Origin of the sequence: Erwinia sp. JUb26 (genome assembly GCF_003751505.1) — a bacterium.
GTDB lineage: Bacteria > Pseudomonadota > Gammaproteobacteria > Enterobacterales > Enterobacteriaceae > Erwinia.
The window spans coordinates 1-56,834 of record NZ_RJVB01000007.1; the positions used below are offsets into that span (position 1 = coordinate 1).

Sequence of the window (56,834 nt, forward strand, 5' to 3'; positions counted from 1 at the left end):
CTGACCCCATGCCGAACTCAGAAGTGAAACGCCGTAGCGCCGATGGTAGTGTGGGGTCTCCCCATGCGAGAGTAGGGAACTGCCAGGCATCAAATTAAGATCCTTAACGGATCGTGACTTTACCCCTGACAAGGTAAAGGCGAAACACCTGAAATCAGACGTTTTCTGATATCAGTACAGAATCGGTGGAGCGGTAGTTCAGTTGGTTAGAATACCTGCCTGTCACGCAGGGGGTCGCGGGTTCGAGCCCCGTCCGTTCCGCCACTTATTACGATAGCCCTGAGCATTAGCTCAGGGCTTTTTCGTTTTGACATCTTCATATCCCTCTTATATTTACAACCCCTCCTCGGGCGTTCTGGCTTCACTGCTATCGTGTCATCATATCCCCTCGGCTTCTACAGATGCCACGCTAGCCTTCCTAAATCCGCACACCATCGCATCTTCATACTGACATCTACATCTACCAGCACCTTCACTCCTTGATACCTTCATATCTTGATATCTTTCGTAACTTCTATCTGCTACAACCGTTCACCTTTGCGCCTTCAGGTCTGCACAACATCGTATCTTCATACGCACACTCATCACACCTCCACACCTCTATTCCCACTGCGGGGAGGACCCGCCCTGCTCTTACCCAAATCTCAGAACCCAGATTAATGTGAAATTAATCACAAAATAGCGAATCGTTTATTTAAGCCAGGCAGAAGAAATAGCACTACATGGATCACATAATATTTTTTGTTTTATATCAATTGGTTATTGAGTTTTCTATAAAATAACCGATTAAAATAAGTGATTTACATCACAAAAATAGCTTTATTATCAGGCTGTCAATACCCGGTAATAGCCAAAATCGTTTCAAAAATGAGACATGCTTCAAAAAATTATATTCATGGTTCTCTAACATTCACTGCACGTTTTCCGGTGAAGGTATATCCGAGGTCAGCCATGAAAATAGGATTAGTAATAAGCGGTGGTGATGTCAGCGGAATGAATAACTTTTTATTTCAGATTGACCGTATGACGGAAGCTGAAATAGTGATTTTCGATGGCGGAATTAATGGCCTGATTGAAAATCGCTGCAAGGATATATCCCGTCGCGATCTGGTTGATTTATCGATTTCGTCCGTGCCGATTATTGCTTCAGGAAGAAAAGAAGATAAGTGCAGACGTTTGGACTATGAGCGAATTGCTAAAAATATACGTCAAAAGAAATTAGACTGTTTAATCATGGGAGGAGGAGACGGTTCTTTCCAGTTTTTAAAAGTCCTCAGCAGTTACGATATCAACTGTTATGGCGTGGGTATGACGATTGATAATGACATCACGGGGAATAGCTATACCATCGGTTTTTCTACCGCCTGCGAGCAGGTGATTAGTGAGGTTGAGAAATTACGTAATACGGGGCGCGGCTTACCGGGTCGAATTTTCATGATTGAGCTGCTCGGCGGCTATTGTGGTGAATTGACCCTGCAGGCTGCGCTAAAAAGCAATGCGGATATTGCTTTGATCCCCGAAGTACCGTGGGACATAGACGTTCTGGCAGGGCGGATAAAACAAAAAATCGACAGCCAGAATAGCGTGATAATACTCTGTTCGGAGGGTTACACCAAAGAGTACACCCCAGGATTCCAGGGCGCTATCGATACGATGATCGGTAAGCTCGAACATAAAATTGGTATTAGGATAAGAAAAACTATATTGGGATATGGATTACGCAGCGGTAAGCCTACCGGTGAAGAGATTATTCAAGGCGCTATTCTTGCAGAGGAAGTCGTGCGATGCATCAAAAGCGGCCTGATCAATAAAGTCATTGTTATGAACAACAATAATAAAGCAATACCGATCGATCTTGAAAATTCCGACAAACGTTTAGTGGATGAAGATAGTAACCTCTACAAACTGGCTAAAATAAATAACCTTATCTGAGGTATTAACATGCTTAAAGTACTCTGCGTATGTGGTTGTGGTCTTGGCTCAAGTTTTGCGATTGAGATGAGCGCAAAATCCGTATTACAAAAACTCTGTATTGATGCTGATATTGAGCACACTACGGTATCCGAAGCCTCCTCATTCAAATATGACATTATTCTGACGCAGAAAATGTTCGCTGATGTATTAACATCGGATGCCAGCGAAGATCAAAAAAAGAAAGTCATTATATTAAATAAGCTCACTGATAAAAAAGAAATAGAAGAAAAAATCCTCGCCTATATGAACTCAAACTGAAACTTGGGGTGACAAGTGGACGCTATTATTCATTTTATTGTGAAAGACTTTCTCGGCCAGGCTTCAATACTGATTGCATTGATCGCCATGCTGGGATTGATCTTACAGAAGAAATCCGTCGGTAAAACCATTGAGGGCACCTTCAAAACGCTACTGGGCCTTTTGATCATGATGGCGGGCATCAATATCATTGTTGCCGCCTTAACCTTCCTCAACGACATCTTTACCAGCGGTTTTGGTATGCAGGGCTACATAACCGACGTTGCGGCTATTGCAGGCGTAGCGAATCGTGAGCTGGGCTCGGAAGTGGCATTGACGCTGTTAGTGATTTTTGCCGTCAACATCCTTATTGCCCGCATCACGCCGTTTAAATATATCTTCCTGACCGGGCAGGCGCTGCTGTGGATGGCGACCATCGGCACCGTGATTGGCTATAAAGCCGGTTTGACGGGGGCTACGTTGATTCTGACCGGGGGGATCTTCGGCGGCATAATGGCGGTACTGATGCCGGCCATCGCCCAGCCAATCGTCCGTAAGATCACGGATTCCGATGATGTTGCACTGGGGCATTTCTGTACCATCGGCTACCTGGTACAGGCGGCGGTTGCCAGAGCCATTGGCAAGAACTCGCGCTCAACTGAAGACCTGACGCTGCCGGACAACTTCAAGTTCCTGCAGGACACCTATCTGTCGATGGCCGTTATCATGGTGCCGATGTATATCATTCCAGCCATTTTCGCCGGGCCTGACTATATCGCACAGTTCTCCAACGGCACCAACTACATCATGTTTTCATTTATGCAGTCGATGCAGTTTGTTGCCGGGGTCTTTGTCTTATATAGCGGCGTACGCCTGCTGCTTAACGAGTTGGTACCGGCCTTCCGTGGTATCGCCATGCGCCTGGTGCCGAATGCTAAACCCGCTCTCGACTGTCCGGTACTGTTTCCGTATGCCCCTAATGCGGTGATTGTTGGCTTCCTGGCCACCACCGTGGGGTCGATTATCGGCATGATTGTGTTCCCTATGTTTGGTCTGGCGATGATCCTGCCGGGTCTGCTCACCAACTTTTTCGCCGGTGGTGCTGCGGGGGTGTTTGGCAACGCAATGGGAGGACGCAAGGGCGCGATTATTGGCGGTGTGGTACACGGTCTGTTTATTACCCTGCTGCCGGCAATCCTGGTGCCTCTGCTGGAAACCTTCGGCTTTAAAGGCGTCACCTTCAGTGATTCAGATGTGATCGCGACCGGGCTGGTTCTCGGCCACGCCTTCCAGAATGAATGGCCATTTGTCATCGGCTTTATCGCCTTCGTCGTATTTATCGTCTGGTTCGCCAACAGAAAATTGAGCAAGTAGGAGGAAGTATGTTCTCAAAGCTAAAGCAAATTTTCAGCCCGGCAAATTCAGCAGAGGAAACGGATAATAATGAACAGGCCGATACAATTACCGCTGAGTTGATCTCGCTTGAGTCTGAACTGGCGAGGAATCCCGCGGATAATAATGCGCAGAAAACATTAATGGTTAAATATAACCAGGCAATAAAGATTTATTCATCCAGCAAGGCATATCGCCATCGTGTAGATGATGTCTTCATCAAAATGGATGAGCTAAGGAATACCATCCGAAAAAATATATGAGGTAACATGAGCATAAAAGCCTTTCTTGCAAAGAACCAGTATATTCAAGTCCAGATGGAAGTCGATTCCTGGAATGAAATCATTCACCAGGCGGCAAAACCATTAATTGACGGTGGATTTGTTACTGAGAGCTATCCACAGGCGGTTATTGATAATACGCTCGAATACGGTGCTTATTATGTCTTTGATGAAGGGATTGCTATTCCCCATGCGCGACCGGAATGTGGCGTCATTAAAGACTGCTTTAGTATGGTGACATTAAATAAACCGACGTCGATTAACGGCAGCCCTCCGGTAGATATCGTTGTGATGTTCGGCGGTGTGAATGGGGACTCCCATATCACCGAAGGCATAGCATCCATAGTTGGACTGCTGGAGCAGGAGGAGACGTTACGGCATATCAGGCAAGCGAAAACGATTGATGAAATTATCGGGCTATTATGAAAACACTGATTTTAGTCAACGGTATCCCGGCATCCGGTAAGAGTTCAGTCGCGAAAGTTATTGCCGATTATTTTTCTTATCCGGTGTTGAGTATCGATGAAATTAAAGAACCTTTTATGGTTCAGTTCGCGGATGTTATCGACAGGCCACTAAATAGAAAGCTGGGTTATGCGGCCTATGAGTCCATGTTTAACATTGTGCAGTCTTCTCCACCGGAAACGGTATTTATTATGGATGCCTGGTTTGGATTTCGTGATAAATCGGTGCTTGAGGGGTATTTGAAAAAAATCGGCGAGGTCAGCGTGTTAGAAGTCTGGGTTAAGGCCTCGCCCAGTCTGGTGGCCGAGCGATATAAAAATCGCTGTCACTGCCGGGTGAAAGGCCATCCGGGTGAGGAATATATCCCTGAGCTTATTTTGCTAGCAGAGCGTGCGCAGCCAATGTGCCTGGGGAAACTTTATACCTTTGAGCAGAATATTAGCGGCAGCTATGACGAACTGATTAGCTGGGTCAAAGAAAATAATCAGCGTAATTAATCTCTATTTACTGACTCTCTCCCTATGAGGAATAAAATTATGAACAAAATGACAACGGCAGAACGACGTGGTTATCAAATGATTTGCGATGCCACTGGTTCAATGATGGTGGTTGCCTGTGACCAGCGTGGCGGTATGCGTACTTTACTGGCGGCAACGCCAGAAGAGCAGGCGCTCATTAGTAATGAAACCTTAGGAAAAACGAAATACGATATTACCGCCTATCTGGCTTCTCAGGCTGGCTGTGTGCTGGTCGACCCGATCTGTGCCGTTCCGGGGATCATTGACGAAGGCGTGGTGCCGCGCGATACAGGCCTGCTGATTGGTCTGGATGCCTCCGGCTGGAGTACGTCACCGGAAGGGTATCGCATTTCTAACATGGTGGAAGGGATCACCGCCCGTAAGGTTCGCGAGCTGGGGGCGACGGGCGGCAAGATAATGATCTATCTGCGCAGCGATAAGCCGGAAGCCAACGTGGCCAACCTGCAGACGTTACGCGATGTGATCGCCGACTTCGCCCACGAGGATCTGTTCCTGGTGGTTGAGTTTCTGACCTATCAGCTGGAAGGTGAGAGCAAAGAGGACTACCAGAGCAAAATCCCTCAGCTGATTCAGGAAGGCTGCCAGGTTTGCATAGAGTGCGGATCTAAAGTCCTGAAAATCCCTTATCCGGGGAGCGAACAGTCTTGTGCGGCGGTCACGGATATCTGCGGTGATGTACCGTGGGCCGTGCTGTCTGCCGGGGTCGATCATTCCACTTTCCTCACCCAGGTGGATATCTCTCTGCGCAACGGTGCTTCCGGGGTGATTGCAGGGCGTTCACTGTGGAAGGACTGCATCTCGCTTGACCGTAATGTGTCGAAGGAGAAGCTCTCTTCGATTGCGGTGTCGCGGCTTCGCGATATCCAGCAGCTGTTGGTGAAGTATAAAAAGCAACTGAACGTGGCCTGACAGACAGGCTGGGAGCGTAAACAGTTAACCTTCGGGCGGCGCTTAGCCGCCCTTCGTACACGAGACGTGGTGAAAAACAGACAATGAAGACCCTGGATTTGATCATCTTTGATTGTGACGGCGTGCTGATTGATTCTGAAATTATCGGTATTCGATTAGCGGTCTCGCTGCTGAATCAGCACGGTGTAGACATTGACGTTGCCGGTTTTACGCGTTTATACAGCGGTCTCGACTGGGATGCGCTAATCGAGCGAGTCAGCCAGGATCGAGGCGTGAGCCTGCCCGCCAACATCGGTGAGGATTTTTACCCCCGGCTGATGGCGGCCTTTGCCAGCGATCTGGAAAGGATCGCGGGCAGCATGGAGGTGGTCAGCGCGATTGCCACGCCGAAATGCATCTGCTCCAATTCCGGTAGCGAACAGCTGGACGCTGTGCTTACGCAGGTTGGACTAAAAAGCCTGTTCGCACCGCATGTCTATTCGGCGAGGGATTTGGGACCGGGGCGAGGTAAGCCTGAGCCGGATATTTTTCTGCACGGCGCACGGCAGTTTGATGCGCGGCCGGGTAACACGCTGGTGATTGAAGACTCGGTACACGGCGTGATGGCCGCAAAACGGGCCGGTATGTACGTGGTGGGTTTTACCGGTGGTTCACATACTACCCCGGATCACGCCGATCGGCTCATCGCCGCAGGGGCGGATGTGGCGATCGATTCGCTGTATCGCCTGCCTGAAGAGGTTGAACGCTTTCGGCGGCGTGCTTCATGACTGCCGTGCCATATCTTCTGTAGACGCGTTTGCCTGTGGGGCAGGGTGAGAGCCAAAGCGGTTCAGTCAGTCCCCCAGGCCGCTGGCAAAAGCGGCAGTCTGTTCGTCAGCACACTGTTTGCATTTACTTACGGAGAAGGCCGGGGAATTACAGCGCGGTGATTGAAACTGCACGGCAAAGCCCCTATAACTGAAAGATGGAAAGCATCCTTCGTTGTAACAGTGCAGGCAATAACGTGCGAAAAAAGACTTATGCCATGAGATATGTAGCAGGGCAGCCAGCGGAACGTATTTTTCCGCCGGGGTCGATGCTTCATGTCGGGCAGGCATTACCGCCTGGCGCGCCGCTTACCACGGAAACCTCGCTGAAAGTTCTGGTCTGGAATATCTTCAAGCAGCAGCGGGCCGAGTGGCTGTCGGTGCTGCAAAACTTTGGGAAAGATGCGCATCTGGTGCTTCTGCAGGAGGCGCAAACCACCCCTGAGCTGGTGCGCTTTGCCACCAGTAACTACCTTGCGGCAGACCAGGTTCCCGCTTTCGTACTGCCACAGCATCCCTCAGGCGTGATGACGCTGGCATCCGCGCACCCGGTTTACTGCTGCCCGCTGCGTGAGCGTGAACCGCTGCTGCGGCTCTCCAAGTCCGCCCTGGTGACCGCCTATCCGCTGCCGAACAGCCAGATGCTGATGGTGGTGAACATCCATGCGGTAAATTTCAGCATCGGCATAGATGTCTACAGCAAGCAGCTGGGGCCGATTGGTGAGCAAATCATGCATCATCAGGGGCCGGTGATTATGGCCGGAGACTTTAATGCCTGGAGCCGTCAGCGCATCAATGCCCTGTATCGTTTTTCCCGAGAAATGGGCCTGCGCGAAGTGCGCTTCACCGACGATCATCGTCGTAAGGCCTTCGGCCGCCCGCTTGATTTTGTTTTCTACCGTGGCATGGGTGTAGCCGAAGCCTCGGTGCTGGTCACCACGGCCTCCGATCACAATCCGCTACTGGTGGAGTTCCACTCCCGCTCCGTGGACACCTTCTGAAATTTAAGGATTTTTATGGCAGCCCGGCATCACGATCACGTCGATAAGCAGTTTGGCGAACAGGCAGGTGCCTATCTGACCAGCGCAGTACACGCCAGCGGGCGCGATCTGGTTAAGCTGAGCGAACGCCTCTATGCGGCATCTGACGCGCGGGTGCTGGATTTAGGCTGCGGTGCCGGGCACGCCAGCTTTATTGCCGCACAGCACGTTAAAGAGGTTGTGGCTTACGATCTGTCAGAAAAAATGCTGACAGTGGTGGCGCAGACGGCAAAGGAACGGGGCTATCACCATCTGACCATCCGGCAGGGCTATGCGGAAAAACTACCGTTTGCCAACGATGAATTTGATATCGTCATCAGCCGCTATTCCGCTCACCACTGGCATGATGTTGGCAGTGCGCTGCGTGAAGTCCGTCGCGTACTGAAACCGGGTGGCAAAGCCATTTTCATGGACGTGAATGCGCCGGGAAATCCGGTGCTGGATATCTGGCTGCAGACCGTTGAAGCCCTGCGTGATACCTCGCACGTCAGGGACTATTCTCCCGGTGAATGGCTGACGCTGTTTACGGAGTCAGGGCTGTCCATCGGATCGATTTCTCATGACCGACTGGAGCTGGAATTTACCAGCTGGGTTGAGCGCATGCGTACGCCACAGGTCATGGTGCAGGCCATCCGCGCCTACCAACACTCCGCGCCCAGCGACGTTCAGCGATACTATGCACTGCAACCCGACGGCAGCTTTACCACGGACATCATTTTCATTGAGGCCAGCAGGCCCTGAGCCTTATTCCTGCTCCACCAGGGCAATCGCCCGCACCGGCGAGGCCGATGCGCCTTTAATCCTCAGCGGTAGCGCGATAAAGGTAAACGACGTGGGCAGACAGTGCAGATTGGCCAGATTTTCGACGATCAGGCAGTCAGAACCCAGCACGGCATGATGCGCCGGATGCCCCTCGCTGCTGAAGCTGTCCAGCGACATCGCATCGGTGCCAAACACGGTGACCCCTTTATCAATCAGATAGCGCGCCCCTTCGCCCGACAGCCCCGGCCAGTCCTGCAGAAAAGCCCGGTGATGGGGGCGGGGATGCCATTTTTTATCATAACCGGTGCGAAAAATGACGATATCGCCTGAAGCTATCGCACCTTGTTGCTCTTCCCACTGCAGAATTTGTTCGAGGGTGATTACCCCGTTTTTCTCAACGTGGGACATATCCAGGCAGCGTCCCCGCCCCGTGAGCTGGCGGACATCGATACCGTCGATGGTTTTCCCTTCGGCAATAAAGTGAATCGGTGCATCCACGTGGGTGCCACAGTGATCGCCAAGGCTGAGCTGGCAGTTATAGTTGCCGTCTCCCGCGTCATAGTCTTCTGAACGATGGCAGAAAAACTTGCCGTGAGTCGGCCATACCGGCATGAACTCCTCATAGGGATGGCTCAGCTCAATCAAACGGTGGCGGCTCAGCAGATTAACCAGTTCAGTGCTCATATCAGGCCTTTTTAACGTTAACGGTTTCTTTAATTAACCAGAGTGGAATACAGGAAATCACCAGCACGGCCGCAATCACCAGGTAGTGCGTGGTGAAGCCGTAGCTGTGGATGATCCAGCCGCTGACCGGTGCCACCAGAATACCGGCGATACCGACCGCCAGGCCGATCATCAGCCCCATACTTGATGCGGCGGCACGGGGTGACGAATCAATTAACAGCGCATAGGCCACCGGGAAAGGCGAGTTGCGGAAAAGTCCCCAGAAGATAAGAATGGCCCATGCCAGCGCGGCTGAGTGGATAAAGACGCACAGCGCAGCGGCGAGGATCCAGCCCGCGATGATAATCGTCAGGGAGCGTTTGCGTCCTTTGACGTCAGAGAAACTTCCCCAGACGATCTGACCAATCCATCCGGTCAGGCCGGAAGCCCCGGAGATGATTGCCGCCGTAGAGAGATCCAGACCCACTTCCCGGGTTAACTGTAGCGTCAGAAAGTTAGCAATGCCCATCTCCGCCCAGGTAAAACCGAAAATCAGCAGTATCGCTAACTGGCAGTTACGATTTTTCAGGCAGGACAGAACATTAGCCCAGATGGAAGACTGCTCAACGGTCTGCTGCAGGGATTCCGTTACCGGCGGCGTGAGCCCGTTTTCAACAATCCATTGATTGACCTTATCGTGGTTTTTCTTGGTTCCCAGCAACAGCTGAGCCACTAAAATCACCAGCCCAATCATCGGAATAAACAGAAACGCTTCACGCCAGGTGGCAAAGGCCAGAATAGCGGCAATCAGCACCGGCCCGATAAACTGGCCAAGGGGAAAACCGGTATGGTGAACGCCAATCGCAAATCCGCGATTTTCCTTCTGCCACCACTCACCCAGCAGGGCAACGTTAATCGGTTCGGAGCCGCCGGTGCCCATGCCCATCGCCACGCGGAGTGCCTGAAACATACCGAGCGTTTTACAAAATGCGGTCGCCACGCCGGATACCACCTCAACCAGTACCGCCACGCACCAGCTGTAGCAGCGTTTATGCCCGGTCCCGACCCAGTCCGAAAATAAACCGAACAGAATGGCGCCCGTTAACGTGCCGACAAAGCTGAGTGAATTGAGCCAGCCGGCCTGCACCTCAGTGAGATTAAACGACGTCATGATCGCCGGTAGCAGCGTGGGCAAAATAATTCGGTCGATAGAGTTCATCAAAATGGCGAGCGTAGTGATCACCAGCATCCACCATGAAACAGGATGCGCTCGGGGAATAAAACGCATCAACCCGCGCCTGGCCGGATGCTGATGAGGCAGCGGCGGTGCGGTTGTGCTTTCGGCCCGCTGGGCCATTTCTGAAGAGGGATGAGTCATATCCTGTGCCTTTGAAATCGACGTTATTGGTGCCGCTCTGGTGATGCTCTGTCAGAGCGAGATCCCTGGTGTTGTTATTTTTCTCGTGTTTTTAGATCAAAAATTAAACACGTATCTAACATTAGATTTCAGGTGTACTACCATACAAGAGGGGGTGCACAATAACCCGATCTGCATCACAGTCGCTGCACAGGAAGCGCTAGCGGGATCACATATTGCACAAGGGAGGGGATGACATTGGGGGAAGGGAAAACAAAAAAGCCAATCCGGAGATTGGCTTTTTAACTGGTATAACAACAAATTAGCTGTCTGGCGTTGCGTTGTTATCTACGAACAACGTCAGCTTGTCGCCCGGCTGAAGATTTTTGGCATTATTAGCAACGCTGTTCCAGCGCACTACATCCTTAATATTCACACCGTGACGCTTCGCAATACTGGCCAGAGAATCACCCTTACGAACCTGATAGGTGATGCTGTCGCCGTTATTTGCCAGCCGCGTACTGCTGCTGCTTCCCAGGCTCAATACCTGACCGGGTTTGATGCTGGCCGTGCGCAGATTATTCGCGCGCTGCAACGTCTTCACCGGAATGCTCAGGCGCTTGGCGATAGCGGACAACGTATCACCGTTACGCACCTTGTAGGTGGTCGGGGAAACACTGTTCTTCGCCAGCGACGTTGGCTGAACGGCCGCAATATCACCTTCTGCCAGCGAGTTACGCAACTGAGCAACGTTGGACTTCGGAACCATAATGTAGTGAGGACCATTAGGGGCCGTCGTACCGCGTTTATACCCGGTGTTAAAGCTTTTCAGCTTGCTCAGCGACATGCCCGCCATATCGGCGGCCTGCGTCAGCTCAATCTGCTGACCGACTTCAACACGGGCCAGTGCACGCGTTTCATTCGTCGTTGGCAGTCGTATACCATAACGCTTGCTGTCCTTGAGCAACTGCCCCAGAGCCAGCATTTTCGGGACGTAAACCGTCGTCTCGCGCGGCAGCGCCAGCGACCAGAAATCCGTCGGCCGCCCTTTGGCTTTATTCGCCTTCATGGCTTTCATCACGCGGCCTTCACCACTGTTATAGGCGGCTACCGTTAGTAGCCAGTCGCCGTCAAACATGTCGTTAAGGCGCTGCATCATATCCAGAGCAACTTTCGTCGATGCGACAATATCACGTCGCCCGTCGTACCATTGATTCTGTTTCAAGCCGTAGTTTCGCCCCGTTTGCGGCACAATCTGCCAGATGCCAGCGGCATTCGCAGATGATGTTGCATGGGGGTCAAAAGCGCTCTCCACTATGGGTAGTAGTACCAGTTCCATCGGCATTTTGCGTTGCTTAATCTGCTCGACTATCCAGTACATATACGGCTCTGCCCGTAATGTTACATCGTGGAGATAGCTCTTGTTCTTCAGGTACTTCTGTTTCTGTTCGCGTATCCGGTAATTATCCGGAACCTTCATCTTCAGCTCGTCGCTAATGAAATTCCACAGATCCTGACCCTGCGCAAGGCCGGTTCCGTCGTCCTGCCATCGAGGGGACAACATTGAATCTGAGTACTGTCCATTTTCACCTTGACCTGCCGAAGACAAACTCTGTGCATGCTGTTCAGGAATGTTGGCATCATGCTTTGATGCCTGGCACCCCACCAGCAAGACCGAGGCGAGAATTATCGCTTTAGCCTTCATGTGTGTGTCAATAGTTCGCTTAAAAGACGAGCAATAATACGTGCTCGCCCCCCTCATGACAACCTAAAATATCAAAAGTGGTCTTTCTTCGCGCGTAACGCCGCAAATACCTGCCACTCATGTTGCATAGTTGTTTCTAAACCAATTAACTTCTGTAATTCAGTATCTTGCGTCATTAAAAAAACATTAATTTTTCGCTCAAGTTCCAGTTTTGTCGGTAAAGTTATGTGGTTTTTTGAGCGTAACTCCTTAATTTTAAGCAGATAGCGCTCTATTTCCTTATGTTGCGGATAAATCGCGTGTGAAAAAGTTAAATTCGATAATGTGTATTCATGCGCGCAACAAACGAGCGTATCGGCCGGAAGTGAGTTAAGTTTCTGAAAGGACTCGAACATTTGTTTAGGTGTTCCCTCGAACAGTCTTCCGCAGCCGCCGGAAAACAGCGTGTCTCCACAGAAAAGATAAGGGGAACTGTAATATGAGATATGTCCCAAAGTGTGACCGGGCGTAGCATAAATATCGAATTCCAGCCCAAGAATTTTGACTTTTTCGCCTTCAGCGACGATGTTGGTGGCCCCTTTATCCTGGGTTTCCTGCGGACCGTACACCGTAATATTGGGATACTGAGCCCGTATTTCAGCCACGCCACCGACATGATCGTGATGGTGATGGGTCAGTAAAATCGCGACCGGCTGCCACTGATTTTGGGACAGGGTGCGCAAAACCGGCGCTGCTTCTCCCGGATCGACAATCAGACAGCGGCCCTCGCTGTCATTTAACATCCAGATGTAGTTATCCTGAAGTGCCGGAATGCTGATAAGATTCATATTCACCTCTCTATACTTTTCATCAGTGACGTCGCGTTAGCTGTTCTGTAGCTACGTTAATCAGACTGGGTATGTACTCATAATGGATAGAAGATGGTAAAGCATGAAGCCTGCTAAAACACGCCAAATCCGCCACGTGCCTGACTCATGGTCGCAAATCCCCTGCGGTGAGTTTTATCGTGATGCGCTGGCCCATCATCTGCGACCCAGCCTGGCCAAACTGTATGGCTTCCATCTGCTCAAAGTGGGAGATTTGAGTGCGGAAATTGATACGGAAGCCTGTGCCATCTCTCATCAGGTCAACGTGGGATTGAAGGGCGATAAGCTCCAGGTGAAGGCCGATCCGCTCAGCCTGCCGTTTGAATCGAAATCGGTGGATGCCTGCCTGCTGGCCCACACGCTGGCCTGGAGCAGCGATCCGCATCGCATCCTGCGCGAAGTCGACAGGGTATTAATTGATGACGGCTGGATGCTGATAACCGGCTTCAACCTGTTCAGTATGCTGGGCGTCGGCAAACTGATCCCGGGCGTTCACCGTATGATCCCCTGGAACAGTCGGATGTTTACCCAGATGCGGCTGCTGGACTGGCTGAGCCTGCTGAATTATGAAGTGGTACAGCGCTGTGGTTTTCAGGTACTGCCCTGGAGCCGACAGGGCGGGAAAATGATCAGCACGCATCTGCCCGCGCTGGGCTGCCTGAATCTCATCGTGGCCCGCAAGCGCACCTTCCCGCTGATTATGAATCCGGCGAAAAAGAGCGCCAGCAAGGCGAAACTCCAGACGGTGGGGGCAACCCGCCAGTTTCATTCGCGGTTCCCTCAGGAACCCGACTGATAGCCGACGTCATCAAAGGTGGGATGACCCGCCGCGCTGCGGGCCAGTTCGTCACAGCGCTCGTTTTCGATATGACCGGCGTGGCCTTTTACCCACATCCAGTTCACCTCATGATGGCCGAGTGCGCTGTCGAGGCGCTGCCACAGATCGACGTTTTTAACCGGCTTCTTATCCGCCGTTTTCCAGCCGCGTTTCTTCCAGTTATGGATCCAACTGGTGATCCCCTGGCGCACGTACTGGCTGTCGGTACTCAGAACGACCTTACAGGGCTTGTTAAGTGCCTCAAGCGCCACAATCGCCGCCATCATCTCCATGCGGTTATTGGTGGTCAGATGGAACCCGGCGCTGAACTCTTTTTCATGCTCGCCGTAGCGCAGAATCGCGCCGTATCCACCGGGGCCGGGGTTGCCGAGGCAAGAACCATCGGTGAAAATTTCTACCTGCTTAAGCATCTCTGGTAGACTCCCTGTAGAAAAACGCCAAGTCTGACATAAACGGGTCCTATGAGCACAGTAAATACCACACGCCAGATCGTACTTGATACCGAAACCACCGGTATGAACATGATTGGTACCCACTATGAAGGGCACTGCATCATTGAAATTGGTGCGGTGGAGGTGATTAACCGCCGCCTGACCGGCAATAACTTCCACGTTTATCTGAAGCCCGATCGGCTGGTGGACCCGGAAGCGTTTGGCGTTCACGGCATCGCCGACGAATTCCTTGCCGACAAGCCGACCTTTGCGGACATTGCCGATGACTTTCTTGCCTACATCGACGGCGCGGAGCTGGTCATCCACAACGCCTCGTTCGATATTGGCTTCATGGACTATGAGTTCGGCAAGCTCAAACGCAATATCCCGAAAACGGGAACCTTCTGCCAGATAACGGACAGCCTGGCGATGGCGCGCCGGATGTTTCCCGGTAAGCGTAACAGCCTGGATGCCCTGTGCTCGCGTTATGAAATAGATAACAGCAAGCGAACGCTGCACGGCGCACTGCTTGACTCCGAAATCCTGGCGGAAGTCTTCCTGATCATGACCGGCGGCCAGACGTCGCTGTCGTTTTCAATGGAAGGCGAAAAGGAAGAACAAAACGGCGGCGATACCATTCATCGCATTGCGCGTCCTTCATCGGGGCTGCGTGTGCTGCGCGCCAGCGAAGATGAACTGGCCGAGCATGAAAAACGTCTGGATCTGGTGCAGAAGAAGGGCGGCAGCTGCCTGTGGCGACCACAAGAAATTAATGTGGAGTAAGTCACTAAAAACGCGCAATAAAACCGCGTAGAGAGCAAAAAAAGACCAGTTGAAATAATTCTGAATAAAAAGCGTTGACGAACGTTTTGTCGATCCGTAATATCCGATTCGTTCCCGACGGGGAACAAAGCGCGGAGCGGTAGTTCAGTTGGTTAGAATACCTGCCTGTCACGCAGGGGGTCGCGGGTTCGAGCCCCGTCCGTTCCGCCAAGTATACAGAGAAAGGCCGATTCGAAAGAATCGGCCTTTTTCGTTTTTTTTCCCTCAAAAAACATTCTGACGAAAAAAAGCCGCAACGTTATCCGTTACGGCCTCCTTTAAAACTTAGCTGGCGGGTATGACGATCTGAGCGAATGAATTCCTTTCTTCTATTGCTCTTTCTGCATCACCACGTCGGCACGATAGTCACCACCCGCGCGGGCCTGGGCCATCTCACCCCGGGCAATCCAGCGGTAGGTGCCTGCGCCCAGCGCCACGCCGATAAACCAGCTGAAGTTAGCCACCGCGTGCAGCGAAGGAATAAAGCTGATCACCAGGCCAATACCCACCGACGGCAGCAGCGCGGCAATCGCTTTCGGGTTGAAGCCGCCTTTGTACCAGTATTTTCCTTTCGGCGTGTCGTCAAACAGGTCGTCAACGGAGATCTGGCTACGCTTCAGCAGATAGAAGTCTGCCAGCAGGATACCGAACAGCGGGCCGATAAATGCGCCCAGCACGTCCAGCGTATAGTGAATCAACTCCGGTGACTGGAACAGATTCCACGGCGTTAACAGTACGGAACCCACGGCGGCAATCATCCCGCCGGTGCGGAAGCTGATTTTCTGCGGTGAGCAGTTAGAGAAGTCGAAGGCCGGAGAAACAAAGTTGGCAACAATATTAATGCCGATGGTGGCGGTGATCATCGTTAACAGGCCGATCGCCACCGCCAGGTCATTACCCACCATGCTGACGGTTTCAATCGGATCGGTAATCATGCGGCCAAACAGCGACTGCGTACCGGAAACGATCACCACGGTCACAATCGAGAACAGCAGGAAGTTAAACGGCAGGCCCCAGCGGTTACCGCGGCGGATTTCACCCATGCTTTTACCGTAGCGAGCGAAGTCGCCGAAGTTCAGCAGCGGACCGGAGAAGTAAGACACCACCAGCGCGGTGGCGGTAATCATCTGCCAGACCTGCTCGCCGCCGCTCAGGGATTTGCTGGCCAGCGTAAATGAAATACCGTCAAAACCAGTCTTGTATACAATCCATCCGGCAAGCGCGCCCATCACCACATACACCGCCGGGCCGGCGATATCGATAAAGCGCTTAATCGCATTCATGCCGTGCCAGAACACCATCGCCTGCAGCAGCCACATAATGCCGAAGCAGATCCAGCCCAGCTGTGACAGGCCCAGCCAGGAAACTTGCGTCATCGGTGCCAGGGCAGGCCAGAACTTCAGCGACACCAGCATCAGCGCGCTGGCGGCCAGATAGGTCTGGATGCCGTACCAGGCGAAGGCGATTAAACCACGGATCACCGCCGGGATATTGGCACCGAATACACCGAAGGCCTGGCGGCAGACCACCGCATAGGGAACGCCGGTCATCTGGCTGGGCTTCGCCACCAGATTCGCACACAGCTGCACGATGCAGATCCCCACCAGCAGACACATCAGCACCTGCCAACTGGCCAGCCCCAGCGTAAAGAAGCTGGCGGCCACCACATAGCCCCCCATACTGTGAACATCCGACATCCAGAAAGAAAAGATGTTGTACCAGCTCCAGTTCTGCTTGCGCACGGGAGCGAGGTCTTCATTACACAGCCGTGGACTGTAGTTTTTGGCGGCCTCTGATGCCGCCGCCTGGGAAGAATTTTGACTCTTTGGCATGAAACCTGCTCCTCTGAATGCAGTAAGTAATAAATCTGTCTGAGAAGGTCATTGCAGGATCCAGGCCAGATCTTAAAATTTTGTATACAAAAATTGGTTATTGCTGTGTACGATTATCGATGGACATGATGTTTACCGGAGAAGGTAATGAAGAGTGAAACCGGGCTGAAAACGGCCTCTGACCTGAGTGATAAGGACGAACCTATCTATCAGGCGCTAATGACGGCGATTGTTGAACATCAGCTGCCGCCGGGCAGTAAATTACCGGAAGAGGCACTTTCCGAGGTCTTTGGCGTGAGCCGCACCGGCATTCGCAAAGTGCTTCAGCGCCTCGCGGCGGTGCAAATGATCACCCTGACGCCCAAACGTGGTGCGCAGGTGGCAACTCCGTCCGTCGAAGAGGCACAGGATATCTTCCGCACCCGCAGCCTGATCGAGTGCGCCAATTTGCCTGACGTGCTGGCGCACTGCCAGGGGCCGCATCTGGTGGCGCTGGAAAAAATTAACCAGCAGGAACAGCAGGCGCATGTCGTTCACGATGGCGCAGCGGCGATCCGCCTTTCAGCCGCATTCCATATTCAGCTACAGGCGATATCCGGCAATCAGGTGCTGACCGAAATGGTCACGCGCCTCAGCCAGCGCTCTTCGCTGGTGGTGGCGGCCTACGGCGCACCCTGGCAGCACGGCTGCCGCTGCGACGACCACGATCGGCTGCTGGAACTGCTGCGTGAGAAAGCGCTGGATCGCCTGACTGACGCATTACGGAAACATTTCGATCATATTGTGGCCAGTCTGCACTTTGAGCGCAGCGGCGAAACGCTACCTGACTTTGCCCGCCTGTTTGCGGCAAAAGGAGCCTGAGCATGAATAAGCAGATCATTCAGGTGATCAATCCCAACACCAGCCTGGCGATGACCGAAACCATCGGCACGGCGGCACGTGCGGTGGCCGCCGGTAATACTGAGATTCTTGCCGTTTGCCCCCAGCAGGGCGTGCCTTCAATTGAAGGGCATTTCGACGAGGCGGTCGCGGCGATTGGCGTGCTGGAACAGATTAAGGCAGGGCGCGAGCAGGGCGCTCAGGGGCACGTCATCGCCTGTTTTGGCGATCCCGGCCTGCTGGCCGCGCGCGAATTGGCGCAGGGCCCGGTGGTGGGTATTGCCGAGGCTGCGATGCATATGGCGACAATGGTTGCCACCCGCTTTTCGATTGTCACCACGCTGCCGCGCACGGTGATTATTGCCCGCCATCTGCTGCGGCAGTACGGCTTTGAGCATCACTGTGCTGCGGTACACGCCATCGATTTACCGGTGCTGGCGCTGGAAGACGGCAGCGGCCTTGCGCAGGAAAAAGTGCGCCAGCGTTGTATACAAGCCATGCGCGAAGACGACAGCGGCGCCATTGTGCTCGGCTGCGGCGGCATGGCCGATCTGGCGAGAGAACTGACCCACGAACTCGGCGTACCGGTCATTGATGGCGTGGGTGCAGCGGTAAAAATGGTGGAGTCACTGCTGGCTCTGGGGTTAAACACCAGCAAGCATGGCGATCTGGATTATCCCATTCGAAAAACACTGTCAGGTCAGTTTGAGCGCCTAAACTAAGGCAACGATCTGTTCCGATACTAAGGATGTTTTGATGAGCAATAGTCCGGAAAAGAAAGAATACAGCTTCAACAAAAACTACCCGCGTGACCTGATTGGCTACGCAGGTAATCCCCCACACGCCGCCTGGCCGGGTAAAGCGCGGATTGCCGTACAGTTCGTACTCAACTACGAAGAGGGCGCGGAAAACAACGTCCTGCACGGTGATGCGGGCTCCGAACAGTTCCTGTCCGATATCATCGGCGCGGCAAGTTATCCCGAGCGGCATATGTCGATGGATTCGCTGTATGAATACGGCTCCCGCGCCGGGTTCTGGCGCATCCACAATGAGTTTCAGAAGCGCAACCTGCCGCTGACGGTATTCGGTGTGGCGATGGCGCTGGCCCGCCATCCGGAAATCGTCGAGGCGATCAAAAACGCCGATTACGACGTCGTCAGCCACGGCTGGCGCTGGATCCACTACCAGGGAATGGATGCGAAAACCGAGCGCCAGCACATGCAGCAGGCGCTGGATACGCTCACCGATCTGTTTGGCAAAACGCCAACGGGCTGGTACACCGGGCGCGACAGTCCAAACACGCGTCGGCTGGTGGTGGAGCAGGGCGGGTTAACCTACGACAGTGACTATTACGGCGACGATCTGCCGTTCTGGACCCAGGTCACCTGTCAGGATGGCACCGTTAAACCGCACCTGATTATTCCCTACACCCTGGAAACCAACGATATGCGTTTTGCCACGCCGCAGGGTTTTAATACCGCAGAGCAGTTCTACACCTATCTGCGTGACAGCTTCGATGTGCTGTATGAAGAGGGGGAAACCTCGCCGAAAATGCTTTCCATCGGCATGCACTGTCGCCTGCTTGGCCGCCCGGGCCGGTTCCGCGCGCTGCAGCGCTTCCTGGATCATATCCAGCAGCATGATAACGTCTGGATTTGTACCCGCCAGCAGATCGCCGAACACTGGGTAAAAACGCATCCGGCACCGCAGGCCTGATCGAAAAACGGATGGGGAAACCCATCCGTTTTTGACATTATCGGCGACTGAAAATCAGGGAATTAAACTGACCTGTGCCGCAACAATTCGCCAGCCGCAGGGCAGTTTCACCCAGGTCTGCTGCTGACGCCCGATTCTACCGCTGCCCTCGCGGGTAAATTCGGTGCTGCAAACGGCAAAATCCTCGCCGAAGGTGGATATCACCGTGTTTTGCAGCTGGCGGTTCAGACCGGCGGGCGAGCGTGATGCGCGGAATTCGCGGATGGCGTCGATACCATACAGATTCTCACCGGCCCCCAGGCGTACGGTGCGCTCATCGTGCCAGAACAGCTCATCCAGAACGACGGTATCGTTACTGATTAAGGCTTCCTCGTAGCGGTAAAAGGCCGCCGTCACTTCAGCAAGGATCGCCGGGCGATCGATATGTTCACTTTTCATTTTTATCTTCCATGTTTGCAGGCGTCGCCTGCGCAATTCCCATCCGCTCCAGTGCCCTGGCGGCACGCAGACAGGCCTGTTCGTTAAACGGTGCCGCGATCAGCTGCAGGCCAATCGGCAAGCCACTCGCCGCCATTAACGGGACGGTAGCGACCGGCAGTCCGAGGAATGAAATCGGCTGGGCCAGCATGCCCATACTCGCGCGGGTTGGCAAGTCGTTGCCATTAATGCGCATGGTCGGCTGACCAATCAGCGTGGCGCAGGTCGGCGTGGCGGGGGCGATCAGCACATCGACATCTCTGAACAGCGCCAGCGCCTGCTGCTGGCAGTGGCGGCGAAAACGTTGGGCCTGAACGTACCATGCGGAGGGGAGCATGGCACCGGCCAGCAGCCGCTCACGGGAAGCCGGTTCAAAGCGCTCCGGCGACTGCTTCAGCGCGGGCAGATAGTGGTTTCCGCCCTCGGCGGCCGTCAGGATAAACGCCGACGCGCGGGCCAGTTCGGCCTCCGGCAGCAGAAGCTCCTCGCTGGCTCCCAGCGCTTTTGCCGCGGTGGCCACGGCGGTGCGGGCGTGCTCATCGCACCACTGTTGGAAATATCCGCCCAGCACACCAACGCGCAGGCCGTCAATCCCGCGATCCAGCTGTGGAACGGTGGTGGCAGACGGCTCACTCGCCTGAAATGCATCGCTGGGATCGTTGCCCTGCAGGACATCGTACACTTCTGCCAGATCGCTGACCCGGCGTGCCAGCGGGCCGATATGATCGAGGCTGGCAACAAACGGATGACTCCCGCTGCGCGACAGCCTGCCAAACGTCGGCTTCAGCCCAAATATCCCGCACAGCGAGGCCGGCACGCGAATAGAGCCGTTGGTATCGGTGCCGAGGGCGAAGTGCACCATCCCGGCGGCCACGGCGGCTGCAGAACCGCCGGACGACCCTCCGGCAATACGCGAAGTATCATGCGGGTTTCGCGTTGCGCCATAGTGGGTGTTTTCGGTGGTGAAACCGTAGGCGTAGGCATCCATATTCAGCATGCCTGACAGCATTGCTCCGCTGGCGGTCAGCTGCCGCACCGCCCAGGCATCCTCCCTGGCAACGGGACGGTCGCTGAACAGGCTGGCTCCGGCCAGTGTGGTATGACCGGCCACATCAAACAGGTTTTTAACCGCGTAAGGCACGCCGGCCAGTGCGGGAAGAGGCTGGCCGTCATGCCGCAGGCGATCGAGGCGCTGAGCCTCCTGCAGCATGCGATCTCGGGTGACGCCGGTCCAGGCGTTAATCGCCGGGTTGTGCCGTTCTATCGCCGCAAGCGTGCAGTCGGCAATATCCGTGGCGCTCAGATCGCCCGTTGCCAGCGCCTGGCGGATTTCAGTGATGGAGAGCGCGGCCAGATTCATGCTTTATACACTCCCGCCACTTCCAGCCGATCATCCAGCGGAAAGGCCATCAGCGGCGCAGCCATCGCGGCAATGCGGGTGAACTGCACCAGCAGCTCGGCACGTCGCGATTCATCCAGATCCATGCCGAGGATCTGCTCCATCTGTAAAATATACGTTGCCCAGTCGGGCTGAGTTGGCGTCATGTTCTTCTCCTGCTAAAAACCGGCGGCGCTGCCGTTGCTGCGGGGATCGAAAGCCCCTTCCAGCATGCCGTTGGTATGGCGGACGATCGCACCCGCGTGGCCCACCGCCTCGCTGAAATCGGGCAGCAGCTCGACCTCATGTCCCAGCGCCCGCAGCGCACTGATGGTCTCCGCGCTGAAACGTCCTTCCAGCTTCAGGGAATCGGACAGCTGCCCCCAGGTGCGGCCCAGCAGCCAGCGCGGCGCGCTGAGCGACTGCTGCAGCGGCATTCCCTGGACGACATGGCGGGTGAAAATGGCGGCCTGGGTCTGCGGCTGGCCGTCGCCGCCCATCGATCCGTAAACCAGCGTGCGGCCATCGTTCAGCCGTGCGGCCGCCGGATTGAGGGTATGGAACGGTTGTTTCCCGGGAGCCAGCGCCAGCAGATGATCGGCATCCAGGCTGAACGATGCACCGCGATTCTGCCAGGTGATTCCGGTGCCCGGCAGCACGACGCCGCTGCCGAACTCGTGGTAGATACTTTGAATAAAGGAGACGGATAGCCCGCTGCTGTCCATCACGCCCATCCAGACGGTATCACCCGGGCCTTTGCCGTTGCCCCACGATGCGGCCTGATTGATATCGATCCGATCGGCAAGCTGCTTCAGGCGCTCGGGCGTCAGCAGCGACTGCACCTCTTCGCGCATAAAGCGCGGATCGGTGATATGGCTGTCGCGCAGGCCGAAAGCCAGCTTGGTGGCTTCCACGATGCGGTGGATGGTTTGCGCCTCGTCCGCATTTTCCATCGCCAGACAATCGGTGATGCCCAGAATGGCCAGCGATACCAGGCCCTGGGTGGGCGGAGTCATATTGTAGATGTCGCCGGACCGGTGGCGAATACGCAGCGGCGTGCGGCGCTGTGCCTGCTGCCGATTGAGATCCTCCAGCGTGATCGGCATTCCGAGCTGCGACATCTCTGCGGCCAGCCGCTGTGCCAGCGGGCCGCGATAGAACGTTTCCAGCCCTTCATCTGCCAGCTGGATCAGCGTAGCGGCAAGGTCTGGCTGCACAAAGCGGCTTCCCGCTTTCGGGATCTCATTCCCCGGTAAGAACGTGGCGGCGAAACCGGGCTGTTCAGCCAGTTCGGCGTATTTGCTGGCGGTGGCTTCAGCCTGAGATGCGGTGATCGGAATGCCGTCCGCCGCATAGCGGATCGCATCATTTAACAGACGAGCCAGCGGCAGGGCATCGCCACCGTACTCGGCGGATACGGCCAGCGCTTCGGACCAGCCGCTGACGGTTCCCGCCACGGTCAGTGCCGATTTCGGGCCGCGATGCGGAATATGGCTTTCGCCGGCGTAAAAGTCGAGATCGGCCAGCGAGCCTGCTGAACCGCTGGCATCAATGGCAACCGGCTCGCCGCCCGGCGGAACGATCAGCCAGAAGCCGTCGCCGCCCAGCCCGTTCATATGGGGATAGACCACCGCAATGGTGGCTGCGGCAGCGACCATGGCTTCTATGGCGTTGCCTCCCGCCCGTAAAACTCCCAGCGCGCTCTCGCTGGCCAGATGATGTGGGGTCACTGCCATCCCCTGCGGTGCCATATTGCTCTGATTCATATTATTCTCGTTATTGCTCGAACTGACTCTGACTCAAGCAAGAGTCATTCCAGTTTTTTCATCATAATCAGGGCGGCGTTCAGTACTGGGGTGTGGGACGACGAATTGACGGCCGGGCAAGGTTTTTCAGCCGTCGCTACAGACAGGCACGTTATTTGTATATGATCGGTGGAATGAAACAAAAGTTACAGGATGCATAGACATGAAGCAGCTTGATGAACGCCTGCGCGGTCACTATGCGCAACTCTCGCCGCAGGAGCAGCGTATTGCGGATTTCGTTTTCGATCATTACGACGACCTGATCGGCTATAACAGCGCGGAACTAGCACGGTTGAGCGGGGTATCGAAGGCCACGGTGAGCCGCCTGTTTAAACGCCTGGGCTATGACACCTATAAAGATATGCGCAGCGAAATGCGTACGCTGCGTCAGAGCGGCATGCCGCTGACGGATGTCCGTGACGCGGTACAGGGAAACACACTGTTAGCCCGCCACTACAAGCAGGAAATGGCGAATCTCACGCAGTGGGTGAATGCCCTCGACAGCACGCATTTCGGCCAGGTCGTTAATGCACTGTGTGAGAGCCAGCGGATATTCATTATTGGCTTACGCAACTCGTATCCGGTCGCGCTGCACTTGCGCCAGCAGCTTCTTCAGGTCAGGAGCCGGGTGCAGCTGCTGCCGCAGCCGGGGCAAACCTTTTCTGAAGAGCTGATCGACATCACGCCGGAGGACCTGGTGGTGGTGGTGGCGTTTCGCCGCCGCCCGCGCATCATCCGGCCGCTGTTACAGCAGCTGCAGCAGCGCCATATCCCTACGCTGGTGATGTGCGAACCTCAGGCACAGCCAACCCTCGGGCTGGCGCGCTGGCAGCTGTGCGCGCCGCTGGACAGCGTATCGGCCTTCGACAGCTATTCGGCGGCCAACAGCCTGGTGAACCTGCTGTCGAATGCCGTTTTGCATGAGTTACTCAGCAACGGGCGTCAGCGGATCCATCAAATTGCCGACCTTTACGGTGAACTGGACGAGCTGGAACAGCGCTGATGGGGCACTAATTTGGTGCTTTGCCTGATTATGGGGCAGCAGTCGGTGCCCCTTTTTATTGCGCTTTTCCCGTGTCCTGATATGCCTTTTCTGATTTTTTTCGTCGTAATAACCCGTTTTTTATCGTGGAATCTCTTCCGTGTATTCTGATTTTAAACAGGTTTTATCAAGGGTGTGGCGTACGGCCACCGATTTCAGCAAGAAAAATCAACGCTAAAATCCCCGGTGGCACATTAGTTGCAAATAAATTCTTTAAGAATCTTTCGTTTCATGATGTATTAACTGGGGAAGTGAGAATGAAAAAAGGCTTATTTGCATTACTGGCTGGCGCTTTACTGCTGACGTCTACCGCTTCGGCGCTGGCGGATCAATTACAAGATATTGAAAAACGTGGCGTTATCCGTATTGCCGTGCCGCAGGATTTCCCTCCGTTTGGTTCAGTGGGCACCGACCTGCAGCCGCAGGGCTATGACATTGATATGGCGAAGTACCTGGCGAAGCAAATGAAACTTAAGTTGCAGCTGGTGCCGGTCACCAGCGCAAACCGCGTGCCTTATCTGCAAACGGATAAAGTGGACCTGGTGATTTCCAGCCTGGGTAAAAACCCGGAACGTGAAAAAGTGATCGACTTCAGCCGCGCCTATGCGCCGTTCTTCCTCGGTGTGTTTGGCCCGAAAGATGGCACCCTAAAAGATGCGGCGGATCTGAGCGGCAAATCCATTGGCGTCACCCGCGGTGCCGTTGAGGATATGGTGCTGACCAGCGTGGCGCCGAAAGAGGCGGAAGTGAAGCGTTACGAAGACAACAACACCACGCTGTCGGCGTATCTGTCTGGACAGGTGCAGTATGTGGCGACCGGTAACCTGGTCGTGGCCGCTATTGCCCGCCAGAACGCGGACAAAGCGCCGGTAGCGAAGTTTATGCTGAAAGACTCGCCGTGCTTTATCGGCATGAAGAAGAATGAACCGGCGCTGAAGGCCAAAGTCGATGAGCTGATCGGCCAGGCGCTGAAGGACGATACGCTGAACAAACTGTCGCAGGAGTGGCTGAAAGCGCCATTGCCCGCTGACCTGGGTTAATCGGGACTGACTGATGATCGGGCAACTGAATTTTCCTGCGCTGTGGCCCTACTGGCCGGAACTGGTTTCCGGCCTGTGGGTGACCATCCAGCTGACGGTGATGGCGACCGTAGGGGGCGTGGGGTTGGGTATTCTGGGTGCTGCGCTTCGAAGCGGCACACCCTCCATACTCAGCCGCTGCTGGGGCGCTTACGTCGAACTGATCCGCAACACGCCGTTTGTGGTTCAGCTGTTTTTTATCGTTTTCGGCCTGCCCAACCTGGGCCTGAAACTGACCGCCGGAGAGGCGGCGCTGCTGGCGATGCTGATTAACCTCGGTGCCTACAGCACGGAAATCATCCGCGCCGGTATTCAGGTGACGCCGAAAGGGCAGTGGGAGGCCGGTCGCGTGCTGGGCTTAACCCGCACCCAGACGTTTATCCGCGTGGTGCTGCCGCCGTCGATGAAGCGCATTTATCCGGCGCTGGTGAGCCAGTGCATTATCGTGATGCTCGGCTCCTCGGTGGTGTCGCAGGTCTCTTATGAAGAGCTGACCTTTGCCGCCAACCTGATCCAGTCGCGGACGTTTTTGAGTTTTGAAGTGTATCTGGTGACCACGCTGATGTATCTGGCGCTGTCGATTGCCATGCGTCAGCTGCTGCTGGCCGCCGGGCGTAAATGGTTCGGGGAGCAGCCGTAATGACGACCTTTACCGACTGGGACATCCTGCGTAATCTGCTGCTGGCGGCGCGCTGGACCATCCTGCTGTCGCTGACGGCATTCTTCGGCGGCACGCTGGTGGCGATGCCGCTGGTGATGGTTCGCCTGACTCGGCGCCGCTGGCCGTGCCGCTTTATTCGCGCCTGGACCGAGCTGTTTCAGGGCACGCCGCTGCTGATGCAGCTGTTCCTGGCCTTCTTCGGCGTGGCGCTGTTCGGCATTGACGTTTCACCGTGGACCGCCGCCTCGCTGGCACTGACGTTTTACACCAGCGCCTTCCTGATCGATATCTGGTACGGCAGCATCCAGGCGCTGCCGAAAGGGCAGTGGGAAGCCTGCCGCTGCCTCGGTCTGAGCTTCGGCCAGACGCTGTATCGCGTGGTTCTGCCGCAGGCGCTGCGCATCGGCATCGCGCCGACCGTGGGCTTTGCCGTACAGGTGGTGAAAGGCACGGCGCTGGCGTCGATTATCGGCTTTATCGAGCTGACCAAAGCCGGCACCATTCTCAACAATGTGACGTATCAACCGTTTAAAGTTTTCGGGCTGGTGGCGCTGGGCTACTTCCTGATGTGTTATCCGCTGTCCCGCTACAGCCAGTATCTGGAGAAGAAATTCAATGCCGCTCATCACCATTAATCAGGTGCAGAAATACTATGGCGACAACCACGTACTGAAGGGCGTGGATCTCGACATCGAAATGGGCCAGGTGATCTCCATCATCGGCCGCAGCGGCTCGGGGAAAAGCACCCTGCTGCGCTGTATGAACGGGCTGGAAGGCTATCAGGAAGGCAGCATTAAGCTCGGCGGCATGACCATCACCGATCGTGAATCCCAGTCGCGTGAGATCAGCAGTTCGGTCGGCATGGTGTTCCAGAACTTTAATCTGTTCCCGCACATGACCGCGCTGGAAAACGTCATGCTGGCACCGCGCCGCGTGCTGAAAAAAAGCGACGCCGAGTGCCGGGCGCTGGCGGCGGAAATGCTCAATAAAGTCGGGCTGGGGGATCGCATGGATTACTATCCTGCCAACCTGTCCGGCGGCCAGCAGCAGCGCGTGGCGATTGCCCGTGCGCTGGCGATGTCACCAAAAGTATTGCTGTGCGATGAGATCACCTCTGCGCTCGATCCCGAGCTGGTTGGCGAAGTACTGAAAGTGCTGGAGCAGCTGGCGAAAGAGGGCATGACGCTGATCCTCGTGACGCATGAAATGAATTTTGCCCGCGAAGTGGGCGACCGCGTAGTGTTTATGCATCAGGGCCGCGTGTGGGAGCAGGGCGACAGTAAAACCCTGTTTGCCAATCCCCAGACCAATGAGCTTAAACAGTTTATCTCCTCGGTGCGTGGGCTTTAGGCTACTGACCTGCACCAGTAACGTCTGAAGCGTTATTTACATATAGGAATCGATGATGGATTTATCTAAATTTACCCAGATCAACCCGCCGCAGCGTTTACTGATGGGGCCGGGGCCGATTAACGCCGACCCGCGCGTGCTTCGCGCCATGTCCAGCCAGCTGATCGGGCAGTACGATCCGGCCATGACTCAGTATATGAACGAAGTGATGGCGCTGTATCGCGGCGTGTTCCGCACCAAAAATCAGTGGACCATGCTGATCGACGGTACCTCGCGCGCGGGCATCGAGGCTATCCTGCTGTCTGCTATTCGTCCGGGTGACAAAGTGCTGGTGCCGGTCTTTGGCCGTTTCGGCCATCTGCTATGCGAGATCGCTCGCCGCTGCCGCGCCGAAGTCCACACCATTGAGATCCCATGGGGTGAAGTGTTCACCCCGGACCAGATTGAAGACGCGATCAAAAAAGTGAAGCCGCGCCTGCTGCTGACCGTACAGGGCGATACTTCCACCACCATGCTGCAACCGCTGGAAGAGCTGGGTGCCATCTGCCGTAAGTACGGCGTGCTGTTCTACACCGACGCCACGGCCTCGTTCGCCGGTAACGCGCTGGAAACCGATGCCTGGGGACTGGATGCCGTCTCCGCCGGGATGCAGAAATGCCTCGGCGGCCCGTCCGGCACGTCGCCGATCACCCTCAGTCCGCAGATGGAAGAGGTTATCCGCAAGCGCAAGTGCGTGGAAGCGGGGATCCGTACCGATGCGCATCAGGACGGCGACGATGAGATGATCTACTCCAACTACTTCGATCTCGGCATGATCATGGATTACTGGGGGCCTGAGCGCCTGAACCACCACACCGAAGCCACCTCCGCGCTGTTCGGTGCCCGCGAATGCGCGCGCCTGATTCTGGAAGAGGGGCTGGATAACGGCATCGCCCGCCACAAGCTGCACGGCGACGCGCTGCTGAAAGGCATTCAGGGAATGGGGCTGGAAACCTTCGGCGATCTCAACCACAAAATGAACAACGTGCTCGGCGTGGTGATCCCGCAGGGCGTCAACGGCGATCTGGTGCGTAAGCTGGTGCTGGAAGATTTCGGCATTGAGATCGGTACCTCCTTTGGCCCGCTGATTGGCAAAGTGTGGCGCATCGGCACCATGGGCTACAACGCGCGTAAAGACTGCGTGATGCAGACGCTGAGCGCGCTGGAATCCGTGCTGAACCACCTTGGTTTCCGCACAACTCAGGGCGCTGCGATGCAGGCGGCCTGGGATCACTATAACGGGAGCCGTTAATGACTGACTGCCTGATGACGGCTGCCGCCGCTGCCGAGGCGGCGGCGCGGGTGATGTCCCGCTGCGATGCGCTGGCAGAAATCAGCGAAACGCCGGGCGAGCTGACCCGCGTTTATCTGTCGCCGGAGCTGCTGCGGGCTAACGCGATGGTCGGTAAATGGATGACGGCGGCGGGGATGAAAGTGTGGCAGGACAGCGTCGGTAACATCTGCGGACGCTATGAGGGCCAGCAGGTCGACGCGAAAGCGCTGCTGCTGGGTTCTCACCTGGACACGGTGCGCAACGCCGGGCGCTATGACGGCATGCTCGGTGTGCTGACCGCCATTGAAACCGTGCAGTACCTGCACGATCGCGGCGAACGCCTGCCGCTGGCCATTGAAATCGTCGGCTTCTGCGATGAAGAAGGCACCCGTTTCGGCATCACCCTGCTGGGCAGTCGCGGCCTGACCGGCAACTGGCCGGAAAGCTGGGTCGATCACCCGGATGCCAACGGCATTACCGTGGCGCAGGCGATGAAAAACTGTGGGCTGAATGCCGACCGCATCTGGCAGTCGGCGCGCGATGTCGAAGACTTCGTGGCCTATCTGGAGCTGCACATCGAGCAGGGACCGTGCCTGGAGCAGGAGCAGTTGGCGCTGGGCGTGGTGACGGCGATTAACGGTGCGCACCGCCTGAACTGTCGCTTTGTTGGTGAGGCCGGTCATGCCGGGACCGTGCCAATGAGCCACCGTAAAGATGCGCTGGCTGCCTCCGCCGAGTGGATGCTGTATATCGAACGGCACACGCCGCAGGTTGGTCCGCAGCTGGTGGCCACGGTCGGCACGCTGCAGTGCCAGCCCGGCGCGGTGAATGTGATCCCCGGCGATGTGGCGTTGTCGCTCGACGTGCGCGGCCCGGAAGACGGCCCGCTTTCCGCGTTGCTGGCCGATCTGCTGGCTGAAGGTGAGGCGATTGCGCAGCGTCGCGGCATCAGCTTCAGCGCCGAGGAGTATTACTGCATTCCGGCCACCGCCTGTGATGCCGAGCTGCAGGCCGCGCTGACCCGCGCCGTGGTTCAGGTGCAGGGGCGCAGCCTGTCGCTGCCGAGCGGAGCCGGGCATGACGCCATCGCCGTGGCCGAGCGCTGGCCGTCAGCCATGCTGTTCGTGCGCTGCGATCGCGGCATCAGCCATCACCCGGCAGAATCGGTGACCACGGAAGACGTGGCGCAGGCGGTTCAGGCCTACGTGCAGGTGGTGAATGAGGTGGCGGGCAGGGCGTAATATCGTGCCTCAGTCCACGTTTATCGTGGCGTAGTGTTCTAGGTAACGGCGCAGGGTGGGAGAAAGTAATATTGATTTTCTACCTTATAACCCCCGATAGTGTGGGTTCCCTGCCGCCGTTTTGTAAGAATCTTGCGCCTGATGTGGAACGACGATCGCTTTTTCGAAAAAATTGAAACCACCCTCGGGGTGGATTACCTGCTGCGCGCGCGCGAAGGTGTGCCTGAAAAAGGGGTATATATTCGCCCTCATGTTCATCTGGAACATGAGATTATGTGGTTCCGCCGCGCCGAAGGATCGTACTCCATCGGCAGTGAAAAACTTGCGCTGCGCGACAATACGCTGGTTTTTGTAGGATCGATGATCCTGCATGATATGGAGCTGGCGTTTACCCCCGATCACGAGCGGTTTTTGCTGCAGTACAGTAGTGCGGTCATGAACCGGCTCAAATGCCCGCTGCCCTTTACCGGCCAGCACGCTGGATTTGTTCTCCAGCTCAACGAGCGTGACGCGGAACGCATGCAGTTCCTGTTTACCTGGTTTACGCAACTGCACGACGAACCGCATAGCTCCCGCGAATCCAACCCGTTATTAACGCTGCTGCTGAATACGGTTTACGGCCATGCAGAGCAGGCCGTTAAGGTGAACGTCAGCGAAGACAAGAACAGCACCTTCGACAGCCTTATCGATTTTGTGGTGCAGATTGAACGAGATCGCACTTTCAGCATCACGCTGAACGACGCCGCCGAACGCTGCGGGCTTTCATCCAGCCATTTTTCCCGCACCTTCAAAAAAATCATGCAGATTAGTTTTAAGGACTATCTGGTCAGAAAGAAAATTGCCGCCTCAGCCGAGCTGCTCAGAACGACGGAATTGAGCATCACGGAGATCGCCTACCAGTGTGAATTCACCGACAGCGCCTATTACTGTTTTAAGTTCCGATCGCTGATGGGCGTAACGCCAAAAAAATTCAGGACCTACAGCCGCTCTACGAAGCAGCTATCCACTAAACACGACCCGTTGCCCTGACCGGTCTGCCGTCGGATCGCGAAAAAATGCTCTCTGTGCTGACCGGCCGCCGGTGCGCTTCCTGATGACACCGCTGAGCTGAATTGCTTTTTTCAAAAGGGTGATCGTCGTTACACCCAAAGCGCAAAAAAATTATATAAAGCCGCAATCTCTCTACATCAACCTGCCCCGATAAAGCCTATTTTTGATACCAGCTGGCCCGCTACCCCCGATCCTGCAGACACAACACCAGAAGGTAATCTATGTCCAAGCTGACGATTAAAGAGAAAATTGGCTACGGGCTGGGTGATGGCGCATCGAACATCATCTGGCAAACCATCATGCTGTTTATGGCCTACTTCTACACCGATATTTACGGCCTCAGCCCTTTCCATATGGGCGTGATGTTTCTTTTCGTCCGCATTGTTGACGCCTTTTTTGATATTTATATTGGCTTCCTGGCGGATCACACCTCGACCCGGCACGGCCAGTTCAGGCCTTACTTGCTCTGGTTTGCCCTGCCGTTCGGCATTCTTGGCTCGCTGACCTTTTTCACGCCGGATCTGGGTGAAAGCGGCAAAATTATCTATGCCTACGTGTCGTATACGGCGCTCTCCCTGCTCTACACGCTGGTGAATGTGCCGTACTGCGCGATGATCAATAATCTCTCTCAGGACTCCGATGAACGGCTGTCGATGCAGTCCTACCGCTTTGCCTTCGCGGCGCTGGGCGGCATTGTCGTTTCCGCCGTGGCGCTGCCGCTGACCAAAGTGCTGGGCGGCGGCAACCTTCAGCAGGGCTATTTCTATGCCATGGTGCTGATGGGCGTGGCCAGCACCGTGATGTTTTATCTCTGCTTCGCGTTGACCCAGGAACGCTATATCCGCCCGGTAGATAAATCACAAAAATTTAGCATGGTGTTCAGCGAGCTTCGCTATCTGACGTCGGATGCAAACTGGCGGCGTTTATTCCTGCTGAACGTCATTAACCTGACGGCGGGAATATTAAAGACCGGTGGGGCGATGTATTTTGTCACCTATTACCTGCACCGGCCCGAGCTGGTCGGCGTGGTTCTTACCATCATCCTCGGTGCTAAGTTTGTAGGGTCAATGTTTACCACCACGCTCTATTCCCGATTAGAGCGAGTGTTCGCGTATAAAATGGCGATGACGGTACAGGCATTGATTATGATTGCGCTGTTCTTTATCCCGGCGCAGCACGCGGTTCTGATTTGTTGCATTATCGGCTGTATTCACGTCATCAACTCAACGGCAACGCCGCTGCAGTGGAACTTACTCAGCGATATTATTGACAATATTGAAAATAAAGCCGGCAAGTCCTTCAGCGGCCTGGTGTTCTCAACCAATATTTTTGCGATCAAGGTTGGCATTGCCATAGGTGGTGCACTGATGGGATGGATCCTCACCGTCGGCGGCTATGTGGGCAACGTACCAACCCAGCTGGATTCGGCCACGCTCTGCATCAGATTAATTTTTACTATCATTCCCGCACTGTTAATTCTCAGCCTGATCTTGGTATTGAGAAATTACGATCTCAGCCCGAACCATCCTGAGGGCACCAATCAGCAAGAGGGTGCCGACGCCGTGCTGTCGGGCGCTAAAGGAGAAGCAAGATGACCACGATTATTAATCCTATCTTACCCGGCTTTAATCCCGATCCGTCGATCATCTTTGCGAACAATGCCTATTATATTGCCGCGTCGACCTTTGAATGGTTTCCCGGGGTGAGCCTGTACAAATCTTACGATTTAAAAAACTGGACATTGATATCTTATCCCTTAAATCGGGTCAGCCAGCTGGATATGAAAGGTAATCCCGACTCCGGCGGCGTTTTTGCGCCCTGCCTGACGGTTGATAACGGTATTTTTTATCTGGTCTTCAGCGATGTTAAAAACCTGTCAGGCCGCTTCTGGGATGTGAATAATTATATTGTCAGCACGACGGACATTGAAGGTGAATGGTCAGAACCCACCTATCTCAACAGCCGGGGCATCGACCCCTCTTTGTTCCATAAAAGCGACGGCACCAAGTGGCTGGTCAGCATGGAAATGAGCTATCGCGATGGCGGCAAGCCGGGCTTCCCGAAATGGAACGGCATCATCATCCAGCAGTACGATGAACAGCGTAAGCAGCTTATAGGGGAATGCCGAAAAATTTATAACGGCAGCGAACTGGGGATAACCGAAGGGCCGCATCTTTATGAGCGCGATGGCTGGTTTTATCTGCTGACCGCCGAAGGGGGCACCTTCTACAATCACGGTGTGACCATGGCGCGATCCCGGCAGCTAATGGGGCCGTATGAAACCGATCCCTGCGGTCAGATGATGACCTCCCGCTATGACTGCCGGCTGCCCCTTCAGCGCGTCGGCCACGCGGATCTGATTGAAACCGGGCAGGGGGAGTGGTTTATCGTTCACCTGTGCGGCAGGCCGCTGCCGTCGCGGGGCAGAAGCCCGATGGGCAGGGAAACGGCCATTCAGAAAGTATACTGGAACCAGGACGGCTGGCTGCGGCTGATTAATGAGAAAAACACCCCGGAACAGGTGGTCCATACGCTGCTGCCGGAAAAACCCTGGCCAGCGATGGCCGTGCGGGATGACTTCGATAAGCCGACCTTGCCGTTTCACTACCAGAGTCTGCGCATTCCCCTGGCCGACGCGTTTTGCAGCCTGACGGCGCGAAAGGGCTGGCTTCGCCTGCGGGGCCAGGAATCCCTTAGCTCTCATCATCACCAGAGCCTGGTGGCCAGAAGGCAGACCGATTTTGCCTTCAGGGCGCAAACCCGTATCGATTTCCAGCCCACTTCCTTTCAGCAGATGGCCGGGCTGGTCTGTTACTACGACACCACCAATTTTCTCTACCTCTATCTCACGCGTGATGAGCGCGGCAGACGCACCGTTAACCTGCTGATTAACGACCTTAATCGTTTCAGTGAACCGAGCGGGGACGGTATCGCCCTCGACGATGACGGCCCGGTTTACCTGAAAGTGGAAGTAGACCACGATGCCGCCTGGTTCTTTTACTCCCTTGATGAGCGGGAGTGGCATCCTGTGGGGGGGTATGTGGAATACAGCAAACTGTCCGATGAATACTTTAAAGAGCGTGGTCACGAGCGGTTTACCGGCGCCTTTGTCGGGGTCTGCTGCCAGGATTTCACGGGGGAGAAAGCCTTTGCCGATTTCGACTACTTCTCCTATCAGCCTGTGGACGCGGGCTGAGCCCCCATCCTCTGATGGCACCAGCGTAACGGAGACGACATGGCATGGCATCCCCATCGCCGGGCTGCACGGCGTTATCGAATCACCCTGCTGTTTAATGCCAACAAAGCCTATGATCGGCAGGTGATGGAGGGGGTGGGCGAATACCTGCAGGCATCGCAAAGCCGGTGGGATATCTTTATCGAAGATGATTTTCGCATGCGCTTAGCACCGGTTACCGACTGGCTGGGTGACGGGGTTATCGCCGACTATGACGATGCGGGCATCGAGGCGCAGCTTGCTGGCGTTGCGGTGCCGGTGGTGGGGGTGGGCGGATCCCGTCTTCACTCCCCGTATCCGGCGGTTCACTATATTGCCACGGACAACGCGGCCCAGGTCGAGTTGGCCTGGCGGCATCTGCAGGAGAAAGGGATTTCGCAGTTTGCCTTCTACGGCCTGCCGGACAGCATTCATCACCGCTGGGCTAAGGAGCGCGAAATGGCCTTTCGCCGGCTGGCCAGCCGCAATGGCTACCCGCTGCGCGTTTATCAGGGAAGCGAAACCTCGGCGGTGAGCTGGCAGCATGCGCAAAACCGCCTGGCTGACTGGCTGCAACAGCTTCCTCCCCACTGTGGCATTATTGCCGTTACCGATTCACGCGCCCGCCATATCCTTCAGGCCTGCGAGTCTCTGAATATTCCGGTGCCGGAAACCCTGTCGGTTATCGGTATTGATAACGAAGAGCTGACGCGCTATCTGTCGCGCGTGTCTCTCTCTTCCGTGGTGCAGGGGACCCGGCAGATGGGTTTTCAGGCAGCCAGGCTTCTTCAGCGTCTGATCGACGGTGAGGTCTTGCCGATGCAGCGCATTCTTATTCCTCCTCAGCGGGTGATCGGCCGGCGTTCGACCGACTATCGTTCCCTGAACGATCCGGCGGTGATTCAGGCGATGCACTTTATCCGCGGTCATGCCAGTGACGGCATCCGCGTGGAGCAGGTGCTGGATGCGGTTGGCCTCTCCCGTACCAGCCTTGATACGCGATTTAAGGCGGAAACGGGGCTCTCGCTGCACGCGACTATCCACGCGGAAAAACTGACCCGCGCCAGGGAAATGCTCACCGCTACGGCGCTGCCCGTGGCAGAAATTGCGCAGGTCTGCGGCTATCCCTCTCTGCCGTACTTCTATGCCGTATTCAGAAAAGCGTACGGCATCCCCCCCGGGCAGTACCGGGAGGATAACCGCCACGGCACTTCGGAGTGAAGATTGAATTTACCTTTTCATTTCAATGAATTGTTTGCATTTTGTCGTGTGGGCGGCCAAATAATGTGATCGCCAGCACGGTTGCAAATTCTCGCAATCGGGTCGCGAAATATCGCAATTGAGGCGCCGGGCCATTGCGAAGAGGATGAGGCAACACGGAGATTTTTTTTCCCTCAACCCGGAGTCTGCAATGAGCATCTATTTCGACAGATTAGACAAAGTTCGCTACGAAGGCACACAGAGCCGCAATCCGCTGGCATTTCGCCACTACAACCCGGATGAAGTTATCCTGGGTAAAAGCATGAAAGATCATCTGCGCTTTGCCGCCTGCTACTGGCATACGTTCTGCTGGAACGGTGCCGATATGTTCGGCGTCGGGGCTTTTGACCGCCCGTGGCAGAAAGCCGGGAACGAACTTGAACTGGCCAAGCTGAAAGCGGACGTCGCCTTCGAGTTTTTCCACAAGCTGGATGTGCCGTTCTATGCGTTCCACGATGTCGATGTGTCGCCGGAAGGCCGGTCGGTGCGTGAGTATCAGAGCAACCTGGCGGAAATGACCGATGTTCTGGCCCGCAAACAGGAAGAGAGCGGCGTGAAGCTGCTGTGGGGAACCGCGAACTGCTTCACCAACCCACGCTATGCCGCCGGCGCGGCGACCAGCCCGGATCCTGATATTTTCTGCTGGGCGGCGACGCAGGTCTTTCATGCGATGAATGCCACGCACAAACTGGGTGGAGAAAACTATGTGCTGTGGGGCGGCCGTGAAGGCTACGAAACGCTGCTGAATACCGACCTGCGTCAGGAACGCGAGCAGATCGGCCGCTTTATGAATCTGGTGGTCGAACACAAATATAAAATCGGCTTCACCGGGCCTCTGCTGATTGAGCCGAAGCCGCAGGAGCCGACCAAACACCAGTACGACTATGATGCGGCAAACGTGTATGGCTTCCTCAAGCAGTTCGGCTTAGAAAATGAAATTAAGCTGAATCTGGAAGCGAACCATGCCACCCTGGCGGGTCACTCGTTCCATCATGAAATTGCCACCGCCATTGCGCTGGGTATATTCGGGTCCGTTGATGCCAACCGCGGCGATCCGCAGTGCGGCTGGGATACCGATCAGTTCCCGGTCAGCGTGGAGGAAAATGCGCTGGTGATGTATGAAATCCTCAAAGCCGGTGGGCTGACCAGCGGCGGGCTGAACTTTGATGCCAAAGTTCGCCGTCAAAGCACGGACAAATACGATCTGTTCCACGGCCATATCGGCGGCATGGATACCATGGCTCTGGCGCTGAAAGTGGCGGCGCGGATGATCGAGGACGGCGAGCTGGAGCGGACGGTAGCAGAACGCTACGCCGGCTGGAGCAGCCCGCAGGGGCGTCAAATTCTGCAGGGCAATCTGTCTCTGGAAGCGCTTGCTGACTACACCAGCGGAAACAACCTTGCGCCTCAGCACCAGAGCGGTCGCCAGGAACATCTGGAAAACCTCGTTAATCGTTACCTCTTCGATTAATCCCTTCGCGCCACCTGCGGGTGGCGCCTGTTCAGGACACTCAATATGTACATTGGAATCGATCTCGGCACGTCGGGCGTCAAAGCGATCCTGGCGGATGAACAGGGACGAGTGCTTGCCTCCCATACGGAAGCTCTGACGCTGCAGCGGCCGTACCCCCTCTGGTCCGAGCAGGATCCGCAGGCCTGGTGGCAGGCTACCGACAGTGCCGTTCGTTCACTCGGCCAGCGGCATTCACTGGCGGACGTGAAGGCGATAGGCCTGGCGGGGCAGATGCACGGCGCCACGCTGTTAGATAAGCGGCAGCGTGTGCTGCGCCCGGCCATTCTCTGGAACGATGGCCGCTGCGGCGAAGAGTGCCGCGATCTTGAGGTGGCCATTCCTGAGCAACGGCGCATAACCGGCAATCTGATGATGCCGGGCTTCACCGCGCCAAAGCTGCTCTGGCTGGCGCGCCACGAGCCGGATGTGTTTCGCCAAATCGATAAAGTGCTGCTGCCGAAAGATTATCTGCGCTTTCGCATGACGGGCCGCTTTGCCAGCGATATGTCGGATGCCTCCGGCACGCTGTGGCTGGATGTGGCCCGCCGCGACTGGAGCGACCGCATGCTGGAAAGCTGCGGCCTGACCCGCGGCCATATGCCTGAACTCTTTGAGGGCAGCGATATCACCGGGGTCCTCCACGCGAGCATTGCCCGCGAGTGGGGCGTTCCGCCGGTGCCGATCGTCGCGGGCGGCGGCGATAACGCGGCCGGTGCAGTGGGGGCCGGTATTGTCGATCCCGGTGCGGCAATGCTGTCGCTGGGGACGTCCGGCGTCTATTTCGCGGTCAGCGAGGGTTACCATAGTAATCCTGAAAGCGCGGTTCATGCTTTCTGCCACGCGCTGCCCGACCGCTGGCATTTGATGTCGGTGATGCTCAGTGCGGCTTCCTGTCTGGACTGGGCCGCACGCTTAACCGGCGTGGGGAGCGTTCCCGCCCTGATCGAAAAGGCACAGTCTGCCGCGCCCGGCGCGGGCGGACCGATCTTCTTACCTTATCTTTCCGGGGAGCGTACGCCGCACAATAATCCGCATGCCCGGGGCGTGTTTTTTGGCTTAGGTCATGAACATGGTCAGGCGGAGCTGGCGAAATCGGTGCTGGAAGGCGTGGGATATGCGCTGACCGACGGGATGAACGTGGTGAATGCCGCCGGGGTTAATCCCGACAGCATCACGCTGATTGGCGGTGGCGCACGAAGCCCCTGGTGGCGGCAGATGCTGGCCGATATTTCTGGCAAAGTGCTGGATTACCGCACGGATGGAGATGTAGGGCCGGCGCTGGGGGCGGCCAGGCTGGCACAGCTTGCTCTGTCGCCGCACAGCACCTTTGGTGATCTCCTGCCGCCGCTGTCGCTTGAACAGCAGCATATTCCCGATGCTGACCTGCACGCGCAGTATGCCGGGCAACAGGCGCGATTCCGCTCCCTGTATCGCCATCTTGCGCCCATGATGTCGGGGGAATAATCCACGCGCGCGGTAAAGAAACGGCCCGTAACGGGCCGTTAGTATATTTATAAACTGAATGAATCTGCATCCCGCCATGCCGGAAACTTCTCGCGATACTCGCGCAAACTCTCCAGCGACAGCTCCGCTTCAAGAATTGCAGGCTGGTGGGGCTCTCCGGCGGCAAGTATCTCTCCCAGCGGGCTGAAAATCCGGCTGTCGCCGCTGTAGCCGTGGCCGTTGCCGTCGGTGCCCACGCGGTTGCATCCGGCAATATAGGCCTGATTTTCAATCGCTCGCGCCTGCAGCAGCGCCTGCCAGTGTAGGGCGCGCGGGGCAGGCCAGTTCGCCACGTACAGCGCCAGATCGTAGTCATTCTGGTTGCGGGCGAAAACCGGGAAGCGCAGGTCGTAACACACCTGAGGTAGAATGCGCCAGCCACGCCACTCAAACACTTCACGGCGATCGCCTGCCAGATAGTGCTCGTGCTCACCGGCCATGCGGAACAGGTGGCGCTTATCGTAGAAGTGCACCGCGCCGCCCGGTTCAACGAGGAAGAAGCGGTTAACCGCGCCTTTTGCCGTCTGGATCGCCGCGCTGCCGGCTACCATCGCGTGGGTTGCAGCGGCTTTTGACTGCAGCCAGCTAATTACCTCACTTTCTGGCAGCGAGCTTTTTGCCGCTTCCATCGCAAAACCGGTGGTGAACATCTCCGGCAGCACAATCAGGTCGCGTTCTTTCAGGCCGTCCAGCAGCGAATCAAAGAAACGCAGGTTGGCTTCGCCATCCATCCAGACCAGCGGTTGCTGGAGTACGCTAATTTTTAAAGTTGACACAATCGCTCCGCAGCAGCGTCCAGCGTGGCTTCCTGTTTGGCGAAGCACAGGCGGATCAGTTTATGAGGGAAGGCATCGGCGCAGAACACCGACAGCGGAATCGCCGCTACGCCCACTTCTTTTGTTAACCACTGGCAGAATGCCACATCGTCGAGATCCGAGATAGCGCTGTAATCCGCCAGCAGGAAGTAGGTACCTTCGCACGGCAGCAGCTTGAAACGGCTGGCGGAGAGAGCCTCAACAAAACGGTCGCGGCGGGCGCGGTAAAATTCCGGCAGCTCGCGGTAGTGCTCCGGGTGCTGCTGCAGCATATCGGCCAGCGCCAGCTGCGCCGGGGTGTTGACCGAGAAGGTCAGATACTGATGCACCTTGCGCACTTCTGCGCTCAGCGCGGCGGGGGCCACGCAGTAGCCGACTTTCCAGCCGGTCATATGGAAGGTTTTACCAAAGGAAGACACGGCAATCGCCCGCTCGCGCAGTTGCGGATGCGCCAGCACGCTGGCATGGCCGGCTTCATCAAAGCAGATGTGCTCGTACACTTCGTCGCTCAGAACATAAATTTCCTGCGCGGCAATCGCCTGCCATAGCTGGGCGAAGTCGCTTTTCTGCCACACGGTCGCGGAAGGGTTATGCGGCGTATTGAGGATCACCAGGCGAGTGCGCGGCGACAGCAGGGCGGTGAATTCCGCCCAGTCAACGCGAAAGCCGGGAGGCTGTAGTGCAATGCGCTTCATCACGCCGCCCGCCAGCGTCACTGCCGGGGCGTAGCTGTCGTAGCTTGGGTCGAAGCAGATCACTTCATCACCCGGACGCACCAGCGCGGTGATCGCCGCGTACAGCGCTTCGGTGGCACCGGCGGTGACGGTGATTTCACTGTTCACATCCGGCTGATAGCCGTAGAGCTCGGCGGTTTTCTGCGCAATGGCTTCACGCAGCGGCGCCACGCCGATCATCGGCGCGTACTGGTTAGCGCCCTGGCTGACGTGATAAGCCAGGCGCTCCTGCAGATATGCAGGGCCGTCAAAATCCGGGAACCCCTGGGATAGATTGATCGCGTTGTGCTGCTGGGCGAGCGCGCTCATCTGTGTGAAGATGGTGGTGCCCAGTGCGGGCAGCTTGCTCTCTGGCGTGAATGACGTCTGGCTCATGGTTACAACCCTTGCTGAATGCGGTTTTATGATGTTGTGTCCTGTGTTGCTGCCAATATATCACGGTGATACTATTTGGCAATCGAGACGCTTAGACGGCTAAAATCAAGTCCTGAATAAATAGTCCCAGAGGAATAAAAAAAGAGATGACCCAGACCTCACAATTGGATCAGCTGGTTAGCGCCTGTCACTGGATTGGTGAACGCGGCTGGGCTCCGGCCACCGGCGGCAACATGTCCATCCGCCAGGACGCGGCGTTCTGCCTGCTGAGTGAATCCGGTAAAGACAAAGGCAGCCTGACTCGCGATGACTTTATCCAGGTGGAAATTGCCAGCAATCGCGTGCCCTCCGGGCGCAAACCCTCAGCGGAAACCGGCCTGCATACGCTGATTTATCGCCTGTTCCCGGAAGCGGGTGCGGTACTGCATACCCACACCGTCAACTCAACCGTGCTTTCGCGCGTGGAGAAAGGCGCTGCGCTGGAGCTGCAGGGTTATGAGATGCAGAAAACGCTGGCGGGCCAGCACAGCCATCTGGACTGCGTGCCGATTGCGTTGTTTGATAACGATCAGGATATTGATGGTCTGGCGAAGCGCATCGAGCAGTTTGCTGCACAGAATCCGCTGCGCTACGGTTTTCTGCTGCGCGGCCATGGGCTGACCTGCTGGGGCAAAGACGTTAACGAGGCGCGCCGCCATCTTGAAGGACTGGAATTTCTCTTCCAGTGTGAACTGCAACGCCGCGTTCTGGAGAGCCAATGATCCGCGCTATTGTTACCGATATTGAAGGCACCACCAGCGATATTCGCTTCGTTCATAACGTGCTTTTCCCCTACGCTCGTGAAAACCTGCCTGCCTTTATCAAAGGCAACGAGCAGCAGCCTGCGGTGGCTCAGGCGCTGGCCGATCTTCGCACTGAGGTGAATCGTCCGGATGCCACGGCGCAGGAGTTGATTGAGGTGCTGTACGGCTTTATGGATGAAGATCGTAAGTCTACCGCGCTGAAGGCGCTGCAGGGCATGATCTGGCGCGACGGCTATCTGAACGGTAGCTTTACCGGCCATCTGTACGCCGACGTGCTGCCTGCGCTGCAACAGTGGCAGCAGCAGGGCATCGCACTGTATGTATATTCATCTGGCTCAGTAGCAGCGCAGAAATTGTTATTTGGCTACAGCGATGCGGGTGATATCACTGATCTGTTCAGCGGTTACTTCGATACTCACGTCGGTGCCAAGCGTGAAGTGAATTCCTACCGCAACATCGCGGAGCAGATTGCGCTGCCCGCGGCGGAACTGCTGTTTTTATCCGATATCCACCAGGAGCTGGACGCCGCACGGGAAGCGGGCTGGAATACCCTTCAGTTAATACGTGGCGAGGCGGATGCCGAGAGCAGCCATCGCCAGGTTTCAGGTTTCGATCAGATTAACCAGGAGCTGTTGAATTCATGAGTGCACTGACTATTTTTACCGATACCGATGCGGCCACCCAGGTCTGGCACAGTACCGATGCGGCGGAAATCGCCGAAAAGCTGAAATCCAAAGACGTGCGCTTTGAGCGCTGGGAAGCCGACCGCGATCTGGGGGAAAACCCGGATGCCGCGACGGTGATCAACGCCTATCAGCACGCGATCGATCGCCTGGTGGCCGAGAAAGGCTATCAGAGCTGGGATGTGATCAGCATGCGTGCGGATAACCCGCAGAAAGACGTGCTGCGCACTAAATTCCTCTCGGAGCACACCCACGCTGAAGATGAAGTTCGCTTCTTCGTTGAGGGTGCCGGTCTGTTCTGCCTGCATCTGGACGGGCACATCTATCAGATCCTGTGCGAGAAGAACGATCTGATCTCAGTGCCAGAAGGCACCGCGCACTGGTTTGATATGGGTTCCGCGCCGCACTTCACCGCGATCCGTATTTTCGACAATCAGGAAGGCTGGATCGCCAATTTCACCGGCGACACTATCGCTGACGCCTACCCGCGCCTGCCTTAATTTACATAACGGGGTTGCTGCTTCAGCCTCCCCGTTCTCTTTACCTCGTACCCCGCACTGCACACTCCGTTGACTTCGAAAGACCTTTATTGACGAGAAGCGACCGTCAGCCAGAGCCTTAGAGCGATCCGTGCGAAAGGGGCAATGACATTCACGGTACAGCGGATCATTTTCCGACCCGCTGATTCACTCCGTCATTCGCGGGGCTGAAAAATGCCCGCAGTCACCTGCTCCGGGGTGACCACGCCGGTATCCAGAACCCATCCGCTGATTAATGACGCTGGCGTAACGTCAAACGCCGGGTTGTAAACCTGCGCGCCTTCCGGTGCCCAGGTTACGTCGCCGAAGCTGCCCGCCACGCCGGTCACTTCGCTGGCCGCGCGCTGCTCGATTGGGATAGCGCCGCCGTCCGGGCAGTGGCGATCCAGCGTGGTGTGCGGCGCGGCCACGTAGAACGGCACGTTGTGGTACTGCGCCAGCACCGCAAGGCTGTAGGTGCCGATCTTATTGGCGACGTCGCCGTTGGCGGCAATGCGGTCCGCGCCGACCCAAATCGCATCGACTTTGCCCTGCGCCATCAGGCTGGCGGCCATCGAATCGCAGATCAGATGATAAGGAACGCCGAGTTCACCCAGCTCCCACGCCGTTAAGCGCCCGCCCTGCAATAACGGACGGGTTTCATCGACCCACACGCTGGTGACTTTTCCCTGCTGCCAGCCGCGGGCGATGACCCCCAGCGCGGTACCGACGCCGGCGGTCGCCAGCCCGCCGGTATTGCAGTGGGTCAGCAGGCGGCTGCCGGGAACGATCAGCGCGCTGCCCGCTTCGGCGATGTTGTCACACAGGGTTTTATCTTCCGCCACCAGGCGCAGCGCCTCGTCGGTCAGCGCGGTGGCATAGTTGTCCTGCGCCAGCACTAACTTCATGCGATCGAGGTTGTTCATCAGGTTAACCGCCGTCGGGCGCGAAGCGCGCAGGGTTTCCAGCGCCTCCGTCAGCGCCGGACGCGGCATTCCCTGTTCCGCCAGCAGCGCCAGCAGCAAACTCGCGGACAGCCCGATCAGCGGCGCACCGCGCACCCGCAGCGTTTTGATATGTTCCACCAGGCTGGCAACATCCGGCGTCGGGCACCAGATTTTTTTCTGCGGCAGGGCCTGCTGGTCGAGGATCCACAGTTGACCGTCGCGGATCTGAAGGCTGGTGGTACTGAGTGTCTGCATAAGTGAAATCCTGGTTGCTTTAATGCGACACATTGTGCCAACATGTCTGATGGATGTATAGACGTCTGAACGGCTTATTAAAACGAATTTGTCTTATGGGGGTTAGGGTAATGTCGCAATACCGTACGTTCACCGCAGCGGATGCCGTGGAATATGCTCGCCAGTTTGGCGGCGTGAATAATCCTGACAGCCTGGTCGATTCGCTGGAAGTGGGCGATGGTAATCTTAACCTGGTGTTTAAGATTTTCGATACCCAGGGCATCAGCCGGGTGATCGTCAAGCAGGCGCTGCCTTATGTCCGCTGCGTGGGGGAATCCTGGCCGCTGACCCTGGACCGGGCAAGGCTGGAAGCGGAAACCCTGATTGAGCACGGCAAATTTTGCCCGGAGCACACGGTCAACATCCTGCACTACGACGCCGAACTGGCGGTAATGGTGATGGAAGATCTCTCCGATCACGCCATCTGGCGCGGCGAGCTGGTGAAAGGGAAAAACTATCCTCTGGCCGCGACGCAGCTGGGCGGTTACCTGGCCCAGACGCTGTTCCATACCTCCGATTTCTTCCAGCATCCGTATCAGAAGAAAAAGGACGTGATCCGTTTTACCAACCCGGAACTGTGCGATATCACCGAAGAGCTGTTCTTCAACGAACCGTACGAGCAGCACGATCGCAACGCCTATCCGCGCGAGCTGGAGCGCCTGGCCGAAGCCCTGCGTGATGATGAAGAGCTGAAAGTGGCCGTTGCCGGGCTGAAGCATCGTTTCTTCAGCCATGCCGAAGCGCTGCTGCACGGGGATATTCACAGCGGTTCCATCTTTGTTGCCGAAGGGCGCCTGAAGGTGATTGACGCCGAGTTTGGTTTCTATGGCCCGATTGGCTTTGATATCGGCACGGCGATCGGCAACCTGCTGATTAGCTACTGCGCCGCGCCGGGATTACTGGTGCCAAGGGAAGCCGCCGATGCGCGCGAGCAGCGCCTGAACGACGTGCGCGATACGTGGAACAGCTTTGCGGAAGGCTTCCTGGCGTTGGCCGCCGAGAAGAGTACCGATCGCGCGCTGGCGACGCCGGGATACGCGCGTGAGTTCCTCGGCAAGGTGTGGCGTGACACCATCGGTTACTGCGGCACCGAACTGATCCGCCGCACCGTCGGCATGTCGCAGGTTGCCGACATTAAAAATATCGACGATCGCGCGATGCAGGTGGAGTGCGTGCGCCAGGCGATTACCCTTGGTCGCAGTCTGATCCTGCTGGCGAACCACGTGCCGGATATCGATGCGCTGATTATGCGTATTCGCCAGAATGGCTGAATGCTGATGGCATGGGCCGGTTGCCCGTCGCTGGCGCATGTGGCCCAGCTTTATTAGCGAGAAAAACGCCAGGCCTCACAGGCTGGCGTTTTTTTAATTGTGGGTTTCTGATGCGGTTGAGCTGCCTGAGCTGCCTGAGCTGCCTGAGCTGCCTGAGCTGCCTGAGTTGCCTGAGCTGCCTGAGCTGCCCGGTGGTCTAACAAAAGTAACCGCCAGGCAGCATCGTCAGGCCGTCAAACTCAGGCAACCTGAAGCTACGCCGCTTCGGTTTTACCCGCCCCCTGCGGCTTTACCGCGGCGGGTTTCTCCAGCGTGACCGAGGCTGAATCATCCAGCTTGCCGGACTGACCCGGCGCTGTTGCCGCAGATTCCCCCGGCTTCGTTGGTTTATCCAGCGCGATCTTATCAGCGCCTTCAGCCCTCACCGGACGGGTCGCCAGCGCATCGGCCGCAAACTCATCGACGTTGATTGAACGCAGACGGCTGGCCTCGGCGCGGATCAGGACGTCGGCTTCCGCCTTAGTTAACCAGCCGGCCCGCTGGCCTTCGGCAGCCAGCACGTCCAGGCGGGTGAACGGCAGATGTTTTTTCTGCTCTTTCGACACCCGTTCGTGGATGACTTCCGCCGCCATGACATCGGTTAAGGCCTGCTCCAGCTGGCCCGCCGGGTTGTGTTCGCTCGGTGCCAGGTACTGGCCGCGGCCCAGACGGCTGCGGGTGGCAGAAGGCAGCTGCAGAATACGCGCCAGCTGGTGGTCAAGGCGGTCGGTCGGCGCGCGGCAGTGACGGCCGGTCGGGAAGATCACCACGCGCAGCAGGCCCGCCACCAGACGATTCGGGAAGTTACGCAGCAGATCGTCAATCGCCGTTTCGGCCTGATTCAGCGCATCCTGCACGCCCCAGTGCACCAGCGGCAGATCGGCTTCGTTACGGCCCTCATCGTCATAGCGCTTCAGCGCCGCCGAGGCGAGGTAAAGCTGGCTGAGAATGTCGCCCAGTCGAGCCGAGATCCGTTCACGGCGCTTCAGGCTGCCGCCGAGTACCGACATCGAAACATCGGACAGCAGGGCGAGGTTAGCGCTGATGCGGTTCAGATGCTGATAGTAGCGACGGGTGGCGTCGCGGGTTGGCGAAGCGCTGGTCAGGCCGCCGGTCAGGCCCAGCCACAGGCTGCGCATTTTATTGCTGCCGACGTGGCCGATATGTTTAAACAGCGCCCGGTCAAAGGCCGCCACGTCGTTATTCTGCGCGGCTTCCATCTCTTCCAGCACGTAAGGGTGGCAGCGGATCGCCCCCTGGCCGAAGATGATCATGCTGCGGGTCAGAATGTTCGCGCCCTCAACGGTAATCGCAATCGGTGCGCCCTGGTAGGCACGGGCGAGGAAGTTACTGTTGCCGAGCATAATGCCTTTGCCCCCGGCGATATCCATCGCATCCATAATCGCCCGCTGGCCGCGGTGGGTGCAGTGGTATTTCACAATCGCCGACAGCACGGCGGGTTTTTCTCCCTGCATAATGCCGTAGGTAATCAGCGACGCAGCGGCATCCATCACATAGGCATTACCGGCAATGCGCGCCAGCGGCTCTTCGATGCCCTCCATCTTGCCGATCGGCAGGCGGAACTGGCGGCGGATATGGGCGTAGGCACCAATCGCCAGCGCAATGCTCTTCAGGCTGCCGGTGGAGTTAGACGGCAGGGTAATGCCGCGACCGACGGAAAGGCACTCAACCAGCATCCGCCAGCCCTGACCGGCCATCGCCGGGCCGCCAATAATAAAATCAATCGGTACAAAAATGTCTTTCCCGCGCGTCGGACCGTTCTGGAACGGCACGTTCAGCGGGAAATGACGGGTGCCGATTTCCACGCCCGGGGTGTGGGTCGGGATCAGCGCGCAGGTGATGCCCAGCTCTTCGGTGTTGCCCAGCAGACGATCCGGATCGGACAGTTTGAACGCCAGCCCCAGCACGGTGGCCACAGGGGCGAGGGTGATGTAGCGTTTGTTCCAGGTCAGGCGCATGCCCAGCACCTGCTCGCCCTGCCAGTCGCCCATGCACACCACGCCGGTATCGGGGATCGCCCCGGCATCGGAGCCCGCTTCCGGGCTGGTCAGCGCAAAGCAGGGGATCTCATCGCCGCGCGCCAGGCGGGGCAGATAGTGATTTTTTTGCTCTTCGGTACCGTAGTGCTGTAGCAGCTCGCCGGGGCCGAGGGAGTTAGGCACGCCGACGGTGATGGCCAGAATGCCGGAAACGCCGGCCAGCTTTTGCAGAACCTGAGCCTGCGCGTAGGCGGAAAATTCCAGCCCGCCGTACTCTTTCTTAATGATCATCGCAAAGAAACGATGCTGTTTCAGGAAGGCCCAGAGTTGCGGCGGCAGGTCGGCCATTTCGTGGGTGATTTCAAAATCGTTCGCCATGCGGCAGGCTTCTTCCACCGGACCGCTGATAAACGCCTGTTCCTCTTCGGTCAGACGCGGCTGCGGGTAGTTGTGCAGCTTTTTCCAGTCCGGCGCGCCGCGGAACAGATCGCCTTCCCACCAGGTGGTCCCGGCGTCGATGGCTTCTTTTTCGGTACGCGACATCGGCGGCATCACCTTGCGGAAGGTGTGCAGCACCGGTTTGCCAAACATAGCCTGGCGCATCGGTAGCAGGTTTAACGGCAGCAGGATGATGGCCAGCGGGACCAGCAGCCAGAAGGTCCACAGTCCCACAAGGCCAAGAACGGCAGTCCACGCCAGTAGCGCGATGCTGCCTGCCACAAGGTTGACGCGGTGATAAAACAGGGCACCAATCAGCACGATTGTCGCCACAATACTGAGAACCATCATAACGTGCGCTCCGTAAGTTGTAAGAGGTCCGACCTGTTGGTTATATGTTTAGATTAGCGCTGGCTCAGATGCAATCTGTTTACATAATAATTACAACCTGGCTCACAAAGCGCCGCACTTCCGGGTAAACCGCGCGAGGGAAAGGGAGATTGCTTCACGCCCTTCTGGCAAGTTGATAAACTTAACCCGTCACTTATTCCTAAAAAGGATCTCTCCCTATGTACCAGGACATCATTCGCGCCGAGCTAAACGAAGCCGCCGACACGCTGAATAAGTTTTTAAGCGATGACGCTAACATCCATGCGATTCAGCGGGCGGCCGTGCTGCTGGCCGATTCCTTTAAGGCGGGTGGCAAGGTGCTTTCCTGCGGTAACGGTGGTTCGCACTGCGATGCCATGCACTTTGCCGAAGAGCTGACCGGCCGCTATCGTGAAAACCGTCCGGGCTATCCGGCGATTGCGATCTCTGACGTCAGCCATATCTCCTGCGTGGGCAACGACTTTGGCTTTGACGCCATTTTCTCCCGCTACGTTGAAGCGGTAGGCCAGGCGGGTGATGTGCTGCTGGGGATCTCCACTTCCGGCAACTCTGCCAACGTGATTAAAGCGATCGACGCTGCCCGTGCCAAAGGGATGAAGGTGATCACCCTGACCGGTAAAGACGGCGGCAAGATGGACGGCTCGGCGGACGTGGAAATCCGCGTGCCGCACTTTGGTTTTGCCGACCGCATTCAGGAGATCCACATCAAAGTGATCCATATCCTGATCCTGCTGATCGAAAAAGAGATGGCGAAGTAATCCCTGCCGTTGCCCGCCTGCGACGTTGCGCGGCGGGCACTCCACGGTTATCCGTTTCAAGGTTGTTGACGAGGAATCACTATGTGCGAACTGCTCGGGATGAGCGCGAACGTCCCGACGGACATCTGTTTTAGCTTTACCGGGCTGGTGCAGCGCGGTGGCGGAACGGGTCCGCATAAAGATGGCTGGGGTATTACCTTCTACGAGGGTAAAGGCTGCCGCACATTTAAAGATCCGCAACCGAGCTTCCAGTCGCCGATTGCGCGTCTGGTGCAGGATTACCCGATCAAGTCGTGTTCGGTGGTGGCGCATATACGCCAGGCCAACCGTGGCGAAGTGTCGCTGGAAAACACGCATCCTTTCACCCGCGAACTGTGGGGCCGTAACTGGACCTATGCGCATAACGGCCAGCTGAAAGGCTACAAGAATCTGGATACCGGGCCTTACCGGCCGATCGGGGAGACCGACAGCGAACTGGCCTTCTGCTGGCTGCTGCATAAGCTGACCACGCGCTATCCGCGCACGCCGGGAAACTGGCCTGCGGTGTTCCGCTATATCGCCGAGCTGGCGGGGGAGCTAAGGGAGAAGGGCGTATTCAATATGCTGCTGTCGGACGGGCGCTATCTGATGGCGTTCTGTTCCACCAATCTGTTCTGGATCACCCGCCGTGCGCCGTTTGGCAAAGCGAAGCTGCTGGATCAGGACGTGGAAATCGATTTTCAGAAGCAGACCACGCCGAATGACGTGGTCACGGTGATTGCAACGCAGCCGCTGACGGCTAACGAAACCTGGAACAAGATCGCCCCAGGCGAATGGGTACTATTTTGTCTGGGTGAGCGCGAGAGCTGAATCCGGCGCGCCTGTGCCGCTCATCATCGGGCGGCTCAGCACATACTTACCGCCGCTGACGCTGACCGACGGTGGCTGTTTTGTCTGCACAAACTGCGCATAGCCGGGCTGAAGCTCTTTCCAGAAGCTGAAATAGGTCGAGTAGCGGTGGCGCTGCATATTGCTTTCGGTCATGCGGAACGGATAAATGCTGACGTCAACGCGCTGCTGGCCGTTGCGCAGAGCGGCTTCCACATAATGATAAATCTCGTCCATATAGGCGTCGGTCATGGCATAGCAGCCAATGGACACGCAGTTGCCGTGGATCATCAGATACTTGCCTTCATAGCCCTGCTGGCGATCGTACTCGTTCGGGAAGCCGACGTTGATGGCACGATAAAAGCGGCTGTCCGGCTTCAACTGGGAAAGTCCAACGTTGTAAAATCCTTCCGGGCTCTTGAAGTCCCCCTGGCGACGCTTTGGCCCCAGTCCACCGGAAAAATTACAGATGCGATAGCTGTCGAGCAGGCGGTATTCGTTACCGATCTTGCCGTAAAGCTCAAGGGTGCGCTCTTCTTTGAAGATCTGCAGATACACCGGCGTACCCAGCAGTTGTTTCTTTAACTCTTTGCTGACCGGAGCCAGTGGCTGTACCGCGTCGGGTACGCTGGCAAAGACAACGGCGGGCAGAAAAATCATCGCAAACAGCAGTGCGATTTTGGTCATTCTTGTTCCCTTGAAAAAGAGGGTGGGGTGCAACGCCGAAAGGCGTCTGTAACTTGCAATATAGGACAAATCCGCTATCGCGGCGATACCATAGCATTGTCTATTTTTTTCTCAAGATAGTGAAGATTAAAAACCTTATTACTGCCGTGATTGCGGGTGAACCGACATTTATTGATATCGCCTGATTTAACTGTATACTTATACAGTGCGTTGTCGGGGGGCGTTATGCGTAAGATTATTCACGTGGATATGGACTGCTTTTTTGCCGCCGTGGAAATGCGTGACGATCCGAGCCTGCGTGATATTCCGATCGCCATTGGCGGCAGCCGGGTTGAGCGTGGAGTCATCAGCACCGCCAACTATCCGGCGCGCAAATACGGCGTGCGCAGCGCCATGCCAACGGCTATGGCCCTAAAGCTTTGCCCCCATCTCAAAGTCATCCCCGGACGCTATGAGGCTTATAAAGAAGCCAGCGCCCATATTCGTGAAATTTTTTCCCGCTATACCTCGCTGATTGAGCCGCTGTCGCTGGACGAAGCCTACCTTGATGTTTCCGACAGCTCCCACTGCCAGGGCTCCGCGACGCTAATGGCGCGCGAAATCCGCCAGGTTATTCATCAGGAACTGGATCTGACCGCCTCAGCCGGCGTGGCACCGATTAAATTCCTTGCAAAGATCGCCTCTGATATCAACAAACCCAACGGCCAGTGCGTCATTACCCCCGAGGAGATGCCCGACTTTCTGCTTTCCCTGCCGCTGGAAAAAATCCCCGGGGTGGGCAAAGTCACCGCCCGCAAACTGGAAGAGCTGGGGCTGAATACCTGCGCCGATGTGCAGAAAAGCGATCTGGCGATGCTGCTTAAGCGCTTCGGAAAGTTTGGCCGGGTACTGTGGGAACGCAGCCACGGTTTTGACGATCGTGAAGTGATCACCGAGCGTCAGCGTAAGTCCCTCGGCGTGGAGCGCACGCTGTCAGAAGATATTCACGACTGGGAAGCATGCCTGGAAATTATCGATCGGCTGTATGAGGAGCTGGAACGTCGGCTGATCAAAATTAAGCCGGACCGCCAGATTGCCCGTCAGGGCGTGAAGCTGAAGTTTAATGACTTCCAGCTAACCACCCAGGAACACGTCTGGCCGGAGCTGAATAAAGCCGATCTGATCGCCGTGGCGCGTAAAAGCTGGGACGAGCGGCGGGGAGGGCGCGGGGTCAGGCTGGTGGGGCTGCACGTGACGCTGCTGAATCCACAGCTAGAGCGGCAGCTGCTGCTGGGGTTGTAGCGGGGCATGGCATGATTAAGAACGCTGCCGCAGTGTTATGCGGTAGCGTTCATCAGATAGCGCATTCCATGGAGAACACAGGCAGGGTTTGCATACATCCTGCTGTGTGAACACTCGCATGGCTTAGCGTGGCGATTCCCGGGCTGGAAATACTTTTATTTCGCCGGGATCGCCTTCAGCAGCGCGGTCAGCAGCTGCCAGTACAGGCCAACGCTGGCGATATGCACCTGCTCATCCGGCGAGTGCGGGCCGGTGATGGTGGGACCGATAGACACCATATCCATCTCCGGGTACGGTTTTTTGAACAGACCGCATTCCAGACCCGCGTGAATCACCTGAATATTCGGCGTGCGGTTAAACAGCTTCTCGTAGGTTTCACGCACCAGCGCCATCACCGGCGAGGTCGCGTCCGGCTGCCAGCCAGGGTAGCTGCCCTTCGCCAGGGTTTTGGCTCCCGCCAGCTGGCCGAGCGCGGTCAGCATTTCCACCACGTACTCTTTACCGCTGTCGATCAGGGAACGCACCAGGCTGTTAATCACCGCTTCGTCGCCCTCAAACTTCACCACGCCGACGTTCAGCGAGGTTTCCACCACGCCTTTCATCACGTCAGAGTTGCGGATCACGCCGTTCGGGGTGCTGTTCAGCAGGGCAATAAAGGCATCTCGGCTCGCGGCAGTCAGCGGCCGTTCGCTGCTTTCAACGGCTTCGGTGACGATAGCGATATTCTTCTCGACCAGACTCAGCTCATTTTGCAGCGTGGTCAGATAGCCTGCCGCCAGTGATTTCAGACGATCGACCTTATCGGCTGCAACCGCGAGGGTCGCGAACGCCTCACGCGGGATTGCGTTGCGCAGCGTACCGCCGGTAAAGTCGATCAGACGCAGGTCGAGATCCGCCGCGTGGGCGAACAGGAAGCGGGACAGCAGCTTGTTGGCGTTGCCCAGACCGATGTGGATATCGCAGCCGGAGTGGCCGCCTTTCAGCCCTTTCAGCGTCAGCTTCAGCGTATGATAGCCCGCTGGCAGCGCCTCACGAGTCAGCGCCAGGGTGCTGGTAAAGTCGATACCGCCCGCGCAGCCCATGTAGATCTCACCTTCCTCTTCCGAGTCGGTATTGATCAGGATATCGGCCTGCAGCCAGCCGGCCTGAAGTCCAAATGCGCCGGCCATACCGGTTTCTTCGGTCATGGTCAGCAGCACTTCCAGCGGACCGTGCTCAACGCTGTTATCCGCCAGCACGGCCAGCGCGGACGCCATACCGATGCCGTTATCGGCACCCAGCGTGGTGCCGCGCGCTTTCACCCACTCACCGTCTACCCACGGCTGGATCGGATCTGTAGTGAAGTCGTGCACGGTGTCGTTGTTTTTCTGCGGCACCATATCCAGGTGCGCCTGCAGGGCCACCGGCTTGCGGTTTTCAAAGCCCGGCGTGGCGGGTTTACGAATCAGGATATTGCCGACCTGGTCACGTTCATGCCAGAACCCCTGCTCTTTAGCCCAAGACATAATGTGGCTGGCCAGCGCTTCTTCATGATAGGAAGGATGGGGAATGGAACAAATTTTGGCAAAAATATCCCACAGTGGCTGCGGGGATAATTGAGACAATTCAGACACGTTGACTCTCCTGTGTCAGCACCGCCGACCGCCGTTAAGGCAGAGGCGTGCGTTAAATTCGGTTGGACAATTCCCGTCAGCGGATCTGACGCGATGGGGAAATAGTATCACCGTTTGTCTGGGCCTGCTTACTTCGCCCCGGCAAAAAAGCGGTTATTGGCGCCTCTGGTGCTGGTTTTTAGCGCTTCAGATCTCTATAATTTCGCGCAACCTTTCCCATTGCACATTTTTAAGCCAGTTTCTGGTCGGGATCTTTTTATGAGTGAAAAATACGTCGTCACCTGGGACATGCTGCAGATTCATGCCCGTAAACTGGCACAGCGCCTGCTTCCTGTTGAACAGTGGCAGGGCATTATCGCCGTCAGCCGCGGTGGCCTGGTCCCCGCTGCACTGCTGGCTCGCGAGCTGGGCATTCGCCACGTTGATACCGTCTGTATCTCCAGCTACGATCACGACAACCAGCGTGAAATGAAAGTGCTGAAGCGTGCAGAAGGGGACGGCAAAGGGTTTATCGTGATTGATGACCTGGTTGACACCGGCGGCACCGCGCAGGCGATCCGCGACATGTACCCGCAGGCGCATTTTGTCACTATCTTCGCCAAACCGGCCGGTCGTCCGCTGGTCGATGATTACATCATCGATATCCCGCAAAATACCTGGATTGAGCAGCCATGGGACATGGGCGTTGCCTACATCCCGCCAATCGTTAAAGACTGATTGATATGGCTCAATGCGCGCCCGGTTTTACCGGGCGCGTCTGTTTTTATCCTTCGCGCGCGGGCAGCGGCTACGATAGACTGGACGCCTGTCCAGAATGCCGGAGGAACTCCCTGCCATGTCGCCGAAAAACCTCAGCGAAGAACTGTTCAAACCGCGTTTTAAGCATCCTGAAACCTCGTCGCTGGTGCGGCGTGTGCATCATCATCGTCCGTTAAACATCAACTCCACGCTGGATGGCGAAAGCCACGCTGGCTGGTATCGCATGATCAATCGCCTGCTGTGGGCCTGGCGCGGACTGACGCCGCAGGAAATCAGCGAAGTGCTGGCACGTATTGCGGTCAGCCGGGTGGAGCATACCGACGATCGGCTGCTGGATACGGTGATTGGCTATCGCAGCGGCAACTGGATCTATGAGTGGTCAAAGCAGGGCGCGCAGTGGCAGCAAAAGGCCAGCGAGTGTGAGGACGATCTGCTGTCCGGGCAGTACTGGCTGCACGCGGCGAATCTGTACAGCCTTGCGGGTTATCCCTATCTGAAAGAGGATGAGCTGGCCGAGCAGGCACAGCTGCTGGCGAACCGCGCGTATCAGGAAGCGACCAGTCGCCTGTCGGGCGAACTGCGTGAGCTGACGTTTAACATTCCCGACGGCAGCCCGGTCACCGGCTTCCTGCACATGCCGCCGGGCGTATCGGCACCCTATCCAACGGTGATGCTGTGTGCCAACCTCGACTCGCTGCAAAGCGACCATTATCGCCTGTTCCATGATTACCTCGCGCCGCGCGGCATCGCCATGCTGACCCTCGACGTACCGTCGGTGGGCTTTTCCGCCAAATGGAAATTAACGCATGACTCCAGCTTCCTGCATCAGCACGTGCTGCGCCAGCTGGAGCAGGTGGCATGGGTCGATCATACCCGCGTCGGCGTCTTCGGTTTCCGCTTCGGCGCGAACATCGCCGTCCGTCTGGCTTACCTCGAACCGCAGCGTCTGCGCGCCGTGGCGTGTCTGGGGCCGATTGTTCACAGCCTGTTAAGCGACACTGCGTTGCAGGATCGGATCCCGGAAATGTATATGGACATGCTGGCCAGCCGGCTGGGGATGTCCAGCACGTCCGACAGTGCGCTGCGCATTGAACTGAGCCGCTTCTCGCTGAAGCTGCAGGGGCTGCTGGGCCGCCGCTGCACCGTACCGATGCTCTCCGGCTACTGGGCGAACGATCCGTTCAGCCCGGAGGAAGAGTCGCGGTCGATCGTCAACTCTTCCGTCAGCGGCAAGCTGCTGCCGATCAAACCTTCGCCATCAATGAATAATTTTGACCGCGGCCTGCACGATATCTGTGACTGGCTGGTCCGGCAGTTAAGCGCATGAGTTGCTAAAATCCCTGACTTTGCTACAACTATAGGCCCAACCAAGGAGGTTTAACGATGACGTTACCGAGTGGACATCCTAAAAGCCGTTTAATGAAGCGTTTCGGCTCTTTAGGCCCGTACATCCGTGAGAACAAGTGTGAAAACGATCGCTTTTTCTTCGACTGTCTGGCAGTTTGCGTCAATGTCAAACCCGCACCGGAAGAACGAGAATTCTGGGGCTGGTGGATGGAACTGGAAGCGCAGGCGGACCATTTCACCTACGAGTACTACTTTGGTCTGTTTGACAAGCAAGGCAACTGGAAGCCGACAGCCGTAAAGGGTAAGGATAACAATGCCCGCCTTGAAGAGACGTTACGCAAGTTCCACGAGCGCCTGAAGGCGTTGCTGAAAGAGCTGGAGCTGGATTTACGCCCTGCGGCTGATTTCGCCGAGGAGCCGGTAAAGCTGAGCGCGTGATGCGTTCTGAGAATAAGAAAAGGCTGGAGAATTCCAGCCTTTGTTTTAAGTAGACACAACGAGGGGTGGTACAGTTTTACATCTTAGAACTGGTAAACCAGACCTACAGCAACAACGTCGTCGGTGTTCAGAGCCAGTTTGTTGTCGTCTTTCAGCTGGTTAATTTTGTAGTCAACGTAGGCGTTCATATTCTTGTTGAAGTAATAGGTTGCGCCCACATCGATGTATTTCACTAAATCTTCATCGCCGATACCGTTCTCGATATCTTTGCCTTTGGTCTGGATGTAGCCCAGTGACGGACGCAGACCGAAGTCGAACTGGTACTGCGCCAGCAGTTCCACGTTCTGAGTTTTGTTCGCCATGCCGCTAACGGAAGAACCGGTCACGGTGCTGGTGCCGCTGATTGGCGTCATGTTACGGGTTTCAGAGTAGATAGCCGCCAGATACAGGTTGTTGGCATCGTACTTCAGGCCCGTACCCCATGAATCCGCTTTGTCGCCGTGGCCGTAAGCCTGCGCCTGCTGGTTGTTGGTGCGGTCAGAAGAGGTGTAGGCACCGCTGATGCTCACGCCGCTGTCGCCCAGTGCGTAAACCAGTGAACCGCCGTAACCGTCGCCGTTCTGGCGCGCTACGCTGGTACGGTCGTTAGCGCCGCCCGCGTCGTTTTTACCCTGATACTGCAGGGCGAACTTCAGGCCATCAACCAGACCGAAGAAGTTGCTGTTACGGTATGTCAGCACGCCGGTAGTACGCGCTGTCATGAAGTTATCGGTACGTGCAGTACCGTCACCACCGAATTCCGGGAACATATCGGTCCAGGCTTCCACATCGTACAGTACGCCGTAGTTACGGCCGTAGTCGATGGAGCCGTAGCTGCCGAATTTCAGACCGGCGAACCCCAGACGGGTTTTGTTACCGGTCTGCGCATCGGTGCTTTCGGTGTTGTTAGTGTTGAACTGGTATTCCCACTGACCGTAACCGGTCATCAGGTCGTTAATCTGGGTCTGGCCCTTGAAGCCAAGACGAACGTAAGATTTGTCGCCGTTGTTTCCAGCGCTGTCGCTGAAGTAGTGCAGGCCTTTCACTTTGCCGTACAGATCCAGTTTGTTGCCGTCTTTATTGTAAACTTCAGCAGCCTGAGCGGCGGTGGACAGGGCCAGTGCGGCGGTTAAAATTGCCAGTGCGCTTTTCTTCATTGCTATCAATCCCGAAAGAGTAAAGTTTATGTCCCTTCATACTCCAGACGGCTGCGGGGCAGACTTCGACTGAACTACTTTGGACTAAGTGGCCCGGAGGCTCTTCTAAGGCACGAACGTTTTACCTTTTCTGTATTAAAGTTTTATTACAGTTTTAAACATTTCTTGTTAATCACGAACTT

General features: G+C 56.4%; 53 protein-coding genes, 2 tRNA genes, 1 rRNA gene and 2 pseudogenes. 41 read left to right on the plus strand and 17 right to left on the minus strand.

Going from position 1 to position 56,834, the window contains the following annotated elements; all coding sequences use genetic code 11:
- The 12 genes from rrf to EC836_RS17445 form a co-directional block, all read left to right on the plus strand.
- Window positions 1-88 (plus strand): 5S ribosomal RNA (gene rrf, locus EC836_RS17390); the annotation flags it as partial.
- Between the two features lie 99 nt (window positions 89-187).
- Window positions 188-264 (plus strand) — tRNA-Asp (locus EC836_RS17395).
- A 687-nt stretch (window positions 265-951) separates the two neighbouring features.
- The gene (locus EC836_RS17400; RefSeq protein ID WP_123335422.1) at window positions 952-1,932 is read left to right on the plus strand and encodes a 6-phosphofructokinase; all 981 of its coding nucleotides are present in this window, start codon (window positions 952-954) and stop codon (window positions 1,930-1,932) included.
- A gap of 9 nt (window positions 1,933-1,941) precedes the next feature.
- A complete protein-coding gene (locus EC836_RS17405; protein WP_123335424.1) occupies window positions 1,942-2,232 on the plus strand; it encodes a PTS sugar transporter subunit IIB in 291 nt (96 codons plus the stop codon).
- 15 nt (window positions 2,233-2,247) lie between these two features.
- The gene (locus tag EC836_RS17410) at window positions 2,248-3,585 is read left to right on the plus strand and encodes a PTS sugar transporter subunit IIC (protein ID WP_123335426.1); all 1,338 of its coding nucleotides are present in this window, start codon (window positions 2,248-2,250) and stop codon (window positions 3,583-3,585) included.
- Window positions 3,586-3,593: 8 nt separating this feature from the next.
- On the plus strand, window positions 3,594-3,866 hold the full coding sequence (locus EC836_RS17415; protein ID WP_123335428.1) for a hypothetical protein: 273 nt from the start codon (window positions 3,594-3,596) through the stop codon (window positions 3,864-3,866).
- Between the two features lie 6 nt (window positions 3,867-3,872).
- Complete coding sequence (locus EC836_RS17420) at window positions 3,873-4,310, plus strand: PTS sugar transporter subunit IIA (protein ID WP_123335430.1); 438 nt, start codon at window positions 3,873-3,875, stop codon at window positions 4,308-4,310.
- Window positions 4,307-4,846, plus strand: coding sequence for an AAA family ATPase (locus EC836_RS17425; RefSeq protein WP_123335432.1), 540 nt, complete (start codon window positions 4,307-4,309; stop codon window positions 4,844-4,846). The genes EC836_RS17420 and EC836_RS17425 overlap by 4 nt, the downstream gene beginning before the upstream one ends.
- Window positions 4,847-4,885: 39 nt before the next feature.
- Window positions 4,886-5,797 carry a tagatose-bisphosphate aldolase gene (locus EC836_RS17430; RefSeq protein WP_123335435.1) on the plus strand — a complete coding sequence of 304 codons (912 nt, stop codon included), beginning with the start codon at window positions 4,886-4,888 and terminating at the stop codon, window positions 5,795-5,797.
- Between the two features lie 83 nt (window positions 5,798-5,880).
- A complete protein-coding gene (locus tag EC836_RS17435; RefSeq protein WP_123335437.1) occupies window positions 5,881-6,564 on the plus strand; it encodes an HAD family phosphatase in 684 nt (227 codons plus the stop codon).
- Between the two features lie 236 nt (window positions 6,565-6,800).
- Window positions 6,801-7,604 (plus strand): endonuclease/exonuclease/phosphatase family protein, encoded by an 804-nt coding sequence (locus EC836_RS17440; RefSeq protein ID WP_123335440.1) that lies wholly within the window; start codon window positions 6,801-6,803, stop codon window positions 7,602-7,604.
- Window positions 7,605-7,619: 15 nt separating this feature from the next.
- Window positions 7,620-8,384, plus strand: coding sequence for a class I SAM-dependent methyltransferase (locus EC836_RS17445; protein ID WP_123335442.1), 765 nt, complete (start codon window positions 7,620-7,622; stop codon window positions 8,382-8,384).
- Between the two features lie 3 nt (window positions 8,385-8,387).
- Here EC836_RS17445 and EC836_RS17450 read toward each other — a convergent pair whose 3' ends face one another.
- The 4 genes from EC836_RS17450 to gloB all read right to left on the minus strand — a co-directional run bounded on the left by EC836_RS17450 (window position 8,388) and on the right by gloB (window position 12,957).
- Complete coding sequence (locus tag EC836_RS17450; protein ID WP_123335444.1) at window positions 8,388-9,089, minus strand: cyclase family protein; 702 nt, start codon at window positions 9,087-9,089, stop codon at window positions 8,388-8,390.
- Window position 9,090: 1 nt separating this feature from the next.
- Window positions 9,091-10,446 (minus strand): MFS transporter, encoded by a 1,356-nt coding sequence (locus EC836_RS17455; RefSeq protein WP_123335446.1) that lies wholly within the window; start codon window positions 10,444-10,446, stop codon window positions 9,091-9,093.
- A gap of 301 nt (window positions 10,447-10,747) precedes the next feature.
- Window positions 10,748-12,130 carry a murein transglycosylase D gene (gene mltD, locus EC836_RS17460; protein WP_123335448.1) on the minus strand — a complete coding sequence of 461 codons (1,383 nt, stop codon included), beginning with the start codon at window positions 12,128-12,130 and terminating at the stop codon, window positions 10,748-10,750.
- Between the two features lie 71 nt (window positions 12,131-12,201).
- Window positions 12,202-12,957 (minus strand): hydroxyacylglutathione hydrolase, encoded by a 756-nt coding sequence (gene gloB, locus EC836_RS17465; RefSeq protein WP_123335450.1) that lies wholly within the window; start codon window positions 12,955-12,957, stop codon window positions 12,202-12,204.
- Between the two features lie 103 nt (window positions 12,958-13,060).
- On the opposite strand from gloB, the gene EC836_RS17470 reads away from it, so the two are divergent.
- The gene (locus EC836_RS17470) at window positions 13,061-13,792 is read left to right on the plus strand and encodes a class I SAM-dependent methyltransferase (RefSeq protein WP_123335452.1); all 732 of its coding nucleotides are present in this window, start codon (window positions 13,061-13,063) and stop codon (window positions 13,790-13,792) included.
- Here the strand turns inward: EC836_RS17470 and rnhA are convergent.
- Window positions 13,777-14,345: pseudogene (gene rnhA / locus EC836_RS17475) on the minus strand (ribonuclease HI). The gene EC836_RS17470 and the pseudogene rnhA sit on opposite strands and share 16 nt — an antisense overlap.
- On the opposite strand from rnhA, the gene dnaQ reads away from it, so the two are divergent.
- A complete protein-coding gene (dnaQ, locus tag EC836_RS17480; RefSeq protein ID WP_123335456.1) occupies window positions 14,296-15,048 on the plus strand; it encodes a DNA polymerase III subunit epsilon in 753 nt (250 codons plus the stop codon). The pseudogene rnhA and the gene dnaQ overlap by 50 nt on opposite strands.
- Before the next feature lie 133 nt (window positions 15,049-15,181).
- Window positions 15,182-15,258 (plus strand) — tRNA-Asp (locus tag EC836_RS17485).
- 158 nt (window positions 15,259-15,416) lie between these two features.
- On the opposite strand, the gene EC836_RS17490 is transcribed toward EC836_RS17485, so the two are convergent.
- Window positions 15,417-16,919, minus strand: a complete 1,503-nt coding sequence (locus EC836_RS17490; RefSeq protein ID WP_123335458.1) for an NCS1 family nucleobase:cation symporter-1 — start codon at window positions 16,917-16,919, stop codon at window positions 15,417-15,419.
- Between the two features lie 147 nt (window positions 16,920-17,066).
- Here EC836_RS17490 and EC836_RS17495 point away from each other — a divergent pair, with 147 nt between their 5' ends.
- Genes EC836_RS17495 through puuE form a run of 3 tightly spaced genes read left to right on the plus strand, consistent with a single transcriptional unit; the run spans window position 17,067 to window position 19,514 of the window.
- On the plus strand, window positions 17,067-17,780 hold the full coding sequence (locus tag EC836_RS17495; protein ID WP_123335459.1) for a GntR family transcriptional regulator: 714 nt from the start codon (window positions 17,067-17,069) through the stop codon (window positions 17,778-17,780).
- A 2-nt stretch (window positions 17,781-17,782) separates the two neighbouring features.
- Window positions 17,783-18,520, plus strand: a complete 738-nt coding sequence (gene hpxA / locus EC836_RS17500) for an allantoin racemase (protein ID WP_123335461.1) — start codon at window positions 17,783-17,785, stop codon at window positions 18,518-18,520.
- A gap of 34 nt (window positions 18,521-18,554) precedes the next feature.
- Window positions 18,555-19,514, plus strand: coding sequence for an allantoinase PuuE (puuE, locus tag EC836_RS17505; RefSeq protein ID WP_123335464.1), 960 nt, complete (start codon window positions 18,555-18,557; stop codon window positions 19,512-19,514).
- A gap of 54 nt (window positions 19,515-19,568) precedes the next feature.
- Here puuE and hpxZ read toward each other — a convergent pair whose 3' ends face one another.
- The 4 genes from hpxZ to EC836_RS17525 are packed head-to-tail and all read right to left on the minus strand — an operon-like array spanning window position 19,569 to window position 23,135.
- Window positions 19,569-19,952, minus strand: coding sequence for an oxalurate catabolism protein HpxZ (gene hpxZ, locus EC836_RS17510; RefSeq protein ID WP_123335466.1), 384 nt, complete (start codon window positions 19,950-19,952; stop codon window positions 19,569-19,571).
- Entirely contained in the window at window positions 19,942-21,351 is a 1,410-nt protein-coding gene (locus EC836_RS17515; protein ID WP_123335468.1) for an AtzE family amidohydrolase, read from the minus strand. The genes hpxZ and EC836_RS17515 overlap by 11 nt, the downstream gene beginning before the upstream one ends.
- Complete coding sequence (gene hpxX, locus EC836_RS17520; protein WP_123335470.1) at window positions 21,348-21,536, minus strand: oxalurate catabolism protein HpxX; 189 nt, start codon at window positions 21,534-21,536, stop codon at window positions 21,348-21,350. The genes EC836_RS17515 and hpxX overlap by 4 nt, the downstream gene beginning before the upstream one ends.
- A 12-nt stretch (window positions 21,537-21,548) precedes the next feature.
- Window positions 21,549-23,135 (minus strand): gamma-glutamyltransferase family protein, encoded by a 1,587-nt coding sequence (locus EC836_RS17525; protein ID WP_123335472.1) that lies wholly within the window; start codon window positions 23,133-23,135, stop codon window positions 21,549-21,551.
- A 202-nt stretch (window positions 23,136-23,337) separates the two neighbouring features.
- On the opposite strand from EC836_RS17525, the gene EC836_RS17530 reads away from it, so the two are divergent.
- From EC836_RS17530 to xylB, 13 genes are all read left to right on the plus strand, one after another.
- Window positions 23,338-24,177, plus strand: a complete 840-nt coding sequence (locus EC836_RS17530) for a MurR/RpiR family transcriptional regulator (protein ID WP_123335474.1) — start codon at window positions 23,338-23,340, stop codon at window positions 24,175-24,177.
- A 296-nt stretch (window positions 24,178-24,473) separates the two neighbouring features.
- Window positions 24,474-25,256 (plus strand): transporter substrate-binding domain-containing protein, encoded by a 783-nt coding sequence (locus tag EC836_RS17535; protein WP_123335476.1) that lies wholly within the window; start codon window positions 24,474-24,476, stop codon window positions 25,254-25,256.
- 13 nt (window positions 25,257-25,269) lie between these two features.
- The gene (locus EC836_RS17540) at window positions 25,270-25,935 is read left to right on the plus strand and encodes an amino acid ABC transporter permease (RefSeq protein ID WP_123335478.1); all 666 of its coding nucleotides are present in this window, start codon (window positions 25,270-25,272) and stop codon (window positions 25,933-25,935) included.
- Entirely contained in the window at window positions 25,935-26,591 is a 657-nt protein-coding gene (locus EC836_RS17545) for an amino acid ABC transporter permease (RefSeq protein ID WP_123335480.1), read from the plus strand. The genes EC836_RS17540 and EC836_RS17545 overlap by 1 nt, the downstream gene beginning before the upstream one ends.
- The gene (locus tag EC836_RS17550; protein WP_123335482.1) at window positions 26,572-27,306 is read left to right on the plus strand and encodes an amino acid ABC transporter ATP-binding protein; all 735 of its coding nucleotides are present in this window, start codon (window positions 26,572-26,574) and stop codon (window positions 27,304-27,306) included. The genes EC836_RS17545 and EC836_RS17550 overlap by 20 nt, the downstream gene beginning before the upstream one ends.
- A gap of 55 nt (window positions 27,307-27,361) precedes the next feature.
- Window positions 27,362-28,597, plus strand: a complete 1,236-nt coding sequence (locus EC836_RS17555; protein ID WP_123335484.1) for an alanine--glyoxylate aminotransferase family protein — start codon at window positions 27,362-27,364, stop codon at window positions 28,595-28,597.
- Window positions 28,597-29,859, plus strand: a complete 1,263-nt coding sequence (hpxK, locus tag EC836_RS17560; protein ID WP_123335486.1) for an allantoate amidohydrolase — start codon at window positions 28,597-28,599, stop codon at window positions 29,857-29,859. Before EC836_RS17555 ends, hpxK begins: the two co-directional genes overlap by 1 nt.
- 141 nt (window positions 29,860-30,000) lie before the next feature.
- Complete coding sequence (locus tag EC836_RS17565; protein WP_123335488.1) at window positions 30,001-30,888, plus strand: helix-turn-helix transcriptional regulator; 888 nt, start codon at window positions 30,001-30,003, stop codon at window positions 30,886-30,888.
- A gap of 242 nt (window positions 30,889-31,130) precedes the next feature.
- Complete coding sequence (locus tag EC836_RS17570) at window positions 31,131-32,504, plus strand: glycoside-pentoside-hexuronide (GPH):cation symporter (RefSeq protein ID WP_123335490.1); 1,374 nt, start codon at window positions 31,131-31,133, stop codon at window positions 32,502-32,504.
- Window positions 32,501-34,105: a glycoside hydrolase family 43 protein gene (locus tag EC836_RS17575; protein ID WP_123335493.1), complete on the plus strand. Its 1,605-nt coding sequence runs from the start codon at window positions 32,501-32,503 to the stop codon at window positions 34,103-34,105. The genes EC836_RS17570 and EC836_RS17575 overlap by 4 nt, the downstream gene beginning before the upstream one ends.
- Before the next feature lie 39 nt (window positions 34,106-34,144).
- Window positions 34,145-35,344 carry a DNA-binding transcriptional regulator gene (locus EC836_RS17580; RefSeq protein WP_123335495.1) on the plus strand — a complete coding sequence of 400 codons (1,200 nt, stop codon included), beginning with the start codon at window positions 34,145-34,147 and terminating at the stop codon, window positions 35,342-35,344.
- Window positions 35,345-35,534: 190 nt separating this feature from the next.
- Entirely contained in the window at window positions 35,535-36,854 is a 1,320-nt protein-coding gene (xylA, locus tag EC836_RS17585; protein WP_123335497.1) for a xylose isomerase, read from the plus strand.
- A 45-nt stretch (window positions 36,855-36,899) separates the two neighbouring features.
- Window positions 36,900-38,360, plus strand: a complete 1,461-nt coding sequence (gene xylB, locus EC836_RS17590) for a xylulokinase (protein ID WP_123335499.1) — start codon at window positions 36,900-36,902, stop codon at window positions 38,358-38,360.
- A gap of 47 nt (window positions 38,361-38,407) precedes the next feature.
- Here xylB and EC836_RS17595 read toward each other — a convergent pair whose 3' ends face one another.
- Complete coding sequence (locus EC836_RS17595) at window positions 38,408-39,175, minus strand: amidohydrolase (RefSeq protein WP_123335501.1); 768 nt, start codon at window positions 39,173-39,175, stop codon at window positions 38,408-38,410.
- Entirely contained in the window at window positions 39,163-40,323 is a 1,161-nt protein-coding gene (locus EC836_RS17600; RefSeq protein ID WP_123335503.1) for a pyridoxal phosphate-dependent aminotransferase, read from the minus strand. The genes EC836_RS17595 and EC836_RS17600 overlap by 13 nt, the downstream gene beginning before the upstream one ends.
- Before the next feature lie 146 nt (window positions 40,324-40,469).
- Here EC836_RS17600 and EC836_RS17605 point away from each other — a divergent pair, with 146 nt between their 5' ends.
- Genes EC836_RS17605 through EC836_RS17615 form a run of 3 tightly spaced genes read left to right on the plus strand, consistent with a single transcriptional unit; the run spans window position 40,470 to window position 42,309 of the window.
- On the plus strand, window positions 40,470-41,084 hold the full coding sequence (locus tag EC836_RS17605) for a methylthioribulose 1-phosphate dehydratase (RefSeq protein WP_123335505.1): 615 nt from the start codon (window positions 40,470-40,472) through the stop codon (window positions 41,082-41,084).
- Complete coding sequence (gene mtnC / locus EC836_RS17610) at window positions 41,081-41,770, plus strand: acireductone synthase (protein ID WP_123335508.1); 690 nt, start codon at window positions 41,081-41,083, stop codon at window positions 41,768-41,770. Before EC836_RS17605 ends, mtnC begins: the two co-directional genes overlap by 4 nt.
- On the plus strand, window positions 41,767-42,309 hold the full coding sequence (locus EC836_RS17615) for an acireductone dioxygenase (RefSeq protein ID WP_123335510.1): 543 nt from the start codon (window positions 41,767-41,769) through the stop codon (window positions 42,307-42,309). The genes mtnC and EC836_RS17615 overlap by 4 nt, the downstream gene beginning before the upstream one ends.
- A 194-nt stretch (window positions 42,310-42,503) precedes the next feature.
- Here EC836_RS17615 and mtnA read toward each other — a convergent pair whose 3' ends face one another.
- Window positions 42,504-43,529, minus strand: a complete 1,026-nt coding sequence (gene mtnA, locus EC836_RS17620; RefSeq protein ID WP_123335512.1) for an S-methyl-5-thioribose-1-phosphate isomerase — start codon at window positions 43,527-43,529, stop codon at window positions 42,504-42,506.
- 110 nt (window positions 43,530-43,639) lie between these two features.
- Between mtnA and mtnK the strand changes: the two genes are divergently transcribed.
- Window positions 43,640-44,839: an S-methyl-5-thioribose kinase gene (gene mtnK, locus EC836_RS17625; RefSeq protein ID WP_123335514.1), complete on the plus strand. Its 1,200-nt coding sequence runs from the start codon at window positions 43,640-43,642 to the stop codon at window positions 44,837-44,839.
- 419 nt (window positions 44,840-45,258) lie between these two features.
- On the opposite strand, the pseudogene fadE reads toward mtnK, so the two are convergent.
- A pseudogene (fadE, locus tag EC836_RS17635) lies at window positions 45,259-47,667 on the minus strand (acyl-CoA dehydrogenase FadE); the annotation flags it as partial.
- A gap of 218 nt (window positions 47,668-47,885) precedes the next feature.
- Between fadE and lpcA the strand changes: the two are divergent.
- Window positions 47,886-48,464: a D-sedoheptulose 7-phosphate isomerase gene (lpcA, locus tag EC836_RS17640; protein WP_123335520.1), complete on the plus strand. Its 579-nt coding sequence runs from the start codon at window positions 47,886-47,888 to the stop codon at window positions 48,462-48,464.
- A gap of 81 nt (window positions 48,465-48,545) precedes the next feature.
- Complete coding sequence (locus EC836_RS17645; RefSeq protein WP_123335522.1) at window positions 48,546-49,313, plus strand: class II glutamine amidotransferase; 768 nt, start codon at window positions 48,546-48,548, stop codon at window positions 49,311-49,313.
- Here the strand turns inward: EC836_RS17645 and dpaA are convergent.
- Window positions 49,284-50,018: a peptidoglycan meso-diaminopimelic acid protein amidase gene (gene dpaA, locus EC836_RS17650; RefSeq protein WP_123335524.1), complete on the minus strand. Its 735-nt coding sequence runs from the start codon at window positions 50,016-50,018 to the stop codon at window positions 49,284-49,286. The genes EC836_RS17645 and dpaA overlap by 30 nt on opposite strands.
- Before the next feature lie 225 nt (window positions 50,019-50,243).
- On the opposite strand from dpaA, the gene dinB reads away from it, so the two are divergent.
- Window positions 50,244-51,299 carry a DNA polymerase IV gene (gene dinB / locus EC836_RS17655; protein ID WP_123335526.1) on the plus strand — a complete coding sequence of 352 codons (1,056 nt, stop codon included), beginning with the start codon at window positions 50,244-50,246 and terminating at the stop codon, window positions 51,297-51,299.
- 155 nt (window positions 51,300-51,454) lie between these two features.
- Here dinB and pepD read toward each other — a convergent pair whose 3' ends face one another.
- On the minus strand, window positions 51,455-52,912 hold the full coding sequence (gene pepD, locus EC836_RS17660; protein WP_123335528.1) for a beta-Ala-His dipeptidase: 1,458 nt from the start codon (window positions 52,910-52,912) through the stop codon (window positions 51,455-51,457).
- Between the two features lie 258 nt (window positions 52,913-53,170).
- On the opposite strand from pepD, the gene gpt reads away from it, so the two are divergent.
- The 3 genes from gpt to crl all read left to right on the plus strand — a co-directional run bounded on the left by gpt (window position 53,171) and on the right by crl (window position 55,456).
- A complete protein-coding gene (gene gpt, locus EC836_RS17665; RefSeq protein ID WP_123335530.1) occupies window positions 53,171-53,629 on the plus strand; it encodes a xanthine phosphoribosyltransferase in 459 nt (152 codons plus the stop codon).
- A 118-nt stretch (window positions 53,630-53,747) separates the two neighbouring features.
- Window positions 53,748-54,998, plus strand: a complete 1,251-nt coding sequence (frsA, locus tag EC836_RS17670; protein WP_123335532.1) for an esterase FrsA — start codon at window positions 53,748-53,750, stop codon at window positions 54,996-54,998.
- Window positions 54,999-55,054: 56 nt separating this feature from the next.
- A complete protein-coding gene (crl, locus tag EC836_RS17675) occupies window positions 55,055-55,456 on the plus strand; it encodes a sigma factor-binding protein Crl (protein WP_123335534.1) in 402 nt (133 codons plus the stop codon).
- Between the two features lie 83 nt (window positions 55,457-55,539).
- On the opposite strand, the gene ompC is transcribed toward crl, so the two are convergent.
- Window positions 55,540-56,652, minus strand: a complete 1,113-nt coding sequence (gene ompC, locus EC836_RS17680; protein WP_123335536.1) for a porin OmpC — start codon at window positions 56,650-56,652, stop codon at window positions 55,540-55,542.
- Window positions 56,653-56,834: the final 182 nt, after the last annotated feature.

Excerpts from the sequence above, each read along its gene's own strand:
- EC836_RS17400 (WP_123335422.1), top strand. The coding sequence starts at position 952 with ATGAAAATAGGATTAGTAATAAGCGGTGGTGATGTCAGCGGAATGAAT.
- EC836_RS17405 (WP_123335424.1), top strand. The coding sequence starts at position 1,942 with ATGCTTAAAGTACTCTGCGTATGTGGTTGTGGTCTTGGCTCAAGTTTT.
- EC836_RS17415 (WP_123335428.1), top strand. The coding sequence starts at position 3,594 with ATGTTCTCAAAGCTAAAGCAAATTTTCAGCCCGGCAAATTCAGCAGAG.
- EC836_RS17420 (WP_123335430.1), top strand. The coding sequence starts at position 3,873 with ATGAGCATAAAAGCCTTTCTTGCAAAGAACCAGTATATTCAAGTCCAG.
- EC836_RS17425 (WP_123335432.1), top strand. The coding sequence starts at position 4,307 with ATGAAAACACTGATTTTAGTCAACGGTATCCCGGCATCCGGTAAGAGT.
- EC836_RS17430 (WP_123335435.1), top strand. The coding sequence starts at position 4,886 with ATGAACAAAATGACAACGGCAGAACGACGTGGTTATCAAATGATTTGC.
- EC836_RS17435 (WP_123335437.1), top strand. The coding sequence starts at position 5,881 with ATGAAGACCCTGGATTTGATCATCTTTGATTGTGACGGCGTGCTGATT.
- EC836_RS17445 (WP_123335442.1), top strand. The coding sequence starts at position 7,620 with ATGGCAGCCCGGCATCACGATCACGTCGATAAGCAGTTTGGCGAACAG.
- EC836_RS17450 (WP_123335444.1), bottom strand. The coding sequence starts at position 9,089 with ATGAGCACTGAACTGGTTAATCTGCTGAGCCGCCACCGTTTGATTGAG.
- EC836_RS17455 (WP_123335446.1), bottom strand. The coding sequence starts at position 10,446 with ATGACTCATCCCTCTTCAGAAATGGCCCAGCGGGCCGAAAGCACAACC.
- mltD (WP_123335448.1), bottom strand. The coding sequence starts at position 12,130 with ATGAAGGCTAAAGCGATAATTCTCGCCTCGGTCTTGCTGGTGGGGTGC.
- gloB (WP_123335450.1), bottom strand. The coding sequence starts at position 12,957 with ATGAATCTTATCAGCATTCCGGCACTTCAGGATAACTACATCTGGATG.
- EC836_RS17470 (WP_123335452.1), top strand. The coding sequence starts at position 13,061 with ATGAAGCCTGCTAAAACACGCCAAATCCGCCACGTGCCTGACTCATGG.
- dnaQ (WP_123335456.1), top strand. The coding sequence starts at position 14,296 with ATGAGCACAGTAAATACCACACGCCAGATCGTACTTGATACCGAAACC.
- EC836_RS17490 (WP_123335458.1), bottom strand. The coding sequence starts at position 16,919 with ATGCCAAAGAGTCAAAATTCTTCCCAGGCGGCGGCATCAGAGGCCGCC.
- EC836_RS17495 (WP_123335459.1), top strand. The coding sequence starts at position 17,067 with ATGAAGAGTGAAACCGGGCTGAAAACGGCCTCTGACCTGAGTGATAAG.
- hpxA (WP_123335461.1), top strand. The coding sequence starts at position 17,783 with ATGAATAAGCAGATCATTCAGGTGATCAATCCCAACACCAGCCTGGCG.
- puuE (WP_123335464.1), top strand. The coding sequence starts at position 18,555 with ATGAGCAATAGTCCGGAAAAGAAAGAATACAGCTTCAACAAAAACTAC.
- hpxZ (WP_123335466.1), bottom strand. The coding sequence starts at position 19,952 with ATGAAAAGTGAACATATCGATCGCCCGGCGATCCTTGCTGAAGTGACG.
- EC836_RS17515 (WP_123335468.1), bottom strand. The coding sequence starts at position 21,351 with ATGAATCTGGCCGCGCTCTCCATCACTGAAATCCGCCAGGCGCTGGCA.
- hpxX (WP_123335470.1), bottom strand. The coding sequence starts at position 21,536 with ATGACGCCAACTCAGCCCGACTGGGCAACGTATATTTTACAGATGGAG.
- EC836_RS17525 (WP_123335472.1), bottom strand. The coding sequence starts at position 23,135 with ATGAATCAGAGCAATATGGCACCGCAGGGGATGGCAGTGACCCCACAT.
- EC836_RS17530 (WP_123335474.1), top strand. The coding sequence starts at position 23,338 with ATGAAGCAGCTTGATGAACGCCTGCGCGGTCACTATGCGCAACTCTCG.
- EC836_RS17535 (WP_123335476.1), top strand. The coding sequence starts at position 24,474 with ATGAAAAAAGGCTTATTTGCATTACTGGCTGGCGCTTTACTGCTGACG.
- EC836_RS17540 (WP_123335478.1), top strand. The coding sequence starts at position 25,270 with ATGATCGGGCAACTGAATTTTCCTGCGCTGTGGCCCTACTGGCCGGAA.
- EC836_RS17545 (WP_123335480.1), top strand. The coding sequence starts at position 25,935 with ATGACGACCTTTACCGACTGGGACATCCTGCGTAATCTGCTGCTGGCG.
- EC836_RS17550 (WP_123335482.1), top strand. The coding sequence starts at position 26,572 with ATGCCGCTCATCACCATTAATCAGGTGCAGAAATACTATGGCGACAAC.
- EC836_RS17555 (WP_123335484.1), top strand. The coding sequence starts at position 27,362 with ATGGATTTATCTAAATTTACCCAGATCAACCCGCCGCAGCGTTTACTG.
- hpxK (WP_123335486.1), top strand. The coding sequence starts at position 28,597 with ATGACTGACTGCCTGATGACGGCTGCCGCCGCTGCCGAGGCGGCGGCG.
- EC836_RS17565 (WP_123335488.1), top strand. The coding sequence starts at position 30,001 with ATGTGGAACGACGATCGCTTTTTCGAAAAAATTGAAACCACCCTCGGG.
- EC836_RS17570 (WP_123335490.1), top strand. The coding sequence starts at position 31,131 with ATGTCCAAGCTGACGATTAAAGAGAAAATTGGCTACGGGCTGGGTGAT.
- EC836_RS17575 (WP_123335493.1), top strand. The coding sequence starts at position 32,501 with ATGACCACGATTATTAATCCTATCTTACCCGGCTTTAATCCCGATCCG.
- EC836_RS17580 (WP_123335495.1), top strand. The coding sequence starts at position 34,145 with ATGGCATGGCATCCCCATCGCCGGGCTGCACGGCGTTATCGAATCACC.
- xylA (WP_123335497.1), top strand. The coding sequence starts at position 35,535 with ATGAGCATCTATTTCGACAGATTAGACAAAGTTCGCTACGAAGGCACA.
- xylB (WP_123335499.1), top strand. The coding sequence starts at position 36,900 with ATGTACATTGGAATCGATCTCGGCACGTCGGGCGTCAAAGCGATCCTG.
- EC836_RS17600 (WP_123335503.1), bottom strand. The coding sequence starts at position 40,323 with ATGAGCCAGACGTCATTCACGCCAGAGAGCAAGCTGCCCGCACTGGGC.
- EC836_RS17605 (WP_123335505.1), top strand. The coding sequence starts at position 40,470 with ATGACCCAGACCTCACAATTGGATCAGCTGGTTAGCGCCTGTCACTGG.
- mtnC (WP_123335508.1), top strand. The coding sequence starts at position 41,081 with ATGATCCGCGCTATTGTTACCGATATTGAAGGCACCACCAGCGATATT.
- EC836_RS17615 (WP_123335510.1), top strand. The coding sequence starts at position 41,767 with ATGAGTGCACTGACTATTTTTACCGATACCGATGCGGCCACCCAGGTC.
- mtnA (WP_123335512.1), bottom strand. The coding sequence starts at position 43,529 with ATGCAGACACTCAGTACCACCAGCCTTCAGATCCGCGACGGTCAACTG.
- mtnK (WP_123335514.1), top strand. The coding sequence starts at position 43,640 with ATGTCGCAATACCGTACGTTCACCGCAGCGGATGCCGTGGAATATGCT.
- lpcA (WP_123335520.1), top strand. The coding sequence starts at position 47,886 with ATGTACCAGGACATCATTCGCGCCGAGCTAAACGAAGCCGCCGACACG.
- EC836_RS17645 (WP_123335522.1), top strand. The coding sequence starts at position 48,546 with ATGTGCGAACTGCTCGGGATGAGCGCGAACGTCCCGACGGACATCTGT.
- dpaA (WP_123335524.1), bottom strand. The coding sequence starts at position 50,018 with ATGACCAAAATCGCACTGCTGTTTGCGATGATTTTTCTGCCCGCCGTT.
- dinB (WP_123335526.1), top strand. The coding sequence starts at position 50,244 with ATGCGTAAGATTATTCACGTGGATATGGACTGCTTTTTTGCCGCCGTG.
- gpt (WP_123335530.1), top strand. The coding sequence starts at position 53,171 with ATGAGTGAAAAATACGTCGTCACCTGGGACATGCTGCAGATTCATGCC.
- frsA (WP_123335532.1), top strand. The coding sequence starts at position 53,748 with ATGTCGCCGAAAAACCTCAGCGAAGAACTGTTCAAACCGCGTTTTAAG.
- crl (WP_123335534.1), top strand. The coding sequence starts at position 55,055 with ATGACGTTACCGAGTGGACATCCTAAAAGCCGTTTAATGAAGCGTTTC.
- ompC (WP_123335536.1), bottom strand. The coding sequence starts at position 56,652 with ATGAAGAAAAGCGCACTGGCAATTTTAACCGCCGCACTGGCCCTGTCC.